34 protein-coding genes and 1 pseudogene are annotated in these 44,306 nt (G+C 71.1%); 17 read left to right on the plus strand and 18 right to left on the minus strand.

All coding sequences use genetic code 11. The features are described from left to right. The 5 genes from OO63_RS35165 to OO63_RS35185 all read left to right on the plus strand — a co-directional run. Window positions 1-915, plus strand: a 915-nt coding sequence (locus tag OO63_RS35165; RefSeq protein WP_031192729.1) for a CpaE/TadZ family protein, incomplete at its 5' end; no start/stop codon positions are given. An 85-nt stretch (window positions 916-1,000) separates the two neighbouring features. Continuing rightward, the gene (locus tag OO63_RS35170) at window positions 1,001-5,041 is read left to right on the plus strand and encodes a type VII secretion protein EccC (RefSeq protein ID WP_030358032.1); all 4,041 of its coding nucleotides are present in this window, start codon (window positions 1,001-1,003) and stop codon (window positions 5,039-5,041) included. Beyond that, window positions 5,038-6,459, plus strand: coding sequence for a DUF6177 family protein (locus OO63_RS35175; protein ID WP_030358033.1), 1,422 nt, complete (start codon window positions 5,038-5,040; stop codon window positions 6,457-6,459). The genes OO63_RS35170 and OO63_RS35175 overlap by 4 nt, the downstream gene beginning before the upstream one ends. A gap of 32 nt (window positions 6,460-6,491) precedes the next feature. Next, on the plus strand, window positions 6,492-7,256 hold the full coding sequence (locus OO63_RS35180) for a class I SAM-dependent methyltransferase (RefSeq protein ID WP_030358034.1): 765 nt from the start codon (window positions 6,492-6,494) through the stop codon (window positions 7,254-7,256). 95 nt (window positions 7,257-7,351) lie between these two features. After that, window positions 7,352-7,732, plus strand: a complete 381-nt coding sequence (locus tag OO63_RS35185) for a winged helix-turn-helix transcriptional regulator (RefSeq protein ID WP_033264754.1) — start codon at window positions 7,352-7,354, stop codon at window positions 7,730-7,732. A gap of 614 nt (window positions 7,733-8,346) precedes the next feature. On the opposite strand, the gene mgrA is transcribed toward OO63_RS35185, so the two are convergent. Then, window positions 8,347-9,384 carry an L-glyceraldehyde 3-phosphate reductase gene (gene mgrA / locus OO63_RS35190; RefSeq protein WP_030358036.1) on the minus strand — a complete coding sequence of 346 codons (1,038 nt, stop codon included), beginning with the start codon at window positions 9,382-9,384 and terminating at the stop codon, window positions 8,347-8,349. A gap of 166 nt (window positions 9,385-9,550) precedes the next feature. On the opposite strand from mgrA, the gene OO63_RS35195 reads away from it, so the two are divergent. From OO63_RS35195 to OO63_RS35210, 4 genes are all read left to right on the plus strand, one after another. Next, window positions 9,551-10,312, plus strand: a complete 762-nt coding sequence (locus OO63_RS35195) for an isoprenyl transferase (RefSeq protein WP_030358037.1) — start codon at window positions 9,551-9,553, stop codon at window positions 10,310-10,312. Between the two features lie 297 nt (window positions 10,313-10,609). Further along, window positions 10,610-11,932, plus strand: a complete 1,323-nt coding sequence (phoH2, locus tag OO63_RS35200; RefSeq protein ID WP_030358038.1) for an RNA 5'-3' helicase PhoH2 — start codon at window positions 10,610-10,612, stop codon at window positions 11,930-11,932. Between the two features lie 420 nt (window positions 11,933-12,352). Beyond that, window positions 12,353-13,090, plus strand: a complete 738-nt coding sequence (locus tag OO63_RS35205; RefSeq protein WP_030358039.1) for an aggregation-promoting factor C-terminal-like domain-containing protein — start codon at window positions 12,353-12,355, stop codon at window positions 13,088-13,090. A 178-nt stretch (window positions 13,091-13,268) separates the two neighbouring features. Then, entirely contained in the window at window positions 13,269-14,837 is a 1,569-nt protein-coding gene (locus tag OO63_RS35210; protein ID WP_033264755.1) for an AI-2E family transporter, read from the plus strand. Between the two features lie 301 nt (window positions 14,838-15,138). Here OO63_RS35210 and OO63_RS35215 read toward each other — a convergent pair whose 3' ends face one another. Together OO63_RS35215 and OO63_RS35220 are read right to left on the minus strand one after the other, a co-directional pair. After that, window positions 15,139-15,672 (minus strand): alkyl hydroperoxide reductase, encoded by a 534-nt coding sequence (locus OO63_RS35215; protein WP_030358041.1) that lies wholly within the window; start codon window positions 15,670-15,672, stop codon window positions 15,139-15,141. 15 nt (window positions 15,673-15,687) lie between these two features. After that, window positions 15,688-16,242 (minus strand): peroxiredoxin, encoded by a 555-nt coding sequence (locus OO63_RS35220; RefSeq protein ID WP_030358042.1) that lies wholly within the window; start codon window positions 16,240-16,242, stop codon window positions 15,688-15,690. 128 nt (window positions 16,243-16,370) lie between these two features. Between OO63_RS35220 and OO63_RS35225 the strand changes: the two genes are divergently transcribed. Next, on the plus strand, window positions 16,371-17,309 hold the full coding sequence (locus OO63_RS35225) for a LysR substrate-binding domain-containing protein (protein WP_078619560.1): 939 nt from the start codon (window positions 16,371-16,373) through the stop codon (window positions 17,307-17,309). Between the two features lie 103 nt (window positions 17,310-17,412). On the opposite strand, the gene OO63_RS35230 is transcribed toward OO63_RS35225, so the two are convergent. The 3 genes from OO63_RS35230 to OO63_RS35240 are packed head-to-tail and all read right to left on the minus strand — an operon-like array spanning window position 17,413 to window position 21,049. Next, complete coding sequence (locus OO63_RS35230) at window positions 17,413-19,842, minus strand: FtsX-like permease family protein (RefSeq protein WP_078619561.1); 2,430 nt, start codon at window positions 19,840-19,842, stop codon at window positions 17,413-17,415. Beyond that, complete coding sequence (locus OO63_RS35235) at window positions 19,839-20,525, minus strand: ABC transporter ATP-binding protein (protein WP_030358045.1); 687 nt, start codon at window positions 20,523-20,525, stop codon at window positions 19,839-19,841. Before OO63_RS35235 ends, OO63_RS35230 begins: the two co-directional genes overlap by 4 nt. Next, complete coding sequence (locus OO63_RS35240; RefSeq protein ID WP_030358046.1) at window positions 20,522-21,049, minus strand: PadR family transcriptional regulator; 528 nt, start codon at window positions 21,047-21,049, stop codon at window positions 20,522-20,524. The genes OO63_RS35235 and OO63_RS35240 overlap by 4 nt, the downstream gene beginning before the upstream one ends. Window positions 21,050-21,365: 316 nt before the next feature. On the opposite strand from OO63_RS35240, the gene OO63_RS35245 reads away from it, so the two are divergent. After that, a complete protein-coding gene (locus OO63_RS35245; protein ID WP_030358047.1) occupies window positions 21,366-23,858 on the plus strand; it encodes a transglycosylase domain-containing protein in 2,493 nt (830 codons plus the stop codon). 83 nt (window positions 23,859-23,941) lie between these two features. Here the strand turns inward: OO63_RS35245 and OO63_RS35250 are convergent, their stop codons facing one another. The 5 genes and pseudogenes from OO63_RS35250 to OO63_RS35270 all read right to left on the minus strand — a co-directional run bounded on the left by OO63_RS35250 (window position 23,942) and on the right by OO63_RS35270 (window position 30,820). Further along, window positions 23,942-25,387: a catalase gene (locus tag OO63_RS35250; protein ID WP_030358048.1), complete on the minus strand. Its 1,446-nt coding sequence runs from the start codon at window positions 25,385-25,387 to the stop codon at window positions 23,942-23,944. Between the two features lie 151 nt (window positions 25,388-25,538). Then, window positions 25,539-27,633 (minus strand): annotated as a pseudogene (locus OO63_RS41785) (SpoIIE family protein phosphatase). A 56-nt stretch (window positions 27,634-27,689) separates the two neighbouring features. Next, window positions 27,690-28,367 carry a class I SAM-dependent methyltransferase gene (locus OO63_RS35260; RefSeq protein ID WP_030358049.1) on the minus strand — a complete coding sequence of 226 codons (678 nt, stop codon included), beginning with the start codon at window positions 28,365-28,367 and terminating at the stop codon, window positions 27,690-27,692. A gap of 116 nt (window positions 28,368-28,483) precedes the next feature. Further along, entirely contained in the window at window positions 28,484-29,167 is a 684-nt protein-coding gene (gene fomD, locus OO63_RS35265; protein WP_030358050.1) for a cytidylyl-2-hydroxypropylphosphonate hydrolase, read from the minus strand. A 219-nt stretch (window positions 29,168-29,386) separates the two neighbouring features. Beyond that, on the minus strand, window positions 29,387-30,820 hold the full coding sequence (locus tag OO63_RS35270) for a class II fumarate hydratase (RefSeq protein WP_051811482.1): 1,434 nt from the start codon (window positions 30,818-30,820) through the stop codon (window positions 29,387-29,389). Window positions 30,821-30,951: 131 nt separating this feature from the next. Here OO63_RS35270 and OO63_RS35275 point away from each other — a divergent pair, with 131 nt between their 5' ends. Then, complete coding sequence (locus OO63_RS35275) at window positions 30,952-32,499, plus strand: ricin-type beta-trefoil lectin domain protein (RefSeq protein ID WP_030358052.1); 1,548 nt, start codon at window positions 30,952-30,954, stop codon at window positions 32,497-32,499. A gap of 135 nt (window positions 32,500-32,634) precedes the next feature. Here the strand turns inward: OO63_RS35275 and OO63_RS35280 are convergent, their stop codons facing one another. Then, on the minus strand, window positions 32,635-34,302 hold the full coding sequence (locus OO63_RS35280; protein ID WP_033264758.1) for a fumarate hydratase: 1,668 nt from the start codon (window positions 34,300-34,302) through the stop codon (window positions 32,635-32,637). Window positions 34,303-34,477: 175 nt separating this feature from the next. Here OO63_RS35280 and OO63_RS35285 point away from each other — a divergent pair, with 175 nt between their 5' ends. Further along, window positions 34,478-35,146, plus strand: a complete 669-nt coding sequence (locus tag OO63_RS35285; RefSeq protein ID WP_030358054.1) for a DUF1707 SHOCT-like domain-containing protein — start codon at window positions 34,478-34,480, stop codon at window positions 35,144-35,146. Window positions 35,147-35,327: 181 nt separating this feature from the next. Then, window positions 35,328-35,744 carry a WhiB family transcriptional regulator gene (locus OO63_RS35290; protein WP_030358055.1) on the plus strand — a complete coding sequence of 139 codons (417 nt, stop codon included), beginning with the start codon at window positions 35,328-35,330 and terminating at the stop codon, window positions 35,742-35,744. 145 nt (window positions 35,745-35,889) lie between these two features. On the opposite strand, the gene glpX is transcribed toward OO63_RS35290, so the two are convergent. Continuing rightward, the gene (gene glpX, locus OO63_RS35295) at window positions 35,890-36,924 is read right to left on the minus strand and encodes a class II fructose-bisphosphatase (protein ID WP_030358056.1); all 1,035 of its coding nucleotides are present in this window, start codon (window positions 36,922-36,924) and stop codon (window positions 35,890-35,892) included. 204 nt (window positions 36,925-37,128) lie between these two features. Between glpX and OO63_RS35300 the strand changes: the two genes are divergently transcribed. Then, a complete protein-coding gene (locus OO63_RS35300; protein ID WP_030358057.1) occupies window positions 37,129-37,671 on the plus strand; it encodes a DUF4245 domain-containing protein in 543 nt (180 codons plus the stop codon). A gap of 106 nt (window positions 37,672-37,777) precedes the next feature. Here the strand turns inward: OO63_RS35300 and OO63_RS35305 are convergent, their stop codons facing one another. From OO63_RS35305 to OO63_RS35320, 4 genes are all read right to left on the minus strand, one after another. Then, the gene (locus OO63_RS35305; RefSeq protein ID WP_030358058.1) at window positions 37,778-38,368 is read right to left on the minus strand and encodes a malonic semialdehyde reductase; all 591 of its coding nucleotides are present in this window, start codon (window positions 38,366-38,368) and stop codon (window positions 37,778-37,780) included. Window positions 38,369-38,573: 205 nt separating this feature from the next. After that, complete coding sequence (locus tag OO63_RS35310; protein ID WP_030358059.1) at window positions 38,574-38,828, minus strand: exodeoxyribonuclease VII small subunit; 255 nt, start codon at window positions 38,826-38,828, stop codon at window positions 38,574-38,576. A 9-nt stretch (window positions 38,829-38,837) separates the two neighbouring features. Continuing rightward, on the minus strand, window positions 38,838-40,049 hold the full coding sequence (gene xseA / locus OO63_RS35315) for an exodeoxyribonuclease VII large subunit (protein ID WP_030358060.1): 1,212 nt from the start codon (window positions 40,047-40,049) through the stop codon (window positions 38,838-38,840). Between the two features lie 31 nt (window positions 40,050-40,080). Further along, window positions 40,081-41,475: an APC family permease gene (locus tag OO63_RS35320; RefSeq protein ID WP_051811484.1), complete on the minus strand. Its 1,395-nt coding sequence runs from the start codon at window positions 41,473-41,475 to the stop codon at window positions 40,081-40,083. 85 nt (window positions 41,476-41,560) lie between these two features. On the opposite strand from OO63_RS35320, the gene OO63_RS35325 reads away from it, so the two are divergent. Beyond that, window positions 41,561-42,556: a 4-hydroxy-3-methylbut-2-enyl diphosphate reductase gene (locus OO63_RS35325; protein WP_078619562.1), complete on the plus strand. Its 996-nt coding sequence runs from the start codon at window positions 41,561-41,563 to the stop codon at window positions 42,554-42,556. A gap of 75 nt (window positions 42,557-42,631) precedes the next feature. Continuing rightward, window positions 42,632-43,384, plus strand: a complete 753-nt coding sequence (gene ppgK, locus OO63_RS35330; RefSeq protein WP_030358063.1) for a polyphosphate--glucose phosphotransferase — start codon at window positions 42,632-42,634, stop codon at window positions 43,382-43,384. Between the two features lie 125 nt (window positions 43,385-43,509). Here ppgK and OO63_RS35335 read toward each other — a convergent pair whose 3' ends face one another. Then, window positions 43,510-44,034 (minus strand): DUF6542 domain-containing protein, encoded by a 525-nt coding sequence (locus tag OO63_RS35335; protein WP_380838604.1) that lies wholly within the window; start codon window positions 44,032-44,034, stop codon window positions 43,510-43,512. Window positions 44,035-44,306: the final 272 nt, after the last annotated feature.

Genomic DNA, 44,306 nt, shown 5'->3' on the forward strand with positions numbered 1-44,306 from the left:
CCCGAATCCACCCCCACCCTCGACCCCCGCCTCGCCCTCGCCCAAGGCCGTCCGCAGCACGGAGACTCCGCGCTCCGCCGGACGGGGCGCACGATCCGACGGCTCACCACCTCGGCCGCGCAGGAGGTGACGGAGGAGTCCCGCATCGCGCGGGAGATACAGCAGCCGGTCACCACGGGCCGGGTCGTCGCGGTGACCTCCATCCGGGGCGGCGTCGGCAAGACGACCGTCGCCGCTCTCCTGAGCCGCACCTTCGGCCACTACCGGCACGACCCCGTCCTCGCCCTGGAGGCGGACGCCGCGCTCGGCACGCTGCCGGTGCGCCTTGGCGCGGGGTCGGTGCGCTGGGCGTGTGCGGACCTGGCCCGGATCCTGCACCCCGCCATGCAGCTGACCGACATCACGGGCTATCTGGTGCCCGTCAGTGACGGCGGCTGGCTGCTGCCCGCGAGCCAGGGGCGGGTCGGCGCACCCCTGGACGTGGCGACGTACCGCACGGTCACGCTCGCCCTGCGCCGCTACTTCGCCGCCACCGTCGTCGACTGCGAGACGCTGCCGGGCGAGGTCGCCCGCACCGCCATGGACACCGCGCACGCGCGCGTCGTCGTCGCCCCGATGACGCCCGAGGGCGTGGGCGGGACCCGGCTCGTCCTGGACTGGCTCGGGCAGCTCCCGCACTCCGCGCTCACCACCACCGTCGTCGCCCTGACCGCCACCTCACCCGACATGACGCTGAACGCCAAGGCCGCGGCCGCGCATCTGCGGGAGACCGGAGTCACCGTCGTGCCCGTGCCGTACGACCGCCACCTGGCCGGGGGCGGGGCGATCGACGCCACCCGCCTTGCCGCCGGTACCCGGAAGGCGGCAACCCGCCTCGCCGCTGAGGCGATGCGCCGCGCGGTACGGGTGCGGTGATGCCGCCGATGACGTACCGCGGGCAGAAGCGGCATCGCGATCGCACGACGTACCGCAGGCACAAGAAGATCCACCGGAGCCCGCGATGACCCACCACCTCGTCCACCGCCCCGCCCGCTCCACCCGACCCCCCGCCGCCCCCGGCCGGCACCTCATCGAGCCGCCCCCGAACCTCCCCGAGGGCAAGCTGGGCAACGCCGCCACCGCGCTCCTTCCGATGGCGGGCGTCATGGGCTCGGTCGTGATGATGACCGTGATCCGGTCCAGTCAGTTCGCGGCGCTCGGCGCCGTGGTCCTTGTGTTCGCGCTGTTCGCCGCGGTCGCGCTGTTCGTGTCGCAGCGCGGCAAGGCCCAGCGCACCCGGCGTACCCAGCGCGAGCGGTACCTGGAGTACGTGGAGGAGCAGCGCGCGGAACTCGCGGAAGCGGAGCGGGAACTGCGGCAGCGCGGACGCCTGCTGAATCCACCGCCCGAAGCCCTGTACGACCTCGTGCGCGACCCCGCACGGCTGTGGGAGAGGCGCCGCGCCGACGCCGACTTCCTCGACGTGCGCGTCGGCACCGGTGACGTACCTGCGCAGGAGGTCGTGATCGAGCAGCACAGTGGGAGCGGGGTGCTCACGCCGCCCGATCCGTTCATGCTCAACGAGGCACGCGCCCTGCAGGCGCGGTTCGCCGTGGCCCCCGAATTCCCGCTGACCGTGCCTCTCGACAGAGCGGGCAACGTGAGCGTCGTCGGTGACCGCGAGGGCGTCCTCACGGTGGCGCGCGCGTTGCTCGCGCAGACAGCGGTCACGCACGCGCCGGACGACGTGGCGATCGCGTTCGGAGTGCCGGGGGAGCGGCTCGCCGACTGGGAGTGGGGCAAATGGCTGCCCCACGTCCTCGACCGGAGCGTCGACCCGGATGCGTACGAGGAGCCCGTCGGCGCCCGCCGTATCGCCCCCGACCTGTCCCAGCTCGCCCGGCTGTGCTCAGCGGACCTGCACCGCCGGGCCTCCTACGCCGCCGAGGTGCGCCGCGGCCTTTCCGACAAGCGGGCGCTGCGGATGATCGACCGGATGTTGGTGGTCAGCGACGTGTACGGGGAGACGGCGGTGGAACTGCCGCGCCCGGATGCGGCCGTCGGGCTCGCCGACATGGGCGTCACGGTGCTGCACCTGCTGGCCGAGCAGATCCACGAGCCCGACGAGGTCGGCGTCCGCATCACCGTCTCCGGCGACCAGATCGCTGTGGAGGACCTACGCACATCCGACGGGCGCCGCACCCAGGGGCTCGCGGACGCCACCAGCGTGCCCGGCGTCGAGGGAGTCGCCCGCCTCCTCGCGCCGCTGAGGCTGTCCGCCGAGTCCGCCGCCGAGGGCACACCGGTGTCCGGCCCCGTCGACTTCCCTGGCCTGCTCGGCGTCGACGACCCGGCGGTCCTGGACCTGGCGCACCTGTGGGCGCCGCGCGGGGAACGGGACTTCCTGCGTGTGCCCATCGGCGTCGACGACCGCCACGAGCCGGTGCTTCTCGACCTGAAGGAGTCCGCCGAGCTGGGCATGGGCCCGCACGGGCTGTGCGTCGGCGCGACCGGCTCCGGCAAGAGCGAGTTGCTGCGGACTCTCGTCCTGGCGCTCACCGCCACGCATCCGCCCGAGGACCTGGCCATGGTTCTCGTCGACTACAAGGGCGGCGCCACGTTCGCGCCGTTCACGACCCTTCCGCATGTCGCGGGCGTCATCACGAACCTGGAGAACCAGGCCGACCTCGTCGAACGCGTCCACACCAGCCTCGCCGGGGAGATCACCCGCCGCCAGCAGGTCCTCAAGGACGCGGGGAACGTCGCCGACATCGGTCACTACGCCGCACTGCGCGCCAAGGAGCCGGCCCGAGGGCTCGAACCGCTGCCGCATCTTTTCGTCGTCATCGACGAGTTCGGCGAACTCATCACCGCCAAGCCGGACTTCATCGATCTCTTCCTGTCCATCGGGCGGATCGGCCGCTCCATCGGCGTGCACCTGCTGTTGTCCAGCCAGCGCATCGAGAGCGGGAAGCTGAAGGGCCTCGAGACCTATCTGTCGTACCGGCTCGGGCTTCGGACCTTCTCCGCCGACGAGTCGCGCACGGTCCTCGACACCGTTGACGCCTTCCAGCTTCCGCCGCTTCCCGGTTTCGGCTACCTGAAGGTGGACACGTCCACGTACACGCGATTCAAAGCCGGGTACGTCTCCGGAGCCTGGCGCGGCCCCGCTCCGGCCGACGCCTCCGACGGCCGACCCCTCGCCCGGCCCTACCCCGCCTTCAACACCCAGGCGCGGACGGGTGCCGCGGGACCGGAGGAGAGCGGTACCCGTGAGCGGGAGACCGGCGCCACCGTCATGTCCACCATGGTGAACCAACTCGCCACTGCCGCCCCGCCGGTACGCCGCATCTGGCTGCCGCCGTTGCCCGACGCCATCGCCCTCGACACCGCGGCCGGACCCCTCGGTGTCTCCGAGCGCGGACTGCACCTGGCCCGCTCCCACGGCCATCTGCGCGTCCCGCTCGGCGTCCTGGACGACCCGGCCAGGCAGTGGCAGGGGGAGTGGACCCTCGACCTGAACGTCGCGGGCGGCCACGTCGCCGTCGTCGGTGGGCCGCAGTCGGGCAAGACCACGCTCCTGCGTACCCTCACGCTGTCGCTCGCGCTCACGCACACCCCGTACGACGTCGCCGTGTACGGCCTCGACCTGGTCGGCGGTGGCCTTTCCGCGCTCGCGGGGCTGCCGCACGTCGGTGGCGTCGCGTCCCGCGCCGACCAGGAACGCCTCGCCCGTACCGTTGCCGAACTCGCCGCCCAGCTCGCCCTGCGTGAGGAGCTGTTCCGCAAGCACGGCATCGACTCCCTCGAACAGCTGCGCCGGATGCGGGCCGACGGCGACCTGCCCGAGCTCGGCTCCACGGACCTCGTGCTGCTCGTCGACGGCTTCGGCGCGCTGCGCGAGGAGTTCGACGAACTCGACGATGCCGTGGCCGACCTGCTCAAGCGGGGCGGCGGCTACGGCATTCACGTCGTCGCGGGCATGCTCCGCTGGAACGACGTCCGGATCGCCACCCAGTCGCTGTTCGGCACGCGCGTCGAGCTGCGCCTGAACGACGCCACCGATTCCACGATCGACCGCAAGCTCGCCGAGGCGTTCACCGCGGACACGCCCGGCCGTGTCCTCACTGATGGCAAGCTCTTCGCACAGACCGCGCTGCCTCGAACCGACGGCTCCACCCATACCGGCGACCTCAGCACCGCTCTGGATGAGTCGGCCCGCACCATCGCGGCCACCTGGCACGGCGAACTCGTAGCCCCCGTACGGGTCCTGCCGCTCAGCCTGCCCGCCGCGAAGCTCCCGTCGGCCGTCGCCGAACCCGACCAGGTGCCGATAGGAGTCGACCAGGACACCCTCCGGCCGGTCCATCTCGACCTGTTCGACCGCGACCAGCACCTGCTGATCCTGGGCGACAACGAGTGCGGCAAGACCAACCTGCTCAAGCTGATCGCCGGTCAGCTCATCGACAGGTACGGAGACAAGGAACTCGTCTTCGGTGTCTTCGACCCCCGCCGCGGCCTGCGCGGCCACATCCCCGAGCCCTTCCGCGGTGGCTTCGCCCACAACGCCAAGCTCGCCGGTGCCCTCGCCACCGGCATCGCGGCCGAACTCGAGAAGCGCCTTCCGGAGACGGCGGACCCCGACGCGTCCGACACCGCCGAACCCGCCTTCACCGGCCCGCGCATCGTGATCCTCGTCGACGACTACGACATCCTCACCACCGCGGGCCAGCAGCCCCTGGCGTCCTTCCTGCCCTACGTCTCCTCCGCCCAGGACATCGGGCTGCACTTCGTCGTCACCCGCCGCGTCGCCGGGGCGTCCCGCGCCCTGTACGAGCCGTTCCTGACCGCCCTGCGCGAAACCGGCGCGACGGCGCTCCTGATGACCGGAGACCGCAGCGAAGGACAACTCTTCCCCGGCGTGTACGCCTCCCAACAGCCTCCCGGTCGAGGCACGCTCGTCCGGCGCGGCCGACGTCCGCAGCTCATCCAGACGGCACTCACCCCCGAAGCCGATACGGCTCGCAGGGCGGACAAGGACCCAGACAAGGAAACGCCGTGACCAAGGACGTCATCGCCCTGACCTCCGAGATGCCCGACTCCAGGGCCCTCCTCGCCGGTCTCCACGCGGGCGGGCCCGAACTGGGCGTGACCACCGCCGCCGACGACGCCGTCATCCAACTGTGCACCCCAGGGGGCCGCCCACTCGTCTCCGTCGAGGCGCCCGTCATCGTCCACACACCGGGCGAGGCCGAGCGACTCCTGGGAACCCAGGCCACGTTCCCCGACGTGCCTTTCTGGTGGACCGAGGCCCGCGCCTCGACCGCCGTACCGGAAGCCGAGAGCCTCGCCGGGTCGTTCTGCGGCCGTCTTGTGCTGCTGCTCGGCGGCACCACCTGGCCCGCGGACGCGGCCACGATCCAAGTTGTCCGGACTCCCGACGAGCCGGACGGCCACGACGTCACTCCCCGCCCGGCGCCCGACGGGGCACTGCCTGCCGTCGACGTCCTCACCGACTCCACAGCCGTCGTCCTCATCGACCGGCCCGTCATCGCCCTGACCGCGTGGCTGTCCGACGTACTGCGCGCGGCGGTGGGCTCCGGCCGCGCCCTGCACATCGTCACGCCGCCCCACGCGCGCCTGAGCCAGCCCCTGCGGACCGCGCTGACCGGGCCGCCGAATCGCTGGGTGGTCCAGGACCCCGACTGCGGATATTACGACGGCCTGTCGGGTGCCGTCCTGCGGTGGCAGGACGGCACCTTCGCACCCGCGCTCGACCAGCACGGCGAAGCGACCCTCGCGGCCGCCTTCGCCTCATCCGAACCACCCGCCGAGCACCAGCTCACGGTCTCCTTCCGCTGCCACCATGCCCCGGACGCCGACCTCTTGCTCGGCCGCTCCCTGGAGACCGCCTGGCACCACCTCACCGGCACCGCGCCGGCCGGATGGGGTACCGCCGAACCCATCAATCTCCCTTGGTCGCCCCGCCAGTTGACCGCTCTGGCCCGGGACCGCGCTCCCGAGCCCAGCCACCTGCTCGCCGTCGGCCGCCCCGACCGGCCCGCGCTCGCCACCCTGCGCGTTGCCCGCACCGAGTCCGGCGTCACGGAGGACGTCACTCTCTCCCTGGGGCACTCAGCCGACGAGCCCCCGCCGTTCCACACCATTGATTCACTCGCCGAGGAACTCGTGGCCCAGCACGGACTGAGCACCATGCTCATCACCCTGCGTCGGGCCCGCCACGACCTCACGGTCCCGGCCCACCTCGAAGGCCCGCCCATCCCCGTCTCCTTCACCCTCGGCCCCGCGGACGTACAGGCCGTCGGCCTCGACCACGCCCGCCGCCCACCCCTGCCCTTGCGGCCCACCCCACTCGGCCCCGCCACCGTGCCCGCACTCCACTACCACCTGGGCGACGGCACGAACCCCGACGCCTGGGACGACCTCGGGACGCTCACCCGCCACCTCAGAAACAGCTAGCCCACCCGGCACCCGGTATCTACGATCACCCCATGTCCACATCCCCCACATTCGACCAACTCGTCACCGAAGCCGAAGCCGCACCCACAGAAGGCTGGGACTTCTCCTGGTTCAAGGGACGGGCCACCGAGGCACGGCCCTCGTGGGGATACGCGCACGCCATGGGGGAGCGGCTCGGGCGGGCCGAGGCGGCGCTCGACATCCAGACCGGCGGGGGCGAAGTGCTCGCCTCCGCGCCCGTGCTGCCGCCGCTCGCCGTCGCCACCGAAGGGTGGGCGCCCAACGTCGCCAAGGCCTCCGCCCTGCTGCACCCGCGCGGCGTGGTCGTCGTGGCCTCGCCCGAGGACGCGCCGCTGCCGTTCGCGGACGGGGTGTTCGACCTCGTCACCAGCCGCCACCCGGTGACGCCGCACTTTGACGAGATCGCCCGTGTGCTGCGGACCGGTGGGACGTACTTCGCCCAGCACGTGGGGCCGAGCAGCGTGTTCGAGCTCGTCGAGTACTTCCTGGGGGAGCAGCCCGCCGAGGTCAGGGGCGCACGGGACCCGGAGGGGGAGCGGGCTGCCGCCGAGGCCGCCGGGCTCGACGTGGTCTCGCTGCGCGCCGAGCGGCTGCGGATGGAGTTCCACGACATCGGGGCCGTCGTCCACTTCCTGCGCAAGGTCGTGTGGATGGTGCCCGGCTTCACGGTCGACGCCTACCGGCCGCGCCTGCGCGAGCTGCACGAGCGGATCGGCGAGGAGGGGCCGTTCGTCGCCCACAGCACCCGGCATCTCTTCGACGCGGTGAAGCGGTAGCGCCGTGCAGCGGTATTCATCCGTTCGGCGGTACTGTCGGTTCGGTAAGTGAGTCGGCGGAGCCGATCCGCGGACCGCACGGACGAGGAGTTGGCATGGCCAATCGCAAGGGACCGTACCTCTGCGGCCTGGACGCGGCCGTCGATGTCGTCGGCGGCAAGTGGAAGCCCCTGATCCTGTGGGCCCTGTACGCCGGTCGTACGCTCCGCTTCGGTGAGCTGCGCCGCCACGTGCCCGGCGTCAGCGAGAAGATGCTGATCCAGCAGCTCCGCGAGATGGAAGCCGACGGCATCGTCCACCGCGAGGTCTACCGCGAGGTGCCGCCCAAGGTCGAGTACTCCCTCACCGAGCTCGGCCAGAGCCTGAACGCCGCCCTCGAACCCCTCGGCATCTGGGGCGACCAGCACATGCAGCGGCTGGTGGAGAGGCACGCCGAGAAGACCGGTGCCACCCCCGTCCCCGTCGCGGCGAACTGACGAGGCCCCGCCAGTCGAACCGCAGTCGAACCGCAGTCGAATCGCAGTCGATTCCGCATCGTTATGCGAACTGGCTCGATTCCGCTCCACGCCTCCCGTAAGTTCAGACCAACGCTAATTCGCGTGAGCAAAGCTGCGCGGGCGGTGCCGCGCAGTGGAGGGGGCTGCGCGGCCTCGTGCACCCCTCGACGGCCCGCCCCTTCCCCCTCGAAGGCCCGCCCCTTCCCGGCTTCCGCCCCTCGGACCTCGCCGCCGTCAAGCCCGCGCCCCTCACCCACGTCACCCTTCGGGAGTACTCGCCCCCGGCGACCGGATCCCGCCGGGAGGGCCGAAATCCGGTGGGAGGACAGGCTCAGCCAGTTGTCGGGCGATTTCGGAGCGTAGTTGTGGCACGCCGATGCACCCCGAACCACTTACGAAGGGTTATGGTGGAAACCCCCCCTCGGGCCGGTCCGTCTCCCCCCCACGGACCGGCCCGTTTTTTTGCGCCCACGCCCACGCCTCCCGGCGCCGGGGGACGTGCGCCCCGTCAGGGGCGCGGGGAACTGCGCGACAAGCCACGCCCCCTACGGGGCGCAGGCCCACCAGCCCCACCCCCCCCCGGGAGGGAACCCTCAGCCCCGGCCGGCCCAGATGTTCGTCCCCGGCGTCGAGACGGCGAACGTGTCGATCTCCGCCAGCTCCGCGTCCGTGAGCTTCGGACCCGCCAGCGCCGCCACGTTCTCCTCCAGCTGCTTCACGCTGGAGGCACCGATGAGCGCCGACGTCATGCGCTCGTCCCGCAGGACCCAGTTCAGCGCCAGTTGCGCGAGCGACTGGTCGCGGCGGGCGGCGATGTCGTTCAGGCCATTGAGGCGGCGTACGACCTCGTCGTTGAGCAGCCCCGGGTCGAGGGACTTGCCCTGGGTGGCGCGGGAGCCCTCGGGGATGCCCTTCAGGTACTTGTTCGTGAGCAGGCCCTGGGCGAGCGGCACGAAGGAGATGCAGCCCATGCCGGCCGTCTCCAGGGTGTCGAGAAGCCCGTCGTCCTCGGTCCAGCGGTTGATCATCGAGTACGAGGGCTGGTGGATGAGGGGGCGCACGCCCATCTCGGTCAGCAGGCGGGCGGCCTCCGCCGTCTGCTCGCTGTTGTACGAGGAGACGCCGACGTACAGCGCCTTGCCCTGCTGGACGGCCGAGGCGAGCGCGCCCATCGTCTCTTCCAGCGGGGTGTCCGGGTCGAAGCGGTGCGAGTAGAAGATGTCGACGTAGTCCAGGCCCATGCGGGACAGGGACGCGTCGAGCGAGGACAGCAGGTACTTGCGGGAGCCCCACTCGCCGTACGGGCCGGGGTTCATCAGGTAGCCCGCCTTGGTCGAGATGACCAGCTCGTCCCGGTAGGGGGCGAAGTCCTGGGCGAAGAGCTTGCCGAAGTTCAGCTCCGCGCTGCCGGGCGGCGGGCCGTAGTTGTTCGCCAGGTCGAAGTGGGTGACGCCCAGGTCGAAGGCGCGGCGCAGGATCGCGCGCTGGGAGTCCAGGGCGCGGTCGTCGCCGAAGTTGTGCCAGAGGCCGAGGGAGACAGCGGGCAGCTTCAGGCCGCTCCGGCCGCTGCGCCGGTACTCCATGGAGTCGTAACGGTCTGCTGCCGCGCGGTATTCGGAGGTGTCGTTCATGAGGACGAAGCTACTTCAGGGAACCGGGACGTGGGCCGCGCGCGTGTAGTCACAGGGTCCGTGCCGGGAAAGCGGAAGGCGGGCCGCACCCCGGCTCTGGAGGCGCCCGCGCAGCGGTACGCTTTCGCCTTCGGGGACTGCCGTCTGTATGGAGGGGCTGACACACGTGAAGCTGCGCGACCTGGTGTACGGACTCTACGCACGCCGGGTGGAAGGCCGCCTCGACCACGACCAGGTGCCCAAGCACATCGGCGTCATCCTCGACGGCAACCGCCGCTGGGCGAAGGCCTCCGGCGGCACCACCGCCCAGGGCCACCAGGCCGGTGCGTACAAGATCGAGGAGTTCCTCGGCTGGTGTGCCGAGACGGACGTCGAGGTCGTCACGCTGTGGATGCTCTCCACGGACAACTTCGACCGCCCCGAGGAGGAGCTGGTCCCGCTCCTCGGCATCATCGAGGACACCGTCCGCAGCCTCGTCGACGACGGCCGCTGGCGCGTCCACCACGTCGGCGCCCTCGACCTGCTGCCCTCCCGCACCCAGGGTGTGCTCAAGGAAGCGGAACAGGCCACGCACACCCGCACCGGCATACTCGTGAACGTCGCCGTGGGCTACGGCGGCCGCCAGGAGATCGCCGACGCCGTCCGCTCCCTGCTGCTCGACCACGCGGACCGCGGCACCTCCATCGAGGACATCGCCGAGAGCGTCGACGTCGAACAGATCTCCAAGCACCTCTACACGAGCGGCCAGCCCGACCCCGATCTGGTGATCCGGACGAGTGGAGAACAGCGCCTGTCGGGCTTCATGCTCTGGCAGTCCGCTCACTCCGAGTACTACTTCTGCGAAGTCTTCTGGCCGGCCTTCCGAAAGGTCGACTTCCTGCGTGCGCTGCGCGATTACGCCGCGCGCCACCGCCGTTACGGCGGCTGACGCAAGCACCCCGATGAGGTCTCGGTAACCAGGAGTTAACCAACGCGCCGTCATATGCCATGGCATGGCTGCGCTTGTTCGAGGGAATACCACTTGCAGGTCGGCGTCCGATTCACGGACGCCGGATCTCAGCGGACGGCACGGGGCCGTCCGCCCGGGAGGCCCTTTGCACCAGGACGACCGCGCGCCGAGCGCGGACGACAGGGAGGGCCGGTGTTCGGCCCGCGCAGGGTGGCCAGTCACCGGCCCAGTTCCCTCCGTCGCTCCCCGACCTCATCCGAGGGGGTACGTCCTTCCGTGGTGACCAGCACAAAGCGCCAGCAAGGCCGGCGCACCTATGTTCTTGACACCAGCGTTCTGCTCGCCGACCCGAACGCCCTGTCCCGCTTCGACGAGCACGAAGTCGTGCTGCCGATCGTCGTGGTGACGGAGCTGGAGGCCAAGCGGCACCATCCCGAGCTCGGCTACTTCGCCCGGCAGGCCCTGCGCCTGCTCGACGACTGCCGGATCCGCTTCGGGCGCCTGGACGCGCCGATCCCGATCGGCGGCCTCGGCGGCACGCTGCGCGTCGAGCTCAACCACTCCGACCCCGGCGTGCTCCCGGCGGGCTACCGCCTGGGCGACAACGACTCACGGATCCTCGCGGTGGCACGCAACCTCCAGGCGGAGGGGTACGAGGTCACGGTCGTCTCCAAGGACCTGCCGCTCAGAATCAAGGCGTCGTCCGTCGGACTCCTCGCCGAGGAGTACCGCGCGGAGCTCGCCATCACGGACGCCTCCGGCTGGACCGGAATGTCCGAGCTGACCCTCTCGGGGGAGCAGGTCGACCTTCTCTTCGAGACGGAGAGCCTGTACGTCCCCGAGGTCGCGGACCTGCCCGTGCACACGGGCCTGACCATCCAGTCCGAGCGGGGGAAGGCGCTCGGCCGGATCTCGCCCGAGGGCAACGTCCGTCTCGTACGCGGCGATCGCGAGGCCTTCGGCATCAAGGGCCGCAGCGCGGAGCAGCGCATCGCGCTCGACCTCCTCCTCGACGGGGACGTCGGCATCATGTCGATGGGCGGACGCGCGGGCACCGGCAAGTCGGCGCTCGCCCTGTGCGCGGGCCTGGAGGCCGTCCTTGAGCGCCGCCAGCACCAGAAGGTGATGGTGTTCCGGCCGCTGTACGCGGTGGGCGGGCAGGAGCTCGGCTATCTGCCGGGCACCGAGGCCGAGAAGATGGGGCCCTGGGCGCAGGCCGTCTTCGACACCCTCGGGTCCGTCGCGGGCAAGGAGGTCATCGAGGAGGTCTCGGCGCGCGGCATGCTGGAGGTCCTGCCGCTGACCCACATCCGGGGCCGCTCGCTGCACGACGCCTTCGTCATCGTGGACGAGGCCCAATCCCTGGAACGGAACGTCCTCTTGACCGTTCTGTCCCGGATCGGGGCGAATTCACGTGTCGTACTGACCCATGACGTCGCTCAGCGCGACAACCTCCGGGTCGGCCGGTACGACGGAGTCGTGGCCGTCATCGAGAAACTGAAGGGGCATCCGCTCTTCGCGCACGTCACCCTCACCAGGTCCGAGAGGTCGCAGATCGCGGCACTTGTGACCGAAATGCTGGAGGACGGACAGATCTGACCCTGATCTTGGGTTTCTGCCCAAGTTCGGTTCCCCTACGGGGTAGTTGGCGCCGCCCGGCGAAGCGAGTGAGCCTAGCCGGGCGGCGTCTTGGTGTGCGGGTGTTTCCGCAAAACTCCTGAGGCAAACGGGGTGTGAGCTTTCACACGCAACGCAGAATTGCCTCCCGGTGTCTCGCTACGGCAGAGTCTGGGTCCTGTCAGGCCCCGCATACGGCACTCCTGTACCCCCAGCGGTACGGAACAACAGAACTTCATAGTGGTAGCCGTATGCCGCCCGAGCACCAAGCGGCGCTCCTGTCCCAGGAGTTGTCCACCGGGCCCGCGCCTCCCGTGACCGATGTACCCAGCGGAGGCCAGCGTCAGGGGCACGATTGCGTCCGCGGGGTCACCTATGCGGGCGATGCTGGAAGGAAACCGTGTGAGCCGGATCTCGGTCCGGGGATTCGCGGTGGCTTCGGCCACTGCGGTCACCACCGTCGGCGCTGTCGTGGGAGTCGCCTCGGGCGACACCCAGTCCTCGAAGTCCAACGACCTCGAGGCGACGGCAAGCGACGCGACTCTCCTCGCAGACATACCCGCGGGTCAGCACGCCCAGGTGCAGACCACCTCCGTGGCGCAGCAGGCCGACGCCCAGGCGATGGCCGCCGACACGGCCGCGAAGAAGTCCGCCGCGGAGGCCGCGCGCAAGCAGGCCGCCAAGGACGCCGTCGCCAAGCAGCAGGCGGCCGAGAAGGCGGAGAAGGCCGAGAAGGAAGCCGCCGCGAAGAAGGCCGCGGAGAAGAAGGAGCGTGAGAAGGCCGCCGAGTCCAAGGCGAGCCGCTCCTCCGGACGCGACGCCTCCGACTTCGCGCCGCAGAGCTCCTACACGGTCGCGCAGGTCCAGGCGATGGCCCGGCAGATGGTCCCGGCCGGTCAGTTCCAGTGCTTCAGCAACATCGTGAACCACGAGTCGACCTGGAACTACAAGGCCACCAACGCCTCCTCCGGCGCGTACGGCCTGGTCCAGGCGCTCCCCGCCTCGAAGATGTCCTCGGCGGGCGCGGACTGGCGGACCAACCCGGCCACCCAGATCAAGTGGGGCCTCAACTACATGAACGACCGGTACGGCAGCCCCTGCGGTGCCTGGGACTTCTGGCAGAACAACAACTGGTACTGAGGTGTGCGACCGGCGCTGACCAGCAGTGAACAGCGCCGAGATCGCTCTCAACCTTCAGGGACCCCTCACCGTCCTACGGTGAGGGGTCCCGCCCGTGTACGGTCGGTCCGGCAGTCCCCCGAGAGATGTGCGGGGGACTTGGTACGTGGTGGGGCAAGACGGGGGTAGAGGACGGATCATGGCGCGAGTTCCAGGGTGGCGCGGCCGCGTGGGCGGCGCGCTGACCAGGATGGGTGAACGCCTGGGCGGCTCCAAGGAGCGGCCGGCGGCGGGCGCGGGCACGGCGGCGGACGAGTCCGGCGCCGGTGCGCGGGACGTGCCGGCCGACTCGACGCCGTCCACGACGGCCGCGTCCGACGCGGGTACGTCCGCCGCGGGTGCCGCCGGGAGTGCCCCGGCCGACGGCGTCGCCGCCGACAGCACCGGTGCCCACGGGAAGCTGTCGCTGCGCAAGCGGTACGCGGACCGGGTGCGGGCCGCCGCTGCCGCCGAGGACGAGTTCGACGGGCTCGGCGGCCTGACGGACGACGCGTCGGGGGAGTCCGGCGCGGGCGGCCCCGGCGCCGCCGACCAGGTCCCCGCCCCGCCCGCCTACGCGCCCGACATAGGAGCGCGGCCCGACCCCGTCGCCGCCGTGCCCTGGGGCATGCGCGTCGCCGCCGAGGCCGGCTGGCGGCTGCTCGTCCTCGCCGGGACCGTCTGGGTCCTGATGAAGGTCATCAGCGCCGTCCAGCTCGTCGTCTTCGCGTTCGTCGCCGCGCTCCTCATCACCGCGCTGCTCCAGCCGACCGTGGCCCGCCTCAAGCGGCTCGGGCTGCCGCGGGGGCTCGCCACCGTGTGCACCGCCGTGCTCGGCTTCGTGATCATGGGGCTCGTCGGCTGGTTCGTCGTCTGGCAGGTCATGGAGAACGTGGACACGCTCTCCAGCCAAGTCCAGGACGGCATCGAGGACTTGCGGAAGTGGCTGCTCAACAGCCCCTTCCACGTCACCGAGGACCAGATCAACGACATCGCCAAGTCCCTGCGCGAGGCGGTCGGCGCGAACTCCGAGGAGATCACCTCCGCCGGGCTCGAGGGCGTCACCGTCATCGTGGAGGCGATGACCGGGATCCTCCTCGCCATGTTCTCCACGCTCTTCCTGCTGTACGACGGGCCGCGCATCTGGAAGTGGTTCCTGAAGCTGGTGCCCGCCGCCGCCCGGCCGGGGGTCGCGGGCGCGGGGCCGCGGGCCTGGCGGACGCTCACCGCGTATGTGCGGGGCACGGTGATAGTGGCTCTCATCGACGCCGTGTTCATCGGCGTCGGCATCTACTTCCTCGGCGTGCCCATGGCCGTGCCGCTCGCCGTCTTCATCTTCCTGTTCGCGTTCATCCCGCTGGTGGGCGCGGTGATCTCCGGTGCGTTCGCCGTGGTCGTCGCGCTCGTCACGCAGGGCGTGTTCACGGCGGTGATGGCGCTGATCGTGGTGCTCGCCGTGCAGCAGATCGAGGGCCACATCCTGCAGCCGTTCATTCTGGGGCGGGCCGTGGCCGTGCATCCGCTGGCCGTGGTGCTCTCCGTGGCCGCCGGTGGGATGGTCGCCGGGATCGGCGGGGCGGTGGTGGCGGTGCCGCTCGTCGCCGTGACGAACACGGTGGTCGGCTACCTCCGGGCGTACGCTCGCGAGGCCGCGTTGAAGCAGGCCCCTCAGCCCCGGGGGGCCACGGCTTCGGAGCTGGCCCCCACCCCCACGAACTCCGACGCCTGACCGGGCCGCTCGGCCTGGCCGGATGTGCCGTGCGGGTGGGACGGGCCCGCGCCGATCGCGCTGCGCGCTCGTCCTCAAACGCCGGACGGGCTGAGATCTTCGCCGAGGCGGGCTGGGAGCTTCGCCGGTGCGGGCCTGAGGGTGCCGGGCTGTTGCCCAGCCGGTGGGAAGGTTTGGGCGGGTGGGTGGGAGAGAGCCCGTCCGGCGTTTGAGGACGAGGCGCGGAGCGCCGATCCGGGGGCGCGCACGCGTAGGGCCCCGCTCGATGTGAGCGGGGCCCTACACGCACGGACAGCAGGCGTCAGCCGACCAGGTGCTCCTCGGAGTCCAGGGTGACCCCGACCGCCTGGATGACGGCGGCGATCTTGAAGGCCTCCTGGATGGTCTCGCGGTCGACGCCGGCCTTGCGCAGCACCTGCTCGTGCGAGTCGAGGCACTGGCCGCAGCCGTTGATCGCGGACACCGCGAGGGACCAGAGCTCGAAGTCGACCTTCTCCACGCCCGGGTTGCCGATGACGTTCATCCGCAGACCGGCCCGCATCGTCCCGTACTCCGGGTCGGAGAGCAGGTGGCGCGTGCGGTAGAAGACGTTGTTCATCGCCATGACGGCGGCAGCCGACTTGGCGGCGGTGTACGCCTCGGGGGAGAGGTTCGCCTTGGCCTCGGGCTCCAGCTCACGCAGCACGCGCGGGGAGCGGGAGGCGATCGCGCAGGCGAGCACCGTGCCCCAGAGCTGCTGCTTCGGCAGGTCCGAGTTGCCGATGACCGAGCCGAGGTTCAGCTTCAGGTCCTTGGCGTAGTCCGGTACGGCGGACTTGAGTTCGTCGAGAGCCATGTCAGACGCTCCCGTTCACTCGCCGGAGAGCAGCGCGACCGGGTCCAGGGTCTCGTCGCCCTTGCTCCAGTTGCACGGGCACAGCTCGTCCGTCTGGAGGGCGTCGAGGACCCGCAGGACCTCCTTGGGGTTACGGCCGACGGAACCGGCGGTCACCATCGTGAACTGGATCTCGTTGTTCTGGTCCACGATGAAGACGGCGCGCTGCGCGAAGCCGTCCTCGCCCTCGATGCCGAGGTCACGCATGAGCTCGTGCTTGGAGTCGGCCAGCATCGGGAAGGGCAGGTCGGTCAGGTCCGGGTGGTCCTTGCGCCAGGCGTGGTGCACGAACTCGGAGTCGCCGGAGAAGCCGAGGACCTGCGCGTCACGGTCGGCGAACTCGTCGTTCAGCTTGCCGAAGGCGGCGATCTCGGTCGGGCACACGAAGGTGAAGTCCTTGGGCCACGCGAAGACGATCTTCCACTTGCCTTCGTAGGTCTTGTGGTTGATCTGCTCGAACTCCTTGCCCGCCTCCAGCGAGACACAGGCAGTCAGGTCGAACTCGGGGAACTTGTCACCGACAGTGAGCACGCGCTCTCCTTGCAGCTTCGGAGCCCGGTAAGGGGCTCCAGGGGGTTGGACTGCTGTCGATCGTGGCACAGAGTGCATTGATTAGGGAAATAGCTACACTCGGTTGTGTTGATCGGAGGTAGTTATCAGTGCGAGCCATAAATAGGGGCAAGCAACCCAGCCTGGCGCAGCTGCGCGCCTTCGCGGCCGTGGCCGAGCATCTGCACTTCAGGGACGCGGCGGCAGCAATCGGGATGAGTCAGCCCGCGCTGTCCGGCGCGGTGTCCGCCCTGGAGGAGGCACTGGGTGTCCAGCTCCTGGAGCGCACGACGCGCAAGGTGCTGCTGTCCCCGGCGGGGGAGCGGCTCGCGGTGCGCGCGAAGGCGGTCCTCGACGAGGTCGAGGCGCTGATGGAGGAGGCGGACGCGGTGAAGGCGCCGTTCACCGGCGCGCTGCGGCTCGGCGTGATCCCGACGGTGGCGCCGTACCTGCTGCCGACGGTGCTCGCCCTCGTCCACGAGAAGTACCCGGACCTGGACCTCCAGGTGCACGAGGAACAGACGTCCTCGCTCCTTGAGGGCCTCGCGGCGGGACGGCTCGACCTGCTGCTGCTCGCCGTGCCGCTCGGGGTACCGGGCGTCACCGAACTGCCGCTCTTCGACGAGGACTTCGTCCTGGTCACGCCGCTCGACCACTGGCTGGGCGGCCGCGAGGGCATTCCCCGCGAGGCGCTGCGCGAGCTGAACCTGCTGCTGCTCGACGAGGGCCACTGCCTGCGGGACCAGGCCCTGGACATCTGCCGCGAGGTGGGGCGCGGGGACGCGCCCGTCACCACGACCGCCGCCGGTCTCTCCACCCTCGTCCAACTCGTCGCGGGCGGCCTCGGCGTGACCCTGCTGCCGCGCACGGCGGTCCGCGTCGAGACGAGCCGCAGCAGCCAGCTCCTGACGGGGTACTTCGCCGACCCGGCGCCGACGCGGAGGGTGGCCCTCGCGATGCGTACGGGTGCCGCGCGGGCGGCGGAGTACGAGGAACTGGCGGGCGCCCTGCGGGAGGCGCTGCGGCCGCTGCCGGTACGGGTGTTGTGAGGCGGCGGGCCGGGTGAGGCGACGCGTGGGGTGACGCAATGGGTGGGGGCACACAGCCCAGCTGTGTGCCCCCGCCCACGCCTGACGGTTCCCCCCTCGGGAGCTACTCCGTACGGAGCCCGTCCGGCCGCATCATCCGCCACAGGGCGGGCAGGCTCAGGAGCGTCACCACCGCGACCAGTGCCGCGCCCGCCGCGCCCAGCGGCAGGAACACCAGCCAGTCGGTGACCCCCTTGTCCACCATCCGGCACATCACGGCCCCGAGCGCCAGACCGCCGGTGACGGCGAGGCCGAGGCCGAGCACCACGGGGACGGCCGTCTGCCACAGCACCGACCAGGCCATCGACGAGCGCCGGGTGCCGAAGGCCGTCAGGGCCGCCAGGAGCCGCTTGCGCTCCCGCAGTTGCTCCAGCGTGGAGACCAGCATGGACGCCGCGATCAGCATCATGGTGGCGATCGCGCCCGCCTGCAGGCCCTTCTGCACGGAGGCGTACTGCTTGTCGCGCTCGATCATGCGGATCGTGTACACCCGGATGAGCGGATCGATCTGGGTGGCCGCGTTGCGCACGTACTCCTCGGCGTCCGTGACCTTCGGGTCGATCTGCACCAGGGCCTGGGTGCTCGCGCCCGGCAGCTTCGCCACGTCGATCGCCCCGGGGGTCACGAAGATGCCGTTGTAGCTGTCGCCCACCGGGTCGGGGCGCGAGGTGATCGTGCGGGCCGACTTCGGCAGCGTCCACGGGACGTGCTTCCCGCGCCCCTCGCTCGCGTAGTCGCCCCAGCTCTCGCTGTTGAGGTCCACCTTCTTGCCGGGCCGCGCCGTCTGGTCCACCCACGCGTCCATCTCGCGGTCCCCGGAGTGCACGATGAACGCGTCGCCGTCCTTGCAGGAGGTGACCCGGGCCAGCTCGCGCAGGGTCGCGCAGGTGCCGACCGACAGTTCCGTGGTGGGCCGGATGTCGTCGGCCTTCTTCAGCTCGCCCGGCTTGACCACGTACGCGGAGACCCGGCCCATGACGCTCTTGACGCCCTTCGCGGAGCTGAAGTCGTCGATCATCCGCTGGGCCAGCGTGCCGCTGGCCTCCGGCGAGCTGACGTTGAGCTGGGCCCGCCGCGGGTCCTGGGCGGTGGTGGTGTTGAAGTCGTCGTGCATGGACGCGAAGAGCATCTGCAGCGCGACCGCTCCCGCCACCGCGACCGTGATGCCGCTGACCGCGCGGGCCGCCGTGCCGCTGCTCAACTGCAGCCGCCGGGTGGCGAGCTGCCACGGCACGGGCCCGCCGCGCAGCCTGGCCACGGCCGCCTCGACCAGCCAGGGCATCAGCGTCGCGAGGCCCACCAGGACGAGGGTGGCGCCCGCGGCGATGGAGTACACCTGCACGTTCTCGCCCACGGTGCGGGTCACCTGGTCCTGGTTGAGCAGGATCACCAGGCCGCCGATCGGCAGCACCAGCCGCCACCACAGCCGCCGCTTGCGCGCCGTCGTGCTGCGTACGACACCGAGGGGTTCGATGGCCACGGCGCGCAGCGAGACCAGGGTGACGAGCACGGACGAGACCGGCACGGCCACCGCGATCAGCGCGGTGAGTCCGGGCATCGGCACCATGTCGGAGGGGAACGCGCTGACCTTCCAGATGTCGACGACGCCCACCAACTGCCGTACGCCGAGGAAGAACACGGCACCGAGCGCGAGACCGAGGAGGGCGCCGAAGAGCGCCTCGCCCGCCGCGATCCGGCGCACCGCCCGCCGGTCGGCGCCGACGAGCCGCAGCGCCGCGAGGCGCTGGTCGCGCCGCTCGCCGCCGAAGCGCACCGCGGTGCCGATGAAGATGAGCACCGGGGTGAGCAGCACGACGCAGATCAGGACGACGAGCACGACCAGGAGCGGGTCGAGCGGCTCGGCCGGTTCGTTGTAGCCGAAGTCCTTGATGCGGTGAGCGCCCTGCTCCTTGGTGAGGGTGTCGGAACCCGTGTAGTAGTAGAGCTCCTTGGGGCTCATCAGGCCCGCGTCGCCGATGGTGCCCGTGACGCGGAAGTCCTTGAAGCGCTCCTTGAGGAGCTCGCCCTCGGAGCTGTTCATCAGGTCGCGCAGGGCGGGCGAGACCAGCATCTCGCCGCCCTTCGGCAGCTTCTTCACGCCGGGCGGGAGCACCGGGTGGCCGCCGTCGGCGCGCACCGAGCGGCCGCCGATCTCCGAGTCGCGGAAGTCGGTGCCCGCGTCGACGATCAGGATCGTCGAGTCGGAGCGGTCGATCTTCTTGGCGGCCATGGTGTCCGCGGGCTGGCGGGCCGTCGCGCGGGCGTCGCGGTTGGCGAGCAGGTCGGGCACCGAGGCGGCGCCGAGAAGCAGCGCGACGCCGAGGCCCACGCCGACGGCGGTGAGCCCGGTGCGCACCCAGCCCTCCCGGCCGCCGCCGACCGCGAACCGGATGCCCATGACGAGGTCGCGGAGCCAGGCGCGGGCGCCGGTGGGGCCGGTCGGCCGGCCCCCGGCGTCGGGCGGCGCCACCGGCTTCGTACGGGTCGTGCTCATACCAGGCGCTCCATGTCACGGGACTTGCCGTCGCGCACGACGACCTCGCGGTCGGAGTAGGCGGCGACCCGGGTCTCGTGCGTGACGAGGACGACGGCGGCGTGGGTGGAGCGGGCGGCGTCGGTGAGCAGTTCCATCACGCGCTCGCCGTTGAGGGAGTCGAGGGCGCCGGTGGGCTCGTCCGCGAACAGCACGCGCGGGTTGGTGACGAGGGAGCGGGCCACGGCCACGCGCTGGCCCTGGCCGCCGGAGGCCTGGCCGGGGCGCTTGTCGCGGACGTCGTCGACCTCCAGGCGCTCCATCCAGCTCAGCGCGGTCCGCTCGGCGTCCTTGCGCTTGGCGCCGTTGAGCCGCAGCGGCAGCGCGACGTTCTCCAGGCACGTCAGCTCCGGGACGAGCTGGCCGAACTGGAACACGAACCCGAACTCGCTGCGGCGCAGCGCGCTGAGCGCGGCGTCGCTCATGCCGGTCAGGCTCCGCCCGTTGTACGTGATCTCGCCCGCGTCAGGGCGCACGATCCCGGCGAGGCAGTGCAGGAGCGTGGACTTGCCGGAGCCCGAGGGGCCCATCACGGCGACGACCTCGCCGGGGTGGATGGAGAACGCGGCGCCGTCGAGCGCGGTGGTCGGGCCGTAGGCCTTGCGCAGCCCGTCTGCGGTGAGCAGGGAACCAGCGGGGGTCATGAGGGGAGCACCTCCTTGGCGAGCTTGCCCAGTCGGGCGGAGGTGAGCTCCAGCCAGCGCAGGTCGGCTTCGAGATGGAACAGGGCGTGGTCGCAGATGAGCTGATCGGCGAGATCGCCCTTCCGCTTGCGGTCGGTGAGGATCCGCATCAGGCGCAGATGCTCCGCGCGCTGGGTGTCGAGGATGTCGGCGGCGTCGCGGTGGGTGAGCAGCGCGAGGACGACCTTGGTGTAGAGCGTCGACTGGAGATACGGCTCCGGCTTCTCCGGGGTCGCCAGCCACCGCTGGACATCGGTGATGCCCGCCTCGGTGATGGCGTACCGCTTCCGCTCGGGGCCGCCGCCCGCCTCCACGCCGTCGACCTCGACGAGGCCGTTCTTCAGGAGCCGGGACATGGTCGAGTAGACCTGGCCGTAGTGCAGCGGCTTGTCGTGCCCGAACTTCTCGTCGAAGGCGCGCTTGAGGTCGTAGCCGTGGCGGGGCCCTGATTCGAGGAGCCCGAGGAGGGTGTGACCGATGGACATGCGGAGCACTATACACATCACGTATACGTGGTGTGTATACGCGCAGTGTCTAGGTCGGCGGGCGCCTGTGTGTTCGGTTCGCGGGCAACCGTCCGTGGCCCTGGTGAGTCGATTTGGGTGGGACAGCACTGGTTCCCCTGGGCCGGGTGCTGATTGTCACGTCCGGAAAAGGCCGGATCGTGGGGCGTTTGTCCACTGGCGCGGTGTTAGCTTCATGAGCTGACCTGAGGTGTCGGCGGGCATGCGGCGGCATGGACCCGAGCACGACGCACACACGCGGTACGAAGACGACGAGACGAAGCGGAGCGCCACAGTCATGGGCCGAGCGGAAGAGCGAAAAGCGCGGCAGCGCGGAGCGCGCCGAGCAGCGCGCCCCCGCCCGTCCGACGGCGCGCCTGCCACCGGCAGTCCCTCCGTCGGCAGCCCCGCCGGGAGCGGGCCGGGCGCCGACCCCGCCGGTGAGGACACCTCGCGCGAGGGCATATCCGGCCCGGGCGAGTCCGGTGACGGCGAGGGCGGCGGCCGCCGTGCCGCCCGCCGCGCCCGCCCGGCCAAGCCCAAGAAGACCGGCATCCGCCGCTTCTTCACCTGGAAGAAGCTCCTGGGCGCGCTCTTCTCCTTCATCCTGCTGCTGATGCTCGGCTTCGTCGTGCTCTACCTGGTCGTGGACATCCCCAAGGGCAACGCCGCCGCGCGCCTGCAGAGCAACGTCTACAAGTACAGCGACGGCACGCTCCTCGCCCGCGACGGCGACGGCGACGTGAACCGCGAGATCATCGACCTGGACAAGATCCCGAAGCCGGTGCAGCGCACGTTCGTCGCCGCCGAGAACAAGTCCTTCTACAAGGACTCGGGCGTCGACCTGAAGGGCACCGCCCGCGGTGTCCTCAACACGCTGGCCGGCAAGGGCAAGCAGGGCGGCTCGACGATCACCCAGCAGTACGTGAAGAACTACTACCTCACGCAGGACCAGACCGTCTCGCGCAAGCTCAAGGAACTGGTCATCTCGCTGAAGGTGGACCGCGAGAAGAGCAAGGACGACATCCTCGCGGGCTACCTCAACACCGTGTACTACGGCCGCGGCGCCTACGGCATCCAGGCCGCCGCCCAGGCCTACTACGGCGTCGACGCCGAGAAGCTGAACGTCGCCCAGGGCGCCTACCTCGCCGCGCTCCTGCAGGCCCCCAGCTCCTACGACTGGGCGACGGCCACGCCCACCGGCAAGAAGCTGGTGCGGGAGCGCTGGGACTACGTACTGAACAACATGGTCGAGCAGGGCTGGCTCGACTCCGCCGAGCGCGACCGGCTGAAGTTCCCCAAGCCGCACGAGCCGAAGCCCGACCCCGAGATGAAGGGGCAGACCGGCTATCTGGTCCGGGCCGCCAACGAGGCCATCGAGGCGCAGCTCGTCAAGGAGGGCTACACCAAGTCCGAGGCGGAGGCGCAGCTCAAGGCGGGCGGCTACACCATCACGCTCAACATCGACCCCAAGAAGCAGCGCCAGCTGGAGAAGGCGGTCGACAACAAGCTCAACGACAAGCTGGAGCCGGGCAAGAACAAGGCCGACGCGCGCGTGCAGGCCGGTGCGGTCTCCGTCGACCCGAAGACCGGCGGGATCGTCGCGATGTACGGCGGCCGCGACTATCTGAAGCACTTCACGAACAACGCCACCCGCGCCGACTACCAGCCCGCCTCCACCTTCAAGCCGCTGATCCTCGCCGCCGCCCTGGAGCAGGGCGCGAAGACGCAGGAGGGCAAGCCGATCACGGCGGACACCATCTACAGCGGCCGCAGCAAGCGCCCCGTCAAGGGCAGCGACATCGGCTTCGCACCGCCCAACGAGGACGGCCGCTCCTACGGCCCCGTCACCGTCCAGACGGCGATGAACAAGTCCGTCAACTCCGTGTTCGCGCAGATGGGCGTGGACGTCGACATGGACGAGGTCCTGAAGACCGCGGGCAAGCTCGGCATGGACGTCAAGGGCCTGCCCGCCGTGCCCGCGCAGACCCTCGGGTCGATGGGCGCGAGCCCGCTGGAGATGGCGGCCGTGTACGCGACGCTCGACAACCACGGCAAGCAGGTCACGCCGCAGCTCGTGAAGTCGGTCGAGCACAAGGACCGCTCCGTCGACCTGCCCGACGCCATCGGCGACGAGGTCATCAGCCGCGGCGCCGCGGACTCCGTCACGTCCGTCCTGACCGGTGTGGTCGACGACGGTACGGCGCGGGCCTCGGTGCGCGACGCGAGCAACCGCAAGGGCCAGTCGGTCGCGGGCAAGACCGGTACGTCCGACGACAACAAGTCGGCCTGGTTCGTGGGCTACACGCCGAAGCTGGTCACGTCGGTCGGCCTGTTCGGCGAGCAGCCGAAGGACGACGGCAAGTTCAAGCGCGGCGATCAGGTGTCCATGCGGGGCGCGGGCGGCAAGCCGCGCATCGACGGCGGCAGCTTCCCCGCCGAGGTCTGGGCGGCGTACACGTTCAACGCGACGGGCTCGCGCACCAAGTTCAACCTGAAGACGGACATGGGCTCCGGCGTCGAGGCACCCCCCGAGCCGACGACCCAGGCTCCCCGGACCCCGACGGCGCCGCCCACCGAGACGGACGACGAGGACAAGGACAAGCCGACGACGCAGCCGCCGTCGACGAAGCCCCCGTCGACGAAGCCGCCGACGACCCCGTCCACGAAGCCGCCCACGACCCCGACGACGCCGACGAACCCGCCGACGACCCCGACGACGCCACCACCGACGTGGGGCATCCCGGACGACCCGGACGACAGAGCGGACCGCTCGGACCGGGCCGACTGACCGGGCGCCACGGCAACGACCGACGGCCCGGACCAGGGCGACCGACGGCCCGGACCAGGGCGACCTGGTCCGGGCCGTCGTGCTCAGCCGCCGCCGTCGACCTTCGCCGCGACCCGGTCGCCCAGCCCCTTGTCCACGTTGCGCCAGTACGCGAGCGCCCGGTCGAGTACGGGCCGGGAGACGCCGTCGAGGAGGTGGCCGCTGATGTTCGACACGAGCCGTTCGCGCTGCGCGTCGTCGAGCACCTGCCGCACCTGCGTGCCCGCCTGACCGAAGTCGTCGTCCTCGCGGTGCGGCTTGTACGCCTCGCGCACCATCTCGCCCGCCGTCCGCCAGCCCGCCGGGTCCATGCCCTCCTGGACGGGGGCGGCGGGCCCGCCGTAGGAGTTGGGCGCGTACGGCCGGGCCACGTCGGCCGCCTCGTACCGCATCGGACCGTCCTTCGCGTACGAGTTGACGGCCGTGTGCGGGCGGTTCGGCGGCAGCTGGGCGTAGTTGGGGCCGATGCGGTAGCGGTGGGTGTCGGGGTACGAGAACAGCCGCCCGAGCAGCATCTTGTCCGGGGACGGGCCGATGCCGGGCACCATGCTGGAGGGCTCGAACGCGGCCTGCTCGATGTGGATGTGGAAGTCCTCGGGGTTCTTGTCGAGGCGCATCCGGCCGACCTCGATGAGCGGGTAGTCGCCGTGCGGCCACACCTTCGTCAGGTCGAACGGGTTGAAGCGGTAGTCCGGGGCGTCCTCGAACGGCATGATCTGCACCTTGAGCGTCCAGCTCGGGTGCTCGCCGCGCGCGATCGACTCGTACAGGTCCCGCCTGTGGGCGTCGCCGTCCGACCCGGCGAGTTCGTCGGCCTCGTCCTGGGTGAGGAAGTCGATGCCCTGGTCGGTCTTGAAGTGGTACTTCACCCAGAACTTCTCGCCGCCGCCGTTGATCCACATATACGTGTGCGAGGAGTAGCCGTTCATGTGGCGGTACGTCTTCGGGATGCCCCGGTCGCCCATCAGCCACGTCACCATGTGCGCGGACTCGGGGGACAGCGTCCAGAAGTCCCACTGCATGTCGTGGTCGCGCAGACCGCTGGCGGGGGTGCGCTTCTGGGAGCGGATGAAGTCCTGGAACTTGATCGGGTCCCGGACGAAGAAGATCGGCGTGTTGTTGCCGACCATGTCGTAGTTGCCCTGCTCGGTGTAGAACTTCAGGGCGAAACCGCGGGGGTCGCGCCAGGTGTCGGGCGAGCCCTGCTCACCGGCGACGGTCGAGAAGCGCGCCAGCATCTCGGTGCGCCTGCCCGGCTGGAACAGGTCGGCCTTGGTGAACTGGCTGACGTCATTGGTGACCTCGAAGGTCCCGTACGCCCCTGATCCCTTGGCGTGCACCACCCGTTCGGGGACCCGTTCCCGGTTGAACTGGGCCATCTTCTCGATGAGGTAGTGGTCCTGGAGCAGGATCGGTCCTTCGGACCCGACGGTCAGCGAGTGTTCGTCGCTCTCCACCGGGATCCCGGCGTTGTTCGTCGTGTATGTCATGAGCGTCCTCCCATCGGACGGAGCTCGGGCACACAGGCCAGTGAACTCCGCCGACTGGGTGTCGGCAACATTTGGACGGGATCCAATTTCAGCCCCGGTCCGGCAGGGGGTGGCCGGGCCCCCGGCCCCGAACGGGGCCGGGGCGACCCCGTCAGCCGTTCTGGTTCAGCTCGAACCAGACCACCTTTCCCGTGCTCAGGCGCGTGGCACCCCAGCGCCGCGCCAGCCTGTTGACCAGGTAGAGCCCGCGTCCGCCCTCGTCCGTCGCGCGGGCCTGGCGCAGCCGCGGGAGCTGCGGCACGTCGTCGCCGACCTCGCAGCGCAGCACGTCCGTGCGCAGGAGGCGCAGCGTGATCGGCCGCGTGGCGTACCGCACGGCGTTCGTGACGACCTCGCTGACGAGCAGCTCCACGGCGTCGTTCAGCTCGGTCAGGCCCCAGCGCCAGGGCGCTGCGGGCCAGCCTGCGGGCGCGCGACGGCGTGGCGTCCTCCGGTTCCAGGAACCAGTACGCCACGTCGCTCGGTGCGATCCCGTCGAAGCGGGCGGCGAGCAGCGCGATGTCGTCGTCGCGGTCGCCGGGGCCGAGCATGTCGAGGACCTCGTCGCACAGGGCCTCAAGGGGCGGCGGGTGGTCCGGGCCGGTGAGCTGGGCGGTCGCGGCGAGCCGTTCGCGCAGCTGCTCTATGCCGGTCCAGACGTCACGGAGGCGGGACTCGACCAGGCCGTCCGTGTAGAGCAGCAGCGTGGCGCCCGCGGGCGCGTCCAGCTCGACGGCCTCGAAGTCGACGCCGCCCACGCCGATGGGCGCGCCCGGCGGCACCCGCAGGACCTCCGCGCGGCCGCCCAGGTGCAGCAGGACGGGTGGCGGGTGGCCCGCGTTGGCGATGGTGATGCGGTGCGACACCGGGTCGTACACCGCGTACAGGCAGGTCGCCATGCGGTCGGAGCCGAGGCGCTGGGCCTGCTCGTCCAGGTGGTGCAGGACCTCCTGGGGCGGCAGGTCGAGGCCGGCGAGGGTCTGCGCGGTGGTGCGGAGCTGGCCCATGATCGCGGCGGACGTCATGGAGTGCCCCATGACGTCGCCGACGACCAGGGCGACGCGGCTGCCGGGCAGCGGGATCGCGTCGTACCAGTCGCCGCCGACGCGGGCGGTCTCGGCGGCCGGGAGGTAGCGCGAGGCCAGGCGCACGCCGGTGGCGCGCGGCAGGGTCTCGGGGAGCATCGTGCGCTGCAGCTCGTCGGCGATGTACGCCTCGCGGCCGTACAGGACGGCCTTGTCGATGCCGAGCGCGCTGTGCGTGGCGAGCTGGGCGGCGACCAGGAGGTCGTCGGCCTCGAACGGGTGCCGGTCGGGGCGGCGCAGGAAGACAGCGGCCCCGATGACCCGACGCCGCCCCCGCAGCGGCGCCAGGATCGCACGCTGTCCGCCGGGCACCGTGCGCCCCTCGCCGAGCAGCTCCGGCAGCGCGCCGAACGCCGTCGCGGCGTCCGCGAACACCGGCCGCACCCCGCGCAGGACCTCGGCGAGCGCGCTGCCCACCCGGACCTCGCACAGCTCCGCGGCCGACGACAGGTCGGACTGGACCTGGAGGGCGGGCAGCGTGCCGCCGTCGGTGTCCTGGTCCTCCGGGATGCGGTCGGTGCGGCGCAGCCGGAGAAGCAGCGGTCCCGCGGGGCGCTCGTCGCCCACCGGCAGCGGGTCGCGCAGATAGACGAGGATCGCGTCCGAGAACGTCGGCACCGTGGCCCGGCACAGGCCCATCACGATCTCGTCGAGGTCGATGCCGCGGGCGATGCGCCGGGTGGCGGCGCCCACGAACCGCAGCCGGTCCCCGTCACGCCGCATCGCCGCCGGACCCGGCGGCCGGGGGCGGCCCGAACGGCGCTCGGCGCCACCGGGGGCGCCCGGTACGTCACTCACGCCGGCGATGCCCGCCGGGCCCTCGGTGCCCGGCCTCGCGGCGTCGGGTCCTGGGTGCGGCTGGGTCGGCACGCCTTCGGGGGCCGGGCGCGGGCGGTGGCTGCCCGGGCCTTCCGTGGCGGGCGTGGACGACTGGGCGTGCTCGCTGCCCGTGCCCGTGCCCTGTTCACCCGTGCGCGCCTGCGCGGGCAGGGCGTTCACGCCCCCGGAGCCGAACGTGTCCGTCTCCGGGGCACGCAGCAGCGCCCCGCGGGGATCCGCGGGGGCGGTCGGCCGGGCAACTGGTGCCTTGCGGCCCTCGTAGGGGCTGAGGTGCTCCGTCACGCGTTTCGAATCCGTCCGTCCGGGGCTGCGCGCCGCGCGCGCCGTCCAAGCGTTGCTCAGCCGCGTCGGCAGTGCAGGAATAACTGGTGCTCGGGTGGTGAATCGATCCTCGCCGGTGCGTACGAGTACGACTCCTCGTGGGCGATGTCGAAGCCGGCGTCCCGCACGACGTGCCGCAGTTCGTCCCGCAGGTAACCGGATACCCGGATCGTGTGCCCCAGGAACGGAATTGCCGCGTCGTCAAGGTCGGCCTCGACCATGGACAGTGCCAGCAGACCGCCGGGCCTGAGCAGGGACCGCAGCAGTCGAAGAGCAGACGGTATCTCCTTCCGGGGCAGCATCAACAGCGCGAAGAAACAGGCAATTCCGTCGAACTGCCCCACAGCACCCGGCCCTTCACCCGAGGGGCGCAGATCCGCCAGATCCACCCGGCGGAACTCGGCCATCGGCGGCGGTACGTTCACCCGCGCCAGGTCCAGCATGCCCGCCGACAGGTCGACGCCGAGCACCGAGTGGCCCGCGTCGGCCAGCTGCCGGGCCGTCGGCAGGCCCGTGCCGCAGCCCACGTCCAGGATCCGGGAGCCCGCGGGGAGTTCCTCGGCGAGGCGGCGGCCGGCCGCGAGCTGGCCCGACTTGTGCGGGAACGCGACGTCGTAGGCCGAGCCGATGGCGTCGAACGCCTCGGCCTGGCCCGTGCGGTCGTGGCCGCCAGGCGCGTCGTATGCCTCGCTCACGTTCAGCCGCTCCTTGATGACATCCTGTCAGGCGCTCTGGGGGCACGAGGAGTTGTCGCTGTGCGCCCTTGCGGAGGACGATCCTACGTTTGAACCACGGGGGCGCATCAAGGGTCTCATGAGGACACGTGCGCGGGCGTACGGTCCCAGTCATGGGGGAGGGCGGGAATCCGCCACGACGGGTCCGGGCGCCAGCTCGGCCAGTCGTCCCCGAAAGGAGGGCCCCAGGCGCGGATGACGTCCACGGCCGCGTGACCCGCCTCGCGCACCGCCGCCGCCTTCCGCTCGCTCATCAGGCCCGCCCGCTGGGCCTGGGCGAACTCGTCCTCGTCGTGCCAGCGCCAAGTCCCGTCCGGGCGTACGGAGATGTCCAGGAAGTGGTCCTCGGAGTCCACCCCGCCGTGCCAGCGGGTCCTCGGCTCCTCCAGGTTCACGTACCAGTTCTTGAACCGCCAGCCCGGCTCCCAGAACAGCCACACCGACCACGGCTCGTCCGGCCGCGCCAGCTTCAGCACGCCCGTCCCGAACCAGTGGTCCCTGCGCGTCGTCCGCGGCTTCGTGTACCGCGTGGCCAACGGCTCCCGGTGCACCGGAGTCCCGTCTTCAAGCACCGGCTTCACGCACTCCGTGCCCGGTGCCATCCAGACGGCGAGGAGGTCCTCCTCGTCCCGCACGACGGTGACGGGCCGACAGATGTGGAACCCGTCACCGGCGTTCTCCCGGTACCGCCACAGAATCCGCGCCCCCGGCTCCCACCGCGCCGCCTTCGCCGCGCCCGTTCCACCACCGTCGTCTGTCATGAACAGATATTAGGCTTCCCCAACCCCGCCCCTTCCCGAAACCGGGGGCTGCCGCCCCCGGACCCCCGCTATCGGCGCTCCGTGCCTCGTCCTCAATCGCCGGACAGGCTGGATCATGTGCTGCTGTATTTCAGCCCCTCCGGCGTTTGAGGAGCGGGGGTCTGGGGGCGGAGCCCCCAGTTTCGGTGAAGGGGTGGGCCTGGGGCGCCCCGCGAAGGCCTACGGCCGCGTCATCCGCAAGACGTCCAGCGCCGCGTCCAACTGCTCAAGCGTCAGATCGCCCCGCTCGACGTACCCACCGTCGAGGACCACCTCACGAATGGTCCGGCGCTCCGCCAGCGCCCGCTTGGCCACCTTCGCCGCCTCCTCGTACCCGATGTACTTGTTGAGCGGCGTGACGACGGACGGCGACGACTCGGCGTACTCCAGGGCCCGCTCGCGGTGGGCGACGATGCCGTCGACCGTCCGGTCGGCGAGCAGCCGCGCCGCGTTGGCGAGCAGCCGCACCGACTCCAGGACGTTCTTGGCGATGACGGGCAGCATGACGTTGAGCTCGAAGTTCCCGGAGGCCCCGGCGACGGCGACGGTGGTGTCGTTGCCGGTGACCTGCGCGGCGACCATGAGGACGGCCTCGGGAATGACGGGGTTGACCTTGCCGGGCATGATCGAGGACCCGGGCTGGAGGTCGGGGAGGCTGATCTCGGCGAGCCCGGTCCGCGGCCCGGAGGCCATCCAGCGCAGGTCGTTGGAGATCTTGGTGAGGCCGACGGCGATGGTCCGCAGCTGCCCGGAGGTCTCCACGACCCCGTCGCGCGCCCCCTGCGCCTCGAAGTGATCCCGCGCCTCGGTCAGCGGAATCCCGGTGGCCCGGGCGACCTCGGCGATGACGGCGGCGGAGAACCCGGGCGGGGTGTTGATGCCGGTGCCCACGGCGGTCCCGCCGAGCGGCAGTTCGGCGAGCCGCGGCAGCGAGGCCCGCAGCCGCTCGACCCCGTACCGCACCTGCGCCGCGTACCCCCCGAACTCCTGCCCGAGGGTGACGGGCGTGGCGTCCATCAGATGCGTACGCCCGGACTTGACGACGTCGGCGAACTCCTCGGCCTTGCGTTCAAGAGCCGTCGCCAGGTGATCGAGGGCGGGGATCAGATCACCCGTCACGGCGGCGGTGGCCGCGATGTGGAGGGAGGAGGGGAAGACGTCGTTCGAGGACTGCGAGGCGTTGACGTGGTCGTTGGGGTGGACGTCCCGGCCGAGCCGCTCGGTGGCGAGGGTGGCGATGACCTCGTTGGTGTTCATGTTGGACGAGGTGCCGGAGCCGGTCTGGAAGACGTCGACGGGGAAGTGCGCGTCCCAGCGGCCTTCGGCGACCTCGCGGGCGGCGGACACGACGGCCCCGGCGATGTCCTTGTCGAGCACGCCGAGGTCGGCGTTGACCTTCGCGGCGGCCGCCTTGATCTCGGCGAGGGCCGCGATATGGGCGCGCTCCAGGCGCTGGCCGGAGATGGGGAAGTTCTCCACGGCGCGCTGGGTCTGGGCCCGCCACTTGGCGTCGGCCGGCACCCGCACCTCGCCCATGGAGTCGTGTTCGACGCGGTATCCGCCCTGGTCAACGCCGTTGTCTCGGCCCTGCTCGCCGCTGTCGCCGCCGCTCATGTCCGCTGGTCCTTCCGTGCTTCCGGGTACGCAACTGCCTCAAAAAGTTGAGCACTTGTCTTGTTCGGAGTATTCCCAAGCCCCCTACCCACCAGTAAAAACCGTGGGTAACACGAAACCGGGGAGGCGCAATGAAGCGCGTTCAACGCGTCGGAAGAGTCGGCGCGAGCCGACTGCGCGGCACACTCACGGCGGCGGCCGCCGTCACGGTCCTGATCGGCGGGGCCGCCACGGCCGTCCCGGCGCAGGCGGCGGACCCCAAGGGCCCCGCCCCCGCGGCGACGCCCCTGTCGCCGGAGCTCGAGAAGATCCGCGCCGCCGAGGCCACCAAGCTGTACGGCGACCCCGCCGAGCGCCCGCTCGCCGACCGCAAGACCGGCCTGATCTCCCTCGGCGACAGCGAGATCAGCGGCGAGGGCATCGGGACGTACGAGCCGGGCACCAACGGCCCCGACAACTGGTGCCACCGCTCGCCGGACGCCGCCATCCACCGCACCGGCATCCCCGCGGACGTCACGTACAACGTGGCCTGCTCGGGCGCGCAGACCGTCAACATCAGGATCGGCGGCCAGAAGCAGTACGCGGACGAGCTGGTGCAGAGCGACAACCTCGCCATCAAGGCCCGCAACACCCGGATCAAGACGATCCTGCTCGTCATCGGCGCCAACGACGACCTGCAGTTCGCACCCGTCATGACCGACTGCGTGACCCGCTACCTGACCCTCCAGGGCCCCTGCGCGCCCAAGTACAAGGACGGCTGGCAGGCCCGCGTCGACGCGCTCGTGCCCAAGGTCGAGCAGTCCGTGCGCGATCTGCGCACCGTCATGGACCAGGCGGGCTACGCGGGCGACGACTACAAGCTCGTCGTCATGGGCTACCCGAGCCCGATCGGCCCCGACTTCCGCGACAACCCGAAGTTCCCCGGCAAGCTGGCCTGCGGCGGCCTCGGGTACGACTCCGACACCGAGTGGGGCCGCAACGAGGCCGTGCCCGCCTTCGAGCGCGGCATGCGCAGGGCCGCGAAGAACTCCGGCGCGCTCTACCTCGACAACTCCCGGCTCTTCCACGGCCACGAGGTCTGCATGGAGGACACCTGGGCCCGCGGCCTGTACGTGGACCTGACCAACCCGTTCCCGCCGGACTCCAACTCGGTCCGCCAGTCCTTCCACCCCAACGCCCGCGGCCACGGCGCCTTCGCCTCCTGCCTCACCCAGCTCCACAACTCCGGCTGGCGCGAGGGCAGCTGCGCCGACCCGGCGTCCACGGGCGGCGCGAAGCTGTACGAGGGCGGCTGGGACGACAAGTTCGCGCCCCTCACCAACGAGGCCACGAAGACCTGCGTCGACGTGGACGCGTCGAGCAGCCGCAACGGCACCAAGGTCCAGGGCTGGGACTGCACCGGCAACCGCAACCAGACCTGGTGGTACGACTCCGGCCAACGCTCGCTGCACACCGGCCTGACCCAGGACCGCTGCCTGGACGTGCCCGACAGCTCGTACAAGGAAGGCACCGCCGTCACCCTCTGGAACTGCCACGGCGCCGCCAACCAGAAGTTCACCAAGCAGTCCGGGACCCTGCGCCCGACGGCGGACACGGCCCTGTGCTTGACCCTCGCGGGCCCGAAGGAGCCCCTGCGCCTCCAGAAGTGCACGGGCGCGGCGAACCAGAAGTTCGCGTAGGGAAATCCAGCCCGTCCGGCGTTTGAGGACGAGGCGCGAAGCGCCGAAAGGGGGGCAAGGGGGCGAAGCCCCCAGGTGAAGGGACGGGTAGGGGCGGCGGGGGCGAAAGAAATCCCCGCCGCCTCTTCGGGGCGCTTACGCCAGCCCAGGCCCCCGCACCGGAATCGACGTGAACGTCGGCTCCGGGGCCGGGTTCTGGAAGAAGTCGTTGCCCTTGTCGTCGACGACGACGAACGCCGGGAAGTCCTCGACCTCGATCTTCCAGACGGCCTCCATGCCGAGCTCCTCGTACTCGACGACCTCGACCTTCTTGATGCAGTCCTGCGCGAGCCGCGCGGCGGGCCCGCCGATCGAGCCCAGGTAGAAGCCGCCGTGCGCGTCACACGCGTCCGTGACCTGCTTCGAGCGGTTGCCCTTGGCGAGCATCACCTTGGAGCCGCCCGCCGCCTGGAACTGCTCCACGTAGGAGTCCATGCGCCCGGCGGTCGTCGGCCCGAAGGACCCGGAGGCGTACCCCTCGGGGGTCTTGGCCGGACCGGCGTAGTACACGGGGTGGTCCTTCAGGTACTGCGGCATCTCCTCGCCCGCGTCGAGCCGCTCCTTGATCTTGGCGTGCGCGATGTCGCGGGCGACGACGAGCGGCCCGGTGAGCGAGAGGCGGGTCTTCACCGGGTGCTTGGTCAGCTCGGCGAGGATGGCGTCCATGGGCTGGTTGAGGTCGATCTTGACGACGTCGCCGGACTCCTCCAGGTGCGAGTCCTCGGTGTCCGGCAGGAACCGCGCCGGGTCGGTCTCCAACTGCTCCAGGAAGACACCCTCGGCGGTGATCTTCGCGGTGGCCTGCCGGTCCGCCGAGCAGGACACGGCGATGGCGACGGGCAGCGAGGCGCCGTGCCGGGGCAGGCGCACCACGCGCACGTCGTGGCAGAAGTACTTGCCGCCGAACTGCGCGCCGATGCCGATCTTCTGCGTCAGCTCGAAGACCTTCTCCTCGAGATCCTTGTCCCGGAAGCCGTGGCCGGTCGCCGAGCCCTCGGAGGGCAGCTCGTCCAGGTAGTGCGCGGAGGCGTACTTCGCGGTCTTGAGCGCGAACTCGGCGCTGGTGCCGCCGACGACGATCGCCAGGTGGTACGGCGGGCACGCGGCCGTACCGAGCGAACGGATCTTCTCCTCCAGGAACTTCATCATGGAGGCCTCGTTCAGGACCGCCTTGGTCTCCTGGTAGAGGAACGACTTGTTGGCGGAGCCGCCGCCCTTGGCCATGAAGAGGAACTTGTAGGCGCCGCCGTCGGTCGCGTACAGCTCGATCTGCGCGGGGAGGTTGGAGCCGGTGTTCTTCTCCTCCCACATGGTGAGCGGAGCCATCTGCGAGTACCTGAGATTGAGCTTCGTGTACGCGTCGTAGATGCCGCGCGACAGGGCTTGTTCGTCGCCGCCCTCGGTGAGGACGTTCTGGCCGCGCTTGCCCATGACGATGGCCGTGCCGGTGTCCTGGCACATCGGGAGCACGCCCGCGGCGGCGATGTTCGCGTTCTTCAGCAGGTCCAGGGCGACGAACTTGTCGTTGCCCGAGGCCTCCGAGTCGTCCACGATGCGGCGCAGCTGCGCCAGGTGGGCCGGGCGCAGATAGTGCTGGATGTCGTGGATCGCCTCGGCGGCGAGCTTGCGCAGCGCCTCAGGCTCGACGTTGAGGAACGTGCGCCCGTCGGCCTCGAAGGTGGACACACCCTCGGAGGTCACCAGCCGGTACGGGGTGGTGTCCTCTCCCAGCGGGAGCAGATCGGAGTACGCAAACTCTGGCATGACGCCCAATTCCTCACTCGGCAGACAGCGGCGCGACCTCCATTGGTGGCGCCCGACCAGCGTAGAGCGCCCCGGCCGCGCCGGTCCGGTGAGGTAAGGCTCACTTGATGGCGTGCCCCTGTCCGCCCCTCGCGGGGGCTAGTCGCGATCTATCGCGTCTGGGTACGCTGACGGCGTGGACCTAGAGAAGCGTTCCCAGACCCCTGCCGCCAAGGCGCCCGCGCCGCTGCGCGCTTCGGACGCCGACCGAGACCGCGCCGCCGACATCCTCGCCGAGGCGCTCGCCACGGGCCGGATCGACCCGGAGGAGCACGGAGAGCGGATCGACGGGGTCTACCGCGCCAAGACCGTCGCCGAGCTCGAGCCCTTCGTCGAGGACCTGCCCGCCCCCGGCGACAAGGGCCCCTCGTTCGGGAAGGCGCCCGACCGGCCCACGCCCGGCGAGGTCCCCGAGACCGCCGACGAGACCCTGCACGCGGTCTTCGGTGACGCCGTCCGCAAGGGCCGCTGGCGCGTCGGCCGCCGCACGCACGCGTACGCCGTGTTCAGCGACGTCGTGATCGACCTCAGTGAGGCCGAGTTCGAGCACCGTCAGGTCCTGATCAAGGGATTCGCGCTGTTCGGGGACGTGAAGGTGCGCGTCCCCGAGAACATCTCGCTGCGCGGCCGCGGCACGGGCGTCTTCGGCACCGTCGAAGTGGACACCCTGGACGCCGAGGAGAAGGACGCGCCGGTCGTCTTCGTCGAGGGATTCGCCGTCTTCGGCGACATCAAGGCCCGCCCCAAGCGCGGAAAGCTCATCCGTGACCTGCGCGGATATCTGCGCAAGCGTCTTGAGGGCTGAGCCCGCCGCCCGCCGCCGCGGCGCACGGGCGACCGCTCGACGACGACACGTTCCGGCCACCCGCGCCGTCCGGCAGGAACCGGAGCTTCCGTACACCGGAACACAGTGCATAGGCCCGCACACAGCGGGTAGAGCTTCGGGCATCGTCTCTCGCTCGCGAAGCCGTCGTCAGGAGTAGACCGTGCTGCAACCGACGCATCAGTCCCTGCAGGTCGCCGTACCGGCGGAGGGGGCCTCCCCGGCACGAGCGCAGTCGGGCGCTTGGGGAAGGGTGCCAGCGCGCGAGCGGGACCAGGACAACCCATGGCACTCCGACGCCGTGTGCCGCCGGGACGAGGCCGGACTGTTCTTCGCCCCGTCCAAGGAGCCCACCGCGGCCCGGCTCTCCCGCGAGGAGGCGGCGAAGCGCGTCTGCGCCCGCTGTCCGGTGATGGTCGAGTGCCGCGAGCACGCCCTGCTCCAGCCCGAGCCGTACGGCGTCTGGGGTGGCCTGACCGCCGCCGAGCGCCGCGTGGTCCTGGCCCGGCGCCGTCGGCGCGACCTGGAGCTCCAGAAGGCCACCCGCACCGCCGCGGGCACCATCGCCGCCGCGGGCTGAGCCCACCGCGAACTCCGGGCCCACCGAGAACTCCGGACCCACCGAGAACTCCGGCGCGCACGAGGCCTCGTCCGCGTGCGACGACGGGGGCGCTCCCCGCACGGAGCGCCCCCGTCGTCGTACGCCGCCCGGCCGCGGCCCGCCGCTACTTGGCGCGGTCGAAGTCGATGGCGCTGTACGCGCGCAGCTTCGAGAGCCGGTGGTCGGATTCGATCTTCCGGATGGTGCCGGACTTGGAGCGCATCACGAGCGAGGACGTCGAGGCGTTCTCGGCGCGGTAGCGCACGCCCTGGAGCAGCTCGCCGTCGGTGATGCCGGTCGCGACGAAGAACACGTTGTCGCCGCTGACCAGGTCGTTCGTGGAGAGCGTGCGGTCCAGGTCGTGCCCGGCGTCGATCGCGCGCTGCTTCTCCGCCTCGTCCTTGGGCCACAGCTTGCCCTGGATGACGCCGCCCAGACACTTGATCGCGCAGGCGCTGATGATGCCCTCGGGGGTGCCGCCGACGCCCATGAGCAGGTCGACGCCGGTGCCCTCGCGGACGGCCATGACCGAACCGGCCACGTCGCCGTCCGAGATGAACTTGATGCGGGCGCCGGTCTCGCGGATCTCCTTGACGATGCCCTCGTGCCGGGGCCGGTCCAGGATCATCACGGTGACGTCCTCGGGCGAGGACTTCTTGGCCTTGGCGACGCGGCGGATGTTGACCGCGGCGGGCGCGTTGATGTCCACGTAGTCGGCGGCCTCGGGGCCCGTGACCAGCTTGTCCATGTAGAACACGGCGGACGGGTCGAACATGGTGCCGCGGTCGGCGGCGGCGAGGACGGCGATGGCGTTCGGCATGCCCTTGGCGGTCAGGGTGGTGCCGTCGATCGGGTCGACGGCGATGTCGACCTCGGCGCCGGTGCCGTCGCCGATGCGCTCGCCGTTGAAGAGCATCGGGGCCTCGTCCTTCTCGCCCTCCCCGATGACGACGACGCCGTTCATCGAGACGGTGTGGACGAGGGTCCGCATGGCCCTGACGGCGGCACCGTCCGCGCCGATCTTGTCGCCGCGGCCGACCCAGCGGCCCGCGGCCATGGCGGCGGCTTCGGTGACCCGGACGAGCTCCAGGGCGAGGTTGCGGTCGGGAGCCTCCGGGGAGACCACGAGTTCGGACGGCAGCGAATGATGCTCGGTCATCGAGGCGCACCTTTCTGATACGGAACAAAAACTGCGCCCGGAGGGCGTCCCTGCAAGGGCGGGGGCGGGAGACGGGCGGGCGGCCGGATGAGGGATATGCCTTGACTCTATCCGCAGGTCGAAAGAATGAGCAGAGGGCCCTACACGTGAGCGCGGGTGGGGGTGCGGCTTCGTGTGCCATGGGGACCTGCGACGATTGGGGGCGTGGCAGGCAGAAATGGCAAGCAGACCGTGCGGAACATGCTGCTCTCGATGGCCGTCATCGGCATCGTGGTCGCAGTGATCTACGTCTTCATCCCGCACGACGAAACCGAGAAACCGGTCAAGCGGGTCGACTACCGCGTCGAGCTCCTGACCGCCAGGCGGGCCGCGCCCTATCCGGTGGCGGCGCCCCAGGGCCTCCCCAAGTCGTGGAAGCCGACCTCGGTGCGGTACAACGGCGCCGACCACGACAGCTGGCACCTGGGCTTCCTCGACCCGGCCGGGGAGTACGTGACGGTCAAGCAGTCCACGGGCAAGCCGTCCGAGTTCATCGAGACGGCCACGCAGGAGGCCCGCAAGACCGAGCGGACCCAGGAGATCGCGGGCAAGACCTGGCACCGCTACCAGGGCTCCCGCTACGACGCGCTCGTCCTCCAGGACAAGGGCGCCACGACGGTGGTCGCGGGCACGGCCTCGTTCCGTCAGCTGACGGCGATGGCGGAGTCCCTGGAGATGAAGCGGACGCCGGTCGAGACCAGCGTGTAGCGGTTCGTGCCACGAAATAGCGGCAGCGGTACGACGAGAGGCCCCCGGCAACCGCCGGGGGCCTCTCGTCGTACCGCTGTGTCCTGCCGTGTCCTGCTGCCGGGCCTCAGACGGTCGTGATGACGTCCTCGTACTCCAGGCGCGGGGAGCGCGGGAACCAGGCGTCGTCGCCCGGCTTGCCGATGTTGATGACCATCAGCGGGGTGTGGTCGTCGTCCAGGAACTCCTTCTGCACGCCCGCGAAGTCGAAGCCGGTCATCGGTCCGGCGGCCAGGCCCGCGGCGCGGATGCCGACGATGAAGTACGCGGCCTGCAGCGCGGCGTTCAGGCCCGCGGCCTGCTCACGGACGGGGCGCTCGGCGAAGAAGGCGTCCTTGGCCTGCGGGAAGTGCGGGAACAGGGCCGGGAGCTCCTCGTGGAACTCGTTGTCCGCGGACAGGATCGCGACGAGCGGCGCCGTGGCGGTCTTCGGGCGGTTGCCCTCGGCCATGTGCTGCACCAGGCGCTCGCGCGCCTCGGGGGAGCGGACCAGGGTCACCCGCAGGGGCGACTGGTTGAACGCGGTGGGGCCGTACTTGACCAGGTCGTAGATGGCCTGGACCTGCTCCTCGGTGACGGGCTCGTCGGTGAAGGTGTTCGCGGTGCGGGCCTCGCGGAACAGCAGGTCCTGGGCGGCGGGGTCAAGAACGAGGGACATCTTTACAACCTTCTCGATGCGTGGCTGAGGGCTCCGGCGGGGTGCTCGGGCACTTGGGGGGTGCCCGGTGCCTGCCGGTGACATCGACAGTACGACAGCGAGGTTCAATGTTCAACTAAAAGTGGGGTGTGGTGATCCGCTTCACAGCGGCGAGGGGCGCCAGGTGTCCCGGGCGCCCCTCGCGTGACCTGCCTGACCTGCGTGTCTACGCGCCCTCGGCGTCCGGGTCGCCCTCGGTGCCCTCGCCGTCCGGGGCCGCGAGCGCCGCGTCGAGGCGGGCGCGGGCGCCGTCCAGCCAGCGGCGGCACGCGGCGGCCAGCTCCTCGCCGCGCTCCCACAGGGCGAGCGACTCCTCCAGGCTCGTGCCCCCGGCCTCCAGGCGGCGCACCACCTCGATCAGCTCGTCCCGCGCCTGCTCGTACCCGAGCGCCGTGGCCTCGGTGTCCGTCTTGCTGGTCATGCGCCCACCCTAGATGTCGACTCGTACCGTGAATTCGCCGTCGGCGACCCGGGCCCGCAGCTCCTCTCCGGACGCCACCTCGTCCGCCGCGCGGACCACCGCGCCGCCCTGCTTCTTCTGCAGCACCGCGTACCCCCGCTGGAGGGTGGCGGCGGGGGAGAGGGCCACCACGCGCGCGTGGGTGTGGGTCAGCTCCGACTCCGCGCGGTCCAGGAGGTGGCCGAGGGTGCGGCGCGCCCGGTCCACGTACGCCGTGATCTGCTCCTCGCGGTCCTCGACCATGCGGTGCGGGTGCTCCATGCAGGGGCGGGCCAGGGCGTGCGCGAGGCCGCGCTCCTCGCGGTCCAGGAACGCCTCGACGCCGCGGCGCGCGCGGTCCCGCAGGAACGCCACGCGCTCGTACTCCTCGCCGACGTCCGGCACGACCCGCTTCGCCGCGTCCGTGGGGGTCGAGGCGCGCAGGTCGGCCACGTAGTCCAGGAGGGGGGTGTCGGGTTCGTGGCCGATCGCGGAGACCACGGGCGTACGGCACGAGGCGACCGTGCGCACCAGCTGCTCGTCGGAGAACGGCAGCAGGTCCTCCACGCTGCCGCCGCCGCGCGCGACGACGATCACGTCGACCTCGTCGAGCGCGTCCAGCTCCTTCACCGCCTGCACCACCTGGGGGACGGCGTGCACGCCCTGCACCGGGACGTTGCGCACCTCGAAGCGGACGGCCGGCCAGCGGTGCCGGGCGTTCTCCAGGACGTCCCGCTCGGCGGCCGAGGCGCGGCCGCAGACCAGGCCGATGAGCTGCGGCAGGAACGGCAGCGGCTTCTTGCGGTCCGGGGCGAACAGGCCCTCGGCGGCGAGGGACTTCTTCAGCTGCTCCAGGCGGGCGAGCAGCTCCCCGACGCCGACCGGCTTGATCTCCGCCGCCCGCAGGGACAGCTGGCCCCGTGGTGCGTACCACTCCGGCTTGGCGTGCACCACGACGCGGGCGCCCTCCGAGATCACGTCCGCCACGGCGTCGAACACCTGGCGGTAGCACGTGACGCTCACGGAGATGTCGTGCGAGGGGTCGCGCAGCGTCAGGAACACCACGCCCGCCCCCGGGCGCCGCGACAGCTGCGTGATCTGCCCCTCGACCCAGATCGCCCCGAGCCGGTCGATCCAGCCCCCGATGAGCCGGGACACCTCCCCGACGGGAAGCGGCGCGTCAGCAGACGTATTGAGACCCATGAAGCGAGCGTATCGGCCCCCACTGACACCCTTACGGAGCCCGGGGCGCCCCCCGGACTCCCTGGGCGACCAGCACCACGAGCCCCACTCCCAGCCAGATCGCCCCCACCACCTGCGCCGACCCCGACGCCTCCACGATGACGGCGACGACGATCGCGGCGCCGAGCACCGGCACGAGGATGTGCCGCCACCAGCTCACCGGGCCACCCCGCCGCCGTACCGCGAACCAGCCCACCACGCTCGCGTGCAGCAGGAAGAAGGCCGTCAGCGCCCCGATGTCGACCACCGACACCAGGTGGTCCATGCCGTCGTCCCGGCGGGACGCCCACACGGCGGCCACGAGCGTGACGGCGGCGGCGCACAGCAGCGCGATCCGCGGCGTGCCCGACTCGGTCCGTGAGAGCAGCCGCGGCAGCCTCCGCTCCCGCGCCATCGCGAACAGCAGCCGCCCCGCCGCCGCCTGCCCGGCGAGCGCCGCGAACGCCGCCCCGATCGCCTTGCTGACGGCCACCAGGTCGTGCAGCCAGTCCCCGACGGCCGCGTCCACGGAGGAGTAGAACGCGGACCCCTGGTCACCGGGGTTGGCGGCGAGGTCGGCCGACGAGACCGGGGACAGCAGCGCCACCAGATACGTCTGCAGGACGAACAGCACACCCGTGAGCGCCAGACAGAACAGCACCGCCCGCGCCACCTTCGCCGAGCCCCCGGTGACCTCCTCCGCGAACGAGGCGATCGCGTCGAACCCGAGGTAGGAAAGGACGGCCACGGACACGGCCCCGACCACCGCCGACAGCGCGAACGCCCCCTGCGTCCCGTCACCCGTCAGCGGCGAGAGCCACCCCCGCTCCGCCCCGTCCCGCGCGAGCACCACGACGGCCGACACCACGAACACCAGCAGGACCACGATCTCCAGCGCGAGCACCGCGAACCCGACCCGCGCCGCGGGCCGCACGCCCCACAGGTTCAGGGCCGTCGTCAGGAGCACCGCGATCGTCGTCCACACCCACTGGGACACCGAAGGCACCAGCTCGTGCATGGCGATCCCGGAGAAGAGATACGCGACCGCAGGGATGAGCAGATAGTCCAGCATCGCCATCCAGCCCGCGATGAACCCGGGGCCGTTGCCGAGCCCCACGCGCGCGTAGGCGAACACGGAACCCGCCAGGGGGACGACCTTCACCATCTGGGCGTAGCTGAAGGCGGTGAACGCCATGGCGATCGTCGCGATGACGTACACCAGTGCCACCGCGCCGTGCGACTTCGCGTCGAGCGTCCCGAAGACGCCCACCGGGGCCATCGGGGCGATGAACAGCAGGCCGTAGACGACGAGGTCCCGGAAGCCGAGGCTCCGTCTCAGGCCCCCGCCGTTCTTCGGGGCACCTTCCCCGTCGGGCGGCAGGGGCGCGTTCGTCGTGTGGGCGGACATCGGGCCTCCGGGTCTCCGCTGGTCACGCAGTGGCTCCCAGTCTCCCCACTGAGGCGATCTTTGACCTGTCGTACGCGGCCTTACGATGGTCCGTATGACTGCAACGCCTGGCTCCCGCCGTGTCCTGCTCGCCGCTCCCCGTGGCTACTGCGCGGGTGTGGACCGTGCCGTGATCGCCGTCGAGAAGGCCCTGGAGCAGTACGGGGCCCCGATCTATGTCCGCCACGAGATCGTCCACAACAAGTACGTCGTGCAGACCCTGGAGAAGAAGGGCGCCATCTTCGTCGACCAGGTGGAGGAGGTGCCGGAGGGCTCCATCGTGATGTTCTCCGCCCACGGCGTGGCCCCGACCGTCCACACGGAGGCCGCCGAGCGCAAGCTCGCCACGATCGACGCGACCTGCCCCCTGGTCACCAAGGTCCACAAGGAAGCGGTGCGGTTCGCCAAGGAGGACTTCGACATCCTCCTGATCGGCCACGAGGGCCACGAGGAGGTCATCGGCACGTCCGGCGAGGCCCCCGACCACATCACGCTCGTCGACGGCCCCGAGGACGTCGCGAACGTCGAGGTCCGCGACCCCGACAAGGTCGTCTGGCTCTCCCAGACCACGCTCTCCGTGGACGAGACGATGGAGACGGTCGACGCCCTGAAGGGCAAGTTCCCGAACCTCCTCTCGCCGCCCAGCGACGACATCTGCTACGCCACGCAGAACCGCCAGACCGCGGTGAAGAAGCTCGCCGAGGACGCCGAGCTCGTCATCGTCGTCGGCTCCAAGAACTCCTCGAACTCCATCCGCATGGTCGAGGTCGCCCTGGAGGCCGGCGTGCCCGCCTCGCACCTGGTGGACAACGCCGGGGAGATCGACGAGGCCTGGCTCGACGGCGTCACCACGGTCGGCCTGACCTCGGGCGCGTCCGTCCCCGACGTCCTGGTGGACGGCGTCCTGGAGTGGCTGGCCGAGCGCGGGTACGCGGACGTGGAGACGGTGAAGACGGCCGACGAGTCGATCACGTTCTCGCTGCCCAAGGAGCTGCGCCGGGACCTGCGCGCCGAGGCGGCGGAGCTGTCCGCGAAGCAGTAGCCCGCGCGGCGGAGGGTCTGGCCGACTGGTCCAACCGGGGCGTGACTGTCAGTCCGGCGTCGTAACGTGGAGTCCATGCAGATCTTCGGTGTGGACATCGGCGGATCCGGGATCAAGGGCGCGCCCGTCGACCTGGACCGCGGGGACCTGGCCCAGGACCGGCACAAGGTGCTGACGCCGCACCCGGCCACGCCCGAGGGCGTGGTCGAGGGCGTGCGCGAGGTCGTCGAGCACTTCGGCTGGACCGGACCGATCGGCGCCACGTTCCCGGGCGTGATCATGGACGGCACGGCGCGCACGGCGGCGAACGTCGACAAGAGCTGGATCGGCACGGACATCCGGGGCCTGATCTCCGAGCGCGTCGGCGGCGCCCGGGTGACCGTCCTGAACGACGCGGACGCGGCGGGCGTCGCCGAGATGCACTTCGGCGCGGGCCGCGGCCGCACCGGCACGGTCATCACGCTCACCCTCGGCACGGGCATCGGCAGCGCCGTCTTCACCGGCGGCCACCTCGTGCCGAACAGTGAACTGGGCCACCTGGAGCTGCACGGCCACGACGCGGAGAAGAAGGCCTCCTCCAAGGCCCGCGAGGACGAGGACCTGACCTGGGAGCACTGGGCGCACCGCGTCCAGAAGTATCTGGCGCACGTCGAGATGCTGTTCTCGCCCGAGCTGTTCATCATCGGCGGCGGCGTGAGCCGCAAGGCCCACAAGTTCCTGCCCCTGATCAAGGGCATCGAGGCCGAGGTCGTCCCGGCGGAGCTGCAGAACAACGCGGGCATCGTGGGCGCGGCGATGGCGGCGCGGGCGGCGGAGCAAGGGGCGTAGCCCGCGGGGCCCGGGAGCCGGCGGCGCACCGTTGTGTGGGGCAGCCACCGCGGGGCCGCACCACCGCGTGACTCGGCGCCGACCCCCTCCCTGCCCCTCCCTGCCCCTCCCTGCCCCTCGCCCGGCTAGGAGGCGGGCACGCGCCGCTGCGCCGGGCCGCCCGGCGGCCGCAGCTGCCCGCCCCGCCGCTGCTGTTCCTTCCACTGCCGCTGCTGGCGCCGCCGGTTCATGAGCTTGATCTTGCGCACGGTGACGATGACACCGGCGACCAGCGTCCCGCCGTACAGCCAGCCCGCGTGCAGCGCGAGCGACGTCAGCAGCCCCATGAACTGACCGCCGAAGCCGTCGGTGCCACCGGAGATCGGCAGCACCCCGGCCGCGAACGCGATCGGCACCGCGACGGGCGCGGTGACCAGGTCGGCGGGCCGCACCCAGAGCGCGGTGAGGGCGCTCACGGGCAGGAACAGCACGCCGTACGCGACCAGCGAGCCGCCGAAGAGCAGCCGCAGCAGACACGCGAGCACGAACATCACGGCCGCGGCGAAGAGCCCGCTGCCGAGCCCGGTCAGCCGCGGATTGGGCATCCGGCGCAGCCGCCGGTACAGCGGCATCCGGCTGACCTTGCGGTACAGCGGGGTTCTGCGCAGCACGCGGACGAGCGGCGACGCGGGCCTGCGGGGGCCCGGCGGGGTACGGGGAACGGGGGGCTCCGCGGGGCTGCCTTGTTCGGGCAGCGGCGCGGTGCGGCGCGGCCTTGCGCCCGGGGGACGGGTCCTGTGTTGCTCCACCGGTCCAACCTAGGTCGGCCCGGGTGGTCATACCGTATTGGGACACGCGTTTTGGCCGACCTTGGCGATGCGTTCGACAGGGCGGCGGTACGGGGCGGGGGTGCGGGGGCCGCGGGGCGGGGGGCGACGGCGCG

Source organism: Streptomyces alboflavus (assembly GCF_000716675.1).
GTDB lineage: Bacteria > Actinomycetota > Actinomycetes > Streptomycetales > Streptomycetaceae > Streptomyces > Streptomyces alboflavus.

What these genes read in the sequence shown, in the direction of transcription:
- OO63_RS35170 (WP_030358032.1), top strand. Translation starts at nt 1,001, where the DNA reads ATGACCCACCACCTCGTCCACCGCCCCGCCCGCTCCACCCGACCCCCC.
- OO63_RS35180 (WP_030358034.1), top strand. Translation starts at nt 6,492, where the DNA reads ATGTCCACATCCCCCACATTCGACCAACTCGTCACCGAAGCCGAAGCC.
- OO63_RS35185 (WP_033264754.1), top strand. Translation starts at nt 7,352, where the DNA reads ATGGCCAATCGCAAGGGACCGTACCTCTGCGGCCTGGACGCGGCCGTC.
- mgrA (WP_030358036.1), bottom strand. Translation starts at nt 9,384, where the DNA reads ATGAACGACACCTCCGAATACCGCGCGGCAGCAGACCGTTACGACTCC.
- OO63_RS35210 (WP_033264755.1), top strand. Translation starts at nt 13,269, where the DNA reads ATGGCGCGAGTTCCAGGGTGGCGCGGCCGCGTGGGCGGCGCGCTGACC.
- OO63_RS35215 (WP_030358041.1), bottom strand. Translation starts at nt 15,672, where the DNA reads ATGGCTCTCGACGAACTCAAGTCCGCCGTACCGGACTACGCCAAGGAC.
- OO63_RS35230 (WP_078619561.1), bottom strand. Translation starts at nt 19,842, where the DNA reads ATGAGCACGACCCGTACGAAGCCGGTGGCGCCGCCCGACGCCGGGGGC.
- OO63_RS35235 (WP_030358045.1), bottom strand. Translation starts at nt 20,525, where the DNA reads ATGACCCCCGCTGGTTCCCTGCTCACCGCAGACGGGCTGCGCAAGGCC.
- OO63_RS35240 (WP_030358046.1), bottom strand. Translation starts at nt 21,049, where the DNA reads ATGTCCATCGGTCACACCCTCCTCGGGCTCCTCGAATCAGGGCCCCGC.
- OO63_RS35245 (WP_030358047.1), top strand. Translation starts at nt 21,366, where the DNA reads ATGGGCCGAGCGGAAGAGCGAAAAGCGCGGCAGCGCGGAGCGCGCCGA.
- OO63_RS35250 (WP_030358048.1), bottom strand. Translation starts at nt 25,387, where the DNA reads ATGACATACACGACGAACAACGCCGGGATCCCGGTGGAGAGCGACGAA.
- fomD (WP_030358050.1), bottom strand. Translation starts at nt 29,167, where the DNA reads ATGACAGACGACGGTGGTGGAACGGGCGCGGCGAAGGCGGCGCGGTGG.
- OO63_RS35270 (WP_051811482.1), bottom strand. Translation starts at nt 30,820, where the DNA reads ATGAGCGGCGGCGACAGCGGCGAGCAGGGCCGAGACAACGGCGTTGAC.
- OO63_RS35275 (WP_030358052.1), top strand. Translation starts at nt 30,952, where the DNA reads ATGAAGCGCGTTCAACGCGTCGGAAGAGTCGGCGCGAGCCGACTGCGC.
- OO63_RS35280 (WP_033264758.1), bottom strand. Translation starts at nt 34,302, where the DNA reads ATGCCAGAGTTTGCGTACTCCGATCTGCTCCCGCTGGGAGAGGACACC.
- glpX (WP_030358056.1), bottom strand. Translation starts at nt 36,924, where the DNA reads ATGACCGAGCATCATTCGCTGCCGTCCGAACTCGTGGTCTCCCCGGAG.
- OO63_RS35305 (WP_030358058.1), bottom strand. Translation starts at nt 38,368, where the DNA reads ATGTCCCTCGTTCTTGACCCCGCCGCCCAGGACCTGCTGTTCCGCGAG.
- OO63_RS35310 (WP_030358059.1), bottom strand. Translation starts at nt 38,828, where the DNA reads ATGACCAGCAAGACGGACACCGAGGCCACGGCGCTCGGGTACGAGCAG.
- xseA (WP_030358060.1), bottom strand. Translation starts at nt 40,049, where the DNA reads ATGGGTCTCAATACGTCTGCTGACGCGCCGCTTCCCGTCGGGGAGGTG.
- OO63_RS35320 (WP_051811484.1), bottom strand. Translation starts at nt 41,475, where the DNA reads ATGTCCGCCCACACGACGAACGCGCCCCTGCCGCCCGACGGGGAAGGT.
- OO63_RS35325 (WP_078619562.1), top strand. Translation starts at nt 41,561, where the DNA reads ATGGTCCGTATGACTGCAACGCCTGGCTCCCGCCGTGTCCTGCTCGCC.
- ppgK (WP_030358063.1), top strand. Translation starts at nt 42,632, where the DNA reads ATGCAGATCTTCGGTGTGGACATCGGCGGATCCGGGATCAAGGGCGCG.